Source organism: Nodosilinea sp. FACHB-141 (genome assembly GCF_014696135.1).
Lineage (GTDB): Bacteria > Cyanobacteriota > Cyanobacteriia > Phormidesmidales > Phormidesmidaceae > Nodosilinea.
Genome location: NZ_JACJPP010000006.1, coordinates 55,018 through 112,276, shown reverse-complemented (window position 1 = coordinate 112,276; position 57,259 = coordinate 55,018). Strand labels below are relative to the sequence as shown.

At 56.4% G+C, this 57,259-nt stretch carries 48 protein-coding genes, 2 tRNA genes and 3 pseudogenes (2 of these 53 running past the window's edge); 20 read left to right on the top strand and 33 right to left on the bottom strand.

The window, feature by feature from the left end; genetic code table 11:
* The 3 genes from H6F59_RS03190 to H6F59_RS03180 all read right to left on the bottom strand — a co-directional run.
* A protein-coding gene (locus H6F59_RS03190; protein WP_190695094.1) for an NAD(P)/FAD-dependent oxidoreductase crosses the window boundary here: on the bottom strand, positions 1–806 show its 5' portion. Its footprint begins 622 nt before the window's first position; the window shows 806 of its 1,428 coding nt (coding positions 1–806); the start codon lies at positions 804–806; the stop codon falls past the left edge of the window.
* A gap of 189 nt (positions 807–995) precedes the next feature.
* Positions 996–1,727 (bottom strand): 2-phosphosulfolactate phosphatase family protein, encoded by a 732-nt coding sequence (locus H6F59_RS03185; protein WP_190695092.1) that lies wholly within the window; start codon positions 1,725–1,727, stop codon positions 996–998.
* Positions 1,728–1,880: 153 nt separating this feature from the next.
* Positions 1,881–3,206: a DUF4912 domain-containing protein gene (locus H6F59_RS03180; protein ID WP_190695090.1), complete on the bottom strand. Its 1,326-nt coding sequence runs from the start codon at positions 3,204–3,206 to the stop codon at positions 1,881–1,883.
* A 489-nt stretch (positions 3,207–3,695) separates the two neighbouring features.
* Here H6F59_RS03180 and H6F59_RS03175 point away from each other — a divergent pair, with 489 nt between their 5' ends.
* Positions 3,696–4,460, top strand: a complete 765-nt coding sequence (locus H6F59_RS03175) for a DUF2993 domain-containing protein (protein WP_190695088.1) — start codon at positions 3,696–3,698, stop codon at positions 4,458–4,460.
* Between the two features lie 127 nt (positions 4,461–4,587).
* Here H6F59_RS03175 and H6F59_RS03170 read toward each other — a convergent pair whose 3' ends face one another.
* Positions 4,588–6,009, bottom strand: a complete 1,422-nt coding sequence (locus tag H6F59_RS03170; RefSeq protein ID WP_190695086.1) for a Rieske 2Fe-2S domain-containing protein — start codon at positions 6,007–6,009, stop codon at positions 4,588–4,590.
* Positions 6,010–6,507: 498 nt separating this feature from the next.
* Here H6F59_RS03170 and H6F59_RS03165 point away from each other — a divergent pair, with 498 nt between their 5' ends.
* The gene (locus tag H6F59_RS03165; protein WP_190695084.1) at positions 6,508–8,550 is read left to right on the top strand and encodes a diguanylate cyclase domain-containing protein; all 2,043 of its coding nucleotides are present in this window, start codon (positions 6,508–6,510) and stop codon (positions 8,548–8,550) included.
* Here H6F59_RS03165 and H6F59_RS03160 read toward each other — a convergent pair.
* Positions 8,547–9,131, bottom strand: a complete 585-nt coding sequence (locus H6F59_RS03160) for a hypothetical protein (protein WP_190695082.1) — start codon at positions 9,129–9,131, stop codon at positions 8,547–8,549. The genes H6F59_RS03165 and H6F59_RS03160 overlap by 4 nt on opposite strands.
* A 7-nt stretch (positions 9,132–9,138) precedes the next feature.
* On the opposite strand from H6F59_RS03160, the gene H6F59_RS03155 reads away from it, so the two are divergent.
* The 3 genes from H6F59_RS03155 (at position 9,139) to H6F59_RS03145 (ending at position 12,343) form a co-directional block, all read left to right on the top strand.
* A complete protein-coding gene (locus tag H6F59_RS03155; protein ID WP_190695079.1) occupies positions 9,139–10,296 on the top strand; it encodes a cysteine desulfurase family protein in 1,158 nt (385 codons plus the stop codon).
* A gap of 121 nt (positions 10,297–10,417) precedes the next feature.
* Positions 10,418–11,725, top strand: coding sequence for a tetratricopeptide repeat protein (locus tag H6F59_RS03150; protein WP_190695077.1), 1,308 nt, complete (start codon positions 10,418–10,420; stop codon positions 11,723–11,725).
* Positions 11,726–11,860: 135 nt separating this feature from the next.
* Positions 11,861–12,343, top strand: a complete 483-nt coding sequence (locus H6F59_RS03145) for a hypothetical protein (protein ID WP_190695075.1) — start codon at positions 11,861–11,863, stop codon at positions 12,341–12,343.
* Between the two features lie 163 nt (positions 12,344–12,506).
* Here the strand turns inward: H6F59_RS03145 and H6F59_RS03140 are convergent, their stop codons facing one another.
* The 3 genes from H6F59_RS03140 to H6F59_RS03130 form a co-directional block, all read right to left on the bottom strand.
* Positions 12,507–13,202, bottom strand: a complete 696-nt coding sequence (locus tag H6F59_RS03140) for a hypothetical protein (protein WP_313887098.1) — start codon at positions 13,200–13,202, stop codon at positions 12,507–12,509.
* Positions 13,203–13,405: 203 nt separating this feature from the next.
* On the bottom strand, positions 13,406–13,993 hold the full coding sequence (locus H6F59_RS03135) for a DUF1517 domain-containing protein (RefSeq protein WP_190695213.1): 588 nt from the start codon (positions 13,991–13,993) through the stop codon (positions 13,406–13,408).
* A gap of 586 nt (positions 13,994–14,579) precedes the next feature.
* Positions 14,580–14,652 (bottom strand) — tRNA-Arg (locus H6F59_RS03130).
* 164 nt (positions 14,653–14,816) lie between these two features.
* Here H6F59_RS03130 and cobO point away from each other — a divergent pair.
* The 3 genes from cobO (at position 14,817) to H6F59_RS03115 (ending at position 17,092) form a co-directional block, all read left to right on the top strand.
* Positions 14,817–15,485: a cob(I)yrinic acid a,c-diamide adenosyltransferase gene (gene cobO / locus H6F59_RS03125; protein WP_190695071.1), complete on the top strand. Its 669-nt coding sequence runs from the start codon at positions 14,817–14,819 to the stop codon at positions 15,483–15,485.
* Positions 15,486–15,571: 86 nt separating this feature from the next.
* Complete coding sequence (locus tag H6F59_RS03120; protein ID WP_190695069.1) at positions 15,572–16,426, top strand: oxygenase MpaB family protein; 855 nt, start codon at positions 15,572–15,574, stop codon at positions 16,424–16,426.
* A gap of 72 nt (positions 16,427–16,498) precedes the next feature.
* Positions 16,499–17,092 carry a GIY-YIG nuclease family protein gene (locus tag H6F59_RS03115; RefSeq protein WP_190695068.1) on the top strand — a complete coding sequence of 198 codons (594 nt, stop codon included), beginning with the start codon at positions 16,499–16,501 and terminating at the stop codon, positions 17,090–17,092.
* A 34-nt stretch (positions 17,093–17,126) separates the two neighbouring features.
* Here the strand turns inward: H6F59_RS03115 and H6F59_RS03110 are convergent, their stop codons facing one another.
* Positions 17,127–17,552: a YggT family protein gene (locus H6F59_RS03110; protein ID WP_190695066.1), complete on the bottom strand. Its 426-nt coding sequence runs from the start codon at positions 17,550–17,552 to the stop codon at positions 17,127–17,129.
* A 241-nt stretch (positions 17,553–17,793) separates the two neighbouring features.
* On the opposite strand from H6F59_RS03110, the gene H6F59_RS03105 reads away from it, so the two are divergent.
* Positions 17,794–18,348, top strand: a complete 555-nt coding sequence (locus H6F59_RS03105; RefSeq protein WP_313887097.1) for a GNAT family N-acetyltransferase — start codon at positions 17,794–17,796, stop codon at positions 18,346–18,348.
* Here H6F59_RS03105 and H6F59_RS03100 read toward each other — a convergent pair.
* Positions 18,345–19,526, bottom strand: a complete 1,182-nt coding sequence (locus tag H6F59_RS03100; protein WP_190695062.1) for a TRC40/GET3/ArsA family transport-energizing ATPase — start codon at positions 19,524–19,526, stop codon at positions 18,345–18,347. The two genes, H6F59_RS03105 and H6F59_RS03100, sit on opposite strands and share 4 nt — an antisense overlap.
* A 220-nt stretch (positions 19,527–19,746) precedes the next feature.
* On the opposite strand from H6F59_RS03100, the pseudogene H6F59_RS03095 reads away from it, so the two are divergent.
* A pseudogene (locus tag H6F59_RS03095) lies at positions 19,747–20,005 on the top strand (DUF4926 domain-containing protein).
* Positions 20,006–20,548: 543 nt separating this feature from the next.
* Here the strand turns inward: H6F59_RS03095 and H6F59_RS03090 are convergent.
* From H6F59_RS03090 to H6F59_RS03050, 9 genes and pseudogenes are all read right to left on the bottom strand, one after another.
* Complete coding sequence (locus tag H6F59_RS03090; RefSeq protein ID WP_190695060.1) at positions 20,549–21,040, bottom strand: hypothetical protein; 492 nt, start codon at positions 21,038–21,040, stop codon at positions 20,549–20,551.
* Between the two features lie 273 nt (positions 21,041–21,313).
* Positions 21,314–22,090 (bottom strand): YebC/PmpR family DNA-binding transcriptional regulator, encoded by a 777-nt coding sequence (locus H6F59_RS03085; protein ID WP_190695058.1) that lies wholly within the window; start codon positions 22,088–22,090, stop codon positions 21,314–21,316.
* A gap of 52 nt (positions 22,091–22,142) precedes the next feature.
* Complete coding sequence (locus H6F59_RS03080; RefSeq protein ID WP_190695056.1) at positions 22,143–23,210, bottom strand: glucokinase; 1,068 nt, start codon at positions 23,208–23,210, stop codon at positions 22,143–22,145.
* On the bottom strand, positions 23,188–24,045 hold the full coding sequence (larE, locus tag H6F59_RS03075) for an ATP-dependent sacrificial sulfur transferase LarE (RefSeq protein ID WP_190695054.1): 858 nt from the start codon (positions 24,043–24,045) through the stop codon (positions 23,188–23,190). Before larE ends, H6F59_RS03080 begins: the two co-directional genes overlap by 23 nt.
* A gap of 116 nt (positions 24,046–24,161) precedes the next feature.
* Positions 24,162–24,536 (bottom strand): annotated as a pseudogene (locus H6F59_RS03070) (DUF5615 family PIN-like protein).
* Positions 24,520–24,762: a DUF433 domain-containing protein gene (locus H6F59_RS03065; protein ID WP_190695051.1), complete on the bottom strand. Its 243-nt coding sequence runs from the start codon at positions 24,760–24,762 to the stop codon at positions 24,520–24,522. The pseudogene H6F59_RS03070 and the gene H6F59_RS03065 overlap by 17 nt, the downstream one beginning before the upstream one ends.
* A 10-nt stretch (positions 24,763–24,772) precedes the next feature.
* Positions 24,773–25,645, bottom strand: a complete 873-nt coding sequence (locus tag H6F59_RS03060) for a YDG/SRA domain-containing protein (RefSeq protein ID WP_190695049.1) — start codon at positions 25,643–25,645, stop codon at positions 24,773–24,775.
* Positions 25,646–25,667: 22 nt separating this feature from the next.
* Entirely contained in the window at positions 25,668–26,882 is a 1,215-nt protein-coding gene (locus H6F59_RS03055) for a glycosyltransferase family 4 protein (RefSeq protein ID WP_190695047.1), read from the bottom strand.
* Complete coding sequence (locus H6F59_RS03050) at positions 26,882–27,874, bottom strand: glycosyltransferase family 2 protein (RefSeq protein WP_190695045.1); 993 nt, start codon at positions 27,872–27,874, stop codon at positions 26,882–26,884. The genes H6F59_RS03055 and H6F59_RS03050 overlap by 1 nt, the downstream gene beginning before the upstream one ends.
* Positions 27,875–28,066: 192 nt before the next feature.
* Here H6F59_RS03050 and H6F59_RS03045 point away from each other — a divergent pair, with 192 nt between their 5' ends.
* Positions 28,067–28,948 carry a phosphodiester glycosidase family protein gene (locus tag H6F59_RS03045; protein WP_242021237.1) on the top strand — a complete coding sequence of 294 codons (882 nt, stop codon included), beginning with the start codon at positions 28,067–28,069 and terminating at the stop codon, positions 28,946–28,948.
* 17 nt (positions 28,949–28,965) lie between these two features.
* On the opposite strand, the gene H6F59_RS03040 is transcribed toward H6F59_RS03045, so the two are convergent.
* The 7 genes and pseudogenes from H6F59_RS03040 to H6F59_RS03010 form a co-directional block, all read right to left on the bottom strand.
* Positions 28,966–29,457, bottom strand: a complete 492-nt coding sequence (locus H6F59_RS03040; protein ID WP_190695041.1) for a hypothetical protein — start codon at positions 29,455–29,457, stop codon at positions 28,966–28,968.
* A gap of 78 nt (positions 29,458–29,535) precedes the next feature.
* The gene (locus H6F59_RS03035) at positions 29,536–30,237 is read right to left on the bottom strand and encodes a lecithin retinol acyltransferase family protein (RefSeq protein ID WP_190695039.1); all 702 of its coding nucleotides are present in this window, start codon (positions 30,235–30,237) and stop codon (positions 29,536–29,538) included.
* A gap of 240 nt (positions 30,238–30,477) precedes the next feature.
* A complete protein-coding gene (locus H6F59_RS03030; protein ID WP_190695037.1) occupies positions 30,478–31,143 on the bottom strand; it encodes a hypothetical protein in 666 nt (221 codons plus the stop codon).
* A complete protein-coding gene (locus H6F59_RS03025) occupies positions 31,140–32,087 on the bottom strand; it encodes a hypothetical protein (RefSeq protein ID WP_190695035.1) in 948 nt (315 codons plus the stop codon). Before H6F59_RS03025 ends, H6F59_RS03030 begins: the two co-directional genes overlap by 4 nt.
* Positions 32,088–33,755: 1,668 nt before the next feature.
* Positions 33,756–35,528, bottom strand: a pseudogene (recJ, locus tag H6F59_RS27505) (single-stranded-DNA-specific exonuclease RecJ); the annotation flags it as partial.
* A gap of 524 nt (positions 35,529–36,052) precedes the next feature.
* Positions 36,053–36,134, bottom strand: a tRNA-Leu gene (locus tag H6F59_RS03015).
* The gene (locus H6F59_RS03010) at positions 36,113–36,979 is read right to left on the bottom strand and encodes a M48 family metallopeptidase (protein WP_190695033.1); all 867 of its coding nucleotides are present in this window, start codon (positions 36,977–36,979) and stop codon (positions 36,113–36,115) included. The genes H6F59_RS03015 and H6F59_RS03010 overlap by 22 nt, the downstream gene beginning before the upstream one ends.
* Positions 36,980–37,133: 154 nt before the next feature.
* Here H6F59_RS03010 and H6F59_RS03005 point away from each other — a divergent pair, with 154 nt between their 5' ends.
* The 3 genes from H6F59_RS03005 to H6F59_RS02995 all read left to right on the top strand — a co-directional run bounded on the left by H6F59_RS03005 (position 37,134) and on the right by H6F59_RS02995 (position 39,606).
* Positions 37,134–37,499 carry an EamA-like transporter family protein gene (locus tag H6F59_RS03005; protein WP_190695031.1) on the top strand — a complete coding sequence of 122 codons (366 nt, stop codon included), beginning with the start codon at positions 37,134–37,136 and terminating at the stop codon, positions 37,497–37,499.
* A gap of 143 nt (positions 37,500–37,642) precedes the next feature.
* Positions 37,643–38,251: a ParA family protein gene (locus H6F59_RS03000; protein ID WP_190695029.1), complete on the top strand. Its 609-nt coding sequence runs from the start codon at positions 37,643–37,645 to the stop codon at positions 38,249–38,251.
* A gap of 236 nt (positions 38,252–38,487) precedes the next feature.
* Positions 38,488–39,606, top strand: coding sequence for a site-2 protease family protein (locus tag H6F59_RS02995; RefSeq protein ID WP_190695027.1), 1,119 nt, complete (start codon positions 38,488–38,490; stop codon positions 39,604–39,606).
* Between the two features lie 269 nt (positions 39,607–39,875).
* On the opposite strand, the gene H6F59_RS27500 is transcribed toward H6F59_RS02995, so the two are convergent.
* Both H6F59_RS27500 and cimA read right to left on the bottom strand, forming a co-directional pair.
* On the bottom strand, positions 39,876–40,241 hold the full coding sequence (locus H6F59_RS27500; protein ID WP_190695024.1) for a DnaJ domain-containing protein: 366 nt from the start codon (positions 40,239–40,241) through the stop codon (positions 39,876–39,878).
* A 75-nt stretch (positions 40,242–40,316) separates the two neighbouring features.
* Entirely contained in the window at positions 40,317–42,032 is a 1,716-nt protein-coding gene (cimA, locus tag H6F59_RS02985) for a citramalate synthase (protein ID WP_190695022.1), read from the bottom strand.
* Between the two features lie 131 nt (positions 42,033–42,163).
* On the opposite strand from cimA, the gene H6F59_RS02980 reads away from it, so the two are divergent.
* Positions 42,164–42,490: a 2Fe-2S iron-sulfur cluster-binding protein gene (locus H6F59_RS02980; RefSeq protein WP_190695020.1), complete on the top strand. Its 327-nt coding sequence runs from the start codon at positions 42,164–42,166 to the stop codon at positions 42,488–42,490.
* A gap of 36 nt (positions 42,491–42,526) precedes the next feature.
* Here the strand turns inward: H6F59_RS02980 and H6F59_RS02975 are convergent, their stop codons facing one another.
* The 4 genes from H6F59_RS02975 to patD all read right to left on the bottom strand — a co-directional run bounded on the left by H6F59_RS02975 (position 42,527) and on the right by patD (position 47,609).
* A complete protein-coding gene (locus H6F59_RS02975; RefSeq protein ID WP_190695018.1) occupies positions 42,527–44,401 on the bottom strand; it encodes an alpha/beta hydrolase in 1,875 nt (624 codons plus the stop codon).
* 452 nt (positions 44,402–44,853) lie between these two features.
* Entirely contained in the window at positions 44,854–46,482 is a 1,629-nt protein-coding gene (locus H6F59_RS02970) for an ABC transporter ATP-binding protein (RefSeq protein WP_190695016.1), read from the bottom strand.
* A 150-nt stretch (positions 46,483–46,632) separates the two neighbouring features.
* On the bottom strand, positions 46,633–47,205 hold the full coding sequence (locus tag H6F59_RS02965) for a zf-TFIIB domain-containing protein (protein ID WP_190695014.1): 573 nt from the start codon (positions 47,203–47,205) through the stop codon (positions 46,633–46,635).
* Between the two features lie 62 nt (positions 47,206–47,267).
* A complete protein-coding gene (gene patD / locus H6F59_RS02960) occupies positions 47,268–47,609 on the bottom strand; it encodes a heterocyst frequency control protein PatD (protein WP_190695012.1) in 342 nt (113 codons plus the stop codon).
* A 462-nt stretch (positions 47,610–48,071) separates the two neighbouring features.
* On the opposite strand from patD, the gene H6F59_RS02955 reads away from it, so the two are divergent.
* The 5 genes from H6F59_RS02955 (at position 48,072) to H6F59_RS02935 (ending at position 55,649) form a co-directional block, all read left to right on the top strand.
* Entirely contained in the window at positions 48,072–50,357 is a 2,286-nt protein-coding gene (locus tag H6F59_RS02955; protein ID WP_190695010.1) for a bifunctional (p)ppGpp synthetase/guanosine-3',5'-bis(diphosphate) 3'-pyrophosphohydrolase, read from the top strand.
* Between the two features lie 225 nt (positions 50,358–50,582).
* Positions 50,583–51,743, top strand: a complete 1,161-nt coding sequence (locus H6F59_RS02950) for a 5-(carboxyamino)imidazole ribonucleotide synthase (protein WP_190695008.1) — start codon at positions 50,583–50,585, stop codon at positions 51,741–51,743.
* Positions 51,744–51,795: 52 nt separating this feature from the next.
* On the top strand, positions 51,796–52,299 hold the full coding sequence (gene uraD, locus H6F59_RS02945) for a 2-oxo-4-hydroxy-4-carboxy-5-ureidoimidazoline decarboxylase (protein WP_190695006.1): 504 nt from the start codon (positions 51,796–51,798) through the stop codon (positions 52,297–52,299).
* Between the two features lie 647 nt (positions 52,300–52,946).
* Positions 52,947–54,092, top strand: a complete 1,146-nt coding sequence (locus H6F59_RS02940) for a glycosyltransferase (protein ID WP_190695004.1) — start codon at positions 52,947–52,949, stop codon at positions 54,090–54,092.
* Positions 54,093–54,578: 486 nt separating this feature from the next.
* Entirely contained in the window at positions 54,579–55,649 is a 1,071-nt protein-coding gene (locus H6F59_RS02935; RefSeq protein ID WP_242021236.1) for a glycosyltransferase, read from the top strand.
* Positions 55,650–55,725: 76 nt separating this feature from the next.
* Here the strand turns inward: H6F59_RS02935 and H6F59_RS02930 are convergent, their stop codons facing one another.
* A protein-coding gene (locus H6F59_RS02930) for an ABC-ATPase domain-containing protein (RefSeq protein ID WP_190695001.1) crosses the window boundary here: on the bottom strand, positions 55,726–57,259 show its 3' portion. 170 nt of this gene lie beyond the right edge of the window; 1,534 of the gene's 1,704 nt are visible here — the last part of the coding sequence; its start codon lies beyond the right edge, outside the window; it ends in the stop codon at positions 55,726–55,728.

Genomic DNA, 57,259 nt, shown 5'->3' with positions numbered 1-57,259 from the left:
TCGACGTTGGGTGCCCGGCCCGCCGCCAGCAGAATGTCGTCGACTACCACGGTGCCATTGGTGGTGTGGACGTGCTTTTTGCCGTCGATGACCTCGACTCGCTGGGCGCGGGTGCCGTTGAGAATGTGCACGCCGTCTTTTTCCATTTGCGCCTGCACCACGGCAGCGGCTTCGGGGTCTTCCTTCGGCAGAACATGGTCTTGGCCGCCGATCAGAGTGACCTCGGTGCCCAAGCGGGCAAAGGCTTGGCCCAACTCACAGCCAATGGGGCCAGAGCCTATCACCGCCAAGGATTGCGGCTGGTGTTTAAGGGAAAACACCGTCAGGTTGGTGATGTAGCCCGCGTCTTCTAGTCCCTCAATCTTGGGGTTAGCTGGGCGCGAGCCGGTAGCAATAATGTAGCTGCGAGCTTTCAGGGCGCGACCGTTGACGGTAAAGGTGCGGGAGTTGGTGAATTCGCCTTTGCCATAGATTACTTCAACCCCAAGCGATTCAAAGCGTTCGGTGGAGTCGTGCACCTGAATGGTGTCGATCACCCGGTGCACGTGGCCTAGGGCGGCCTGGAAGTCAATTTTTTCGAGCTGGGCATGGACGCCAAGCTCGGGGCCGCGAGAGACCTCATGGGCCACCCGCGATGCATGAATGAGGGACTTGCTGGGCACGCAGCCGTGGTGTAGGCAGTCGCCGCCGAGGCTACCTTCTCGCTCGACCAGGGCGACTTTGGCTTTGAGCTGAGCGGCGGCACTGGCGGCGACTAGCCCGGCAGAACCGCCGCCAATAACGACCAAATCGTAGTCAACGGCCATGGTAGTCTCCTTGCCCTGGGGTGCTGGCTGGGAATTCGTTTAATCCTTTCCCTAGAGCATAGGCAAAATTTTTGAAGGCTGCTGAGACCGCCTGAAATGGGAGTTAAGGCTGGGGAGAAAAAGCGAAATAGGAAGAACGAAGAACCAATGGGGATTCATTCCGAAAGGTGCTTTTCTCCCAGCCATCACCTACAGGCCCAGAACCCCTAGCTCATGCTGGCGGGGCACGATGTTGAGCACGTCGAGCTGAGCGCAATATTGCAGGTCGGCTTCGTTGTTGAGGCGCAGCAGACGCTGGCCGTGGCTGGCGTAGTGCATCAAGTCGAGCAGCTGGTCTTGCCACTGGAGGTAAAGGCTGACGGCGGCGATCGCCGCGTCATTCCCCGCCAAATCCTTAAATGTCTGCCCCGTCGCGGCAATAATGCCGTGAATGATGGCTCCAGCACAGACGGTGTCTTCTAAAGAGTAGGTGCCCTCCCAACCCGAGCCCACGATCCACACGGTTTCTGGTTGCTGACTGAGCACAAAATCCACTACGGCCTGGCGGGTAGTTAGGGCGGCGGTGATCACTGTGGGGGCGTGCTCGATGCGCTTGAGGCAGCGAGTGCCATTGGTGGTGCTCATAAACAGGCGCTTGCCGCCTGACCTTTCGGGGGAGTGATCGAGCGGCGAGTTGCCCAGGTCGCAGCCCTCAACTTTGCCGCCGCCCCGTTCGCCCGCCCGCAGGCGTTTGTCGGTAGGCCAGGTTTCGCTGGTGGTGAGCAGGTCGTCGATGTCACTAAACACTTGAATGGCCTCGGCCCCCGCCGCCAGGGCTGCCGCCATGGTGGTGGTGGCCCGCAGCACATCGATAGCGATCGCACAGTCGGGCGCACCCTGCTCAGGCACTTCTTCAGGAGTATGGAATAGAAATAGTTTCACGGCGTAGAAATTTACTTAGGGTGAATGATCGGGACCGGGGCGCCAGGCGGGGGTAACAACTCATTCTATGCGGGGAGTTGTCTCATTTCGCAAAAAAAGGAGCGCCCCTAGGAGCGCTCCTTAACTTGTGATTCTGCCGTTAAGCAAGGCAGCCTAGGGCAACCACTCCAACACCGCTTCGTCTTTGGTGTTGGTGCGGCGCGAGGGGGTAGCGCGATCGAAGGTCATGTGGATGGCGCGAGTCTGCTCGCCATCCGCCGCTACCGCCATGATTGGATAGTCAATATTGCCGTCCTGGAACGACATTTGGAACCGGAAGGTGCCGTCGGAGTTGAGCTTGATTGGCTGCCCGCCAATGGTGACGGTAGCATCGGGCTCGGTGGCTCCGTAGACGATCAGCTCGGCATCGGCCACCAGCCAGAACTTGCGAGGGCGAATGGGCGGCGCCGAGGCCGAGAAGCCCGCCCCCGACATGGTCAGACCAGCGCCCGACATGGTGAACCCTGCCCCTGACATGGTGAGCTCGTTAAAGGCGCCAATGCCCGACATAGTAGGCACGCCAGCCGCGGCACCGGGGACAGCCCACAGCCCGGCTCCGGAGGGGAACACGTAGGAGCTGACAGCCTTTTCGGGAGCCATGGAACCCGGCACGTGCTGCATGGAGCCGAAGAGCGACCCGGCTACCCGCTGAGCCTCGGTGGATTGGGTCATGGCATAGACTTCGTCGTAGATGGCGTTGGTGCTTTCGGCGGCACGCTGGCTGGGGTGCTTGAGCGCCGCTACCGCCTTGCCGCGCAGGTCAGCCTGCCAATCAACGGTGACAAAGTGGTCTTCGACCCAGTCGGAGGGGTAGACGGGGGGAATATGGACGGGCAGGGAGCGGGCCAGGACTAGCCAGCGGCCGTCGTTGCAGAGGTAGCCGATCTCGGCTACATAGTCGCGATCGCTCACCGGAATCGGTAGGTACCACTCCCGCGCCATTTCGTCGCACTCGTACTGCTGCAAGCTGTGGGGAGTCTGGCGCAGAAAATCAATATCGGTGACATCGTAGAAGCGCAGAGCCAGCCGTGAGCCCCCCTGCCGCCGCAGCTCGTCTTTATGGGTATGGGGAATATCCCAGTAGCAGTAAGCCCATTGAGGGTCGCGGGGCATGAGCACAATGCGGCTTTCGCCATAGCCGCTGGGCAAATCAGCTAGGCCATCATCCACGGTGGCCAAGACCTCTACTGGGGGCGGAGTTGGAGCTGTGTAGGTGGGAGTTGCTCCAGCGGTAGCGCCGGCCATAGCGGGTACCACCGCTGGCACCTTTGGGGCAGAAACTGGCGCTGCTCCCAAACCGCGCTTGGCGTCAATAGTTTGAATGGCCTCAATTAGCTCGGTCTTGCGCATGCGGCTGTAGCGGGACACCTCATACTCACTGGCTACTTTGCGGAGCTGCCGCAGGGTCATTTCTTCTAAGGGTGGGCGGGGGGAAGACATAGAGCACTCTCCTCATAGAGACCAGGACGACAGACGATCAATCACGACAGGCTGAAGGGGATAGCTGCCAGTGGGGAGTGCGATCCCAATCACGGGATCGGGATACTCCGGCTAGAATCTTTTTGCCTAGCTACCGGGCTTCAGGTGCAAGCGGAGATCAACCGTTGCCCTGTAGCATGCCAAAAACTATCGCCGGGATCAAGCCCCTAGCAAGGCTTTTCTGGCTCTATGAGCGAGAGAGTGGGGGTTCGGGGATCAGTTTGTCAGAAAATCATGACAAATTGATCCCCATGCGTATTATTGCGTCAGGAAATCATGACTTTGAAGGCTGTTGGGGAGGGTGGAGGAATGCGATCGCCCCTCCCCCCCTCTCTCGCTCCAATCTGCGGCACATCCCCTGCTAGAGTTTGGGGATGCGATGGTCGTGGACCTTGGCTTTTGAAGGGAGCAGGCCTAGCATGATTGAGTTTTGTTCTCTGTAGTCCGCCTATGACTTCTGACCCTGCTAATTCTGCCGATGCCGCCAAGGGCAGCCGCATTATCAGTCGGCTGCTGCCCCCCGCGATTCGCCTCTGGCTGCACACTCAGCTCGACCACCTAGAGGGGCTAGAGTTTGCCATCGACGGCAAAGACCGCCAAATTTTAGGCGGCTACCTGCCAAAGGTGACTCTGGCGGCTCGCCAGGCGGTGTACCAGGGGCTGCACGTCAGTCAGGCCGAGGTGAACGCGACAGATATTCGCGTCAATCTGCCCCAGGTGCTGCGGGGCAAACCGCTGCGGCTGTTGCAGCCCTTTCCGGTAGATGGCCAGGTGACGGTGCTAGCCGAGGATCTGCGCGCTTCTCTGGGTTCCCCACTGCTGGGCCAGGGATTGCGTGATGTGCTGAAGCAGCTGCTGGCCGGAGCCGTGTCCGAAAAGCAGGTACCTCTGGTGCGCTGGTTGGGTGACGGGAATGCGTTTCCCGAGGTCGATATTGCTCTGGCGAGCGATCGCATGACGCTGCGCTGGCCAGGGGCATCCTTTAGCCATGACGCGCTAGAGCTAACTCTGGGGTTGGCGATGCGAGACGGGCGGTGGCTGTGTCTAGAGCAGCCGGTGGCCAGGGTAGTTTCAGTGACTGGAGCATCGCAGTCGCCGATTGTGCTAGACGAGATTGCCTTTGACCTGGGGTCAGAGGTCGATATTCGTCAGCTGGCGGTCACCTCTGAAGGCATTGACCTGGTGGGTATGGTGCAGGTAATTCCAGCCGATTAGCCTAGCTATCGCCATTCGTAGGGGCGAATGGCGTTCCCCTCATCTGCTCATGCGGTCCAAGCCAGTCCAGGCTGCTGACAGAAACCGGTCGCGATTGACCTGCTTGGTCAGACTCCCGTGCCCCTAATTAGCCTTTAGCTTTAGCTTTGGCTTTTTTCTCGGGCAGGTTGCGAGGTGGCACTGCGCGGCCTTCATAAAATCGGCGTTCTAAAATGCCCAGGCCTACCCAAGCCGCAGCGGTGGCTAGAGGCAGCAGCCCCAGCAGGGTGGCGGTGAGGTTGGTAAGGCTGCCGGTGGCGATCGCGATCGGCAGCAGCGACCAGACCATCGCGCTCACCCCCAACAGCCCCCAGCGCAGGGTTTGAATACGGTTTAGGGCCGTGCGGCAGCTTTTGCAGTGCTGGGTGTGGGAGTGATAGCGATCGAGCAGCGCGGCTTGGCTCAACTCCGGTTCAAGGGCTTGGCCAGGGAAAGGATCGGCCTCAAAGTCGCTGACCCAGTTGCGAAAGGCTAGCACGTAGCGATCGGCCTGGGTGGGCAGGTAGCAGGCCTGGGCGTAGGTGCGATTGGCTTTCTCCAATTCGCGCTCTTGCAAGTGCAGAAAAATCTGGTCATCTTCGAGGACGCCATTGTTGCCGATGTGGCTGTACCAGCGGGGGGTGAGGCCAATTACAGTAGCGGGCAGTTTTGACGAAAACTTAAAGGGAAAGCGGGCAAACAACCGACACTTGCCCTTGCTCATCGGGGTGGCGTAAACCACGGTCAGGGTGCGGCCAAACTGCTTTGAAGTGAGGTCGTGGTACATCAGTGCCGGAGCGACGAAGGTGGTGTGCTGGGTTCCCAGCGTGCCCTTGCGGGGGCCTTCAGGCCAGAGTCCCTGGAATCCCTGCTTCCCGGCATTCAGCACCTCCATTTCCATGGGGGCCGCGTTTTCTCGCTTGCCGACGGTTTTGTGGTGGGTGTAGGGAATGTGGCTGACATCTAGCACATTTTCGAGCAGGGTGAGGGCGTCGTAGGGCAAGTCGCGAAAGGTGTTGAGCACCACCCAGCCGTCGGGTTCCTCTTCAACTGGACCCATAATGGGCACCTCAACTTGAGGCGCATTCTCTGCTTTGCCAGGATAGACAAACAGCAACCCCTGCCGGACGGCAGTGGGCATAGAGACAGCGCAGGCCCGACCCGACTGCTGGGCCTTGGCCTCAGCCGCCTGCTGAGGAATATAGGTGCAGGCACCATCGCCGGAAAATGTCCAACCGTGGTAGGGGCACTCTAGCTCACCAGATTCATTCACCCGGCCCTCGGATAGGGGGGCGAGGCGGTGAGGGCATTTGTCTTCAAACACGCGCCAGGCCTGACCCTTGGCATCCCACCAAATGACGATGCCTCGGTCGAGCAGGGTGAAGCGGGTGGGCTGCACCAGGTCAAGGTCTTCTACATAGGCAACGGGGTACCAGGCCTCGGCCCAATCGAACCGGGCGGGATCGGGGCCACCGGCGGGCAAGGCGGCAGTGAGACCCGTAGACTGGGGAGCGATCGCAAGGGATGTCATGGGCTAGTCCCGGTGGTAAACCATTTCTCTTTACATTCTGCAATATTTTTTTGAGTCAGGGGCTGGGTTGCGTCGGTGATTCTCCCCTGCGGCGATCGGGCTCGGATGCCCAAAACCTCGAGAAAGGGTAGAATGCGCTAGACATGAGCCATATTTGAGATCTCGGTAGGCTTACCCAGGCTGTTTTTAGCTACTGTGCCTTAATTTGAAGTTAAATTGTCTCGATTAAGTGCCTTTTTGGTAGTGGAATGCTTTAGCTTTAGCGCAGGGTAGAGCAAGTCTGGTATTCAGTCAGGGCATGACTTTTAGACTAGGTTAGAAAAATTGTTTCTCCGGCTCGAGCTGAGCTTTCTCCAATGAGCAGCAGTCGGGAATAGCGTTAGGGGCTTCTGTATAGCTAATGGGTGAGCCCCACTGTGCAGCGGCCAAGGTCGAAGGCGGGTGTGGTGAGTAATAGCTTGCCAAACGTAATTGCTTCTCTCTTGCTATGTCTGACGCATGACGCGCCAATCCCTCCCCCAGCCCGATATTAGTCAATCGCAGATTCTAGACATAGTGACTGCAATCTGCGAAGCGTCGGCAGCGGGCGGTGGGCTAGAGGCGTTGCTTCAGCAGGGGGCAGAGCGGCTGCGATCGCTCCTCGATACCGATCGGGTGGTGATTTATCAGGTGTTGTCTCCCGAGGATGGCTTTGTCATCGCTGAGTCGGTGGTTGCCCCTTGGCAGCCTTTGCAGGGCGAGCGGATCAATGAATCCTGCTTTGCCAGCAGCGAGGAAGATCGCTATCGCCGGGGCCAACTGATCCTGGTGGCGGATGTGCAGCACAGCACCCTTGACTCCTGCTACGCCGAATTGCTGAGTCGCCTACAGGTGCAGGCCAACTTGGCAGTTCCAATATTCGCAGGGCCTCACTTGTGGGGCCTGCTCATTGCCCACCACTGCCGCAGCCCCCGCCCGTGGAACTCATCGAGCTGTGATTTGCTAGTGCATGCGGCGCGTCACCTTGGCCAAAGCGTTTACCAACACGGACTGCAACAGCAGCTCCAAGCCTTTTCGGTCCGTAGCCAAACTGAACAGCTGTTTGATCTCTTTACCCATCACGTTGAGCAGGTTTTGTTTATTCGCGATGCGGTGTCTGGCCAGTTTTTGTACGTCAGCGCCGCCTACGAACGCATTTGGGGCCATGCTCCCGCACTGCTCTACAGCGATCCTGGCCTGTGGCTCCGGCAGATACATCCTGACGATTTGCCTCAGGTGCAGGCCTCCCTGGGCCGACAGTTTGAAGGCAATTCCGTGCGGCGGGAGTATCGCATCGTGCGCCCCAACGGCGACGTGCGCTGGGTGCAAGCCCATGTGCAAGTGGTCAACGATGACCAAAATCAACCCCGCTACATGGTGGGCTGGGCCGAAGACTGCACAGAGCGCCGGCAGTTGCAGGCCAGCCTCCAGGCTACTGAGGCTACCCTCAGCCGCCGAGTGGGGCAAGAGCAACTGCTGCGCATGCTGACGGCGCGCATGCGCGAAAGTCTCGATCTGGAAACTATTTTGGGTGCTACAGTAGCCGGCGTTAAAACGGTGTTTAGTGCCGACCGAGCGGTGATTTTTCAGATCTTGGCCAATGGCGATCGCCGCATTGCCCAGCAGGCGACCAACCCCGAGTACGTCACCATCACCGACAGCATGATTCCGTCGGGGCCGCTGCCTGCGGCCTACCTGGAGAGGCTATATACGTGGCAGCCCTACATCATCAATGACATGGCGGCAGAGCCCTGGCCACCTGACCTGACTACGTTTCTCTCGACTGTTGGGGTTGAGTCGGCGATGATTGCGCCCATTGCCCATCCCTTTGGGGGCGATCGCCATCCCCTGTGGGGCATTTTAGTGGTCCATGCCTGCGGCGAACATCGGCAGTGGCAGCCCTTTGAAGCCAACATGCTGCAACACTTCGCTGATCAGCTCAATACGGCCCTGCACCAGGCCGAGCTCTATCACCAGCTTCAGGCGGCTAACCAAGAGCTCGATCGCATCGCTAAGGTAGACAGCCTCACGCAGCTCGCCAACCGCCGCTGGCTCGATGAATACCTCAGTCAGCAGTGGCAGCGGCTGGCTCGAGAGCGCAAACCGCTGAGCGTGGTGCTGGCCGATGTCGATTATTTCAAACCCTACAACGACACCTACGGCCACGCTGCGGGAGATCAATGTCTGGTAGAAATTGCCAGCGCCATGCGCTTCGGCGTTCGTCGCCCCGCTGACCTGGCCGCCCGCTACGGCGGTGAAGAATTTGCTCTGGTGCTGCCCGATACCGATACCGCCGGGGCCATTCGCGTGGTGCAGCTGGTGCGCCATCACCTGCAAACCCTCGCTCTGCCCCACGGGGCCAGCCCCAGCGGCGACACCATCACCCTCAGCTTTGGAATTGCCACCGTCAGACCTAGCCCCGATAGCTCAGCCGAGGCCATTTTAGAAATCGCTGACCAAGCTCTCTACGCCGCTAAAGATGCTGGCCGCAATCAGTACCAGGTGTTTCAACCTCGGTACTAGGTTAAGGGCACGAGCACCAGTGCACCGTAGGCCACAGCGGTCAGCGCCACCGTGATTCCTAGCAGTCCTTGGCTAAACTTAGAGCTGAGCCGGGGCAGCAGGTAGGCGCTGGCGATTAGCACCAGCACCAGTTCTATCGTGGCCCCCAAACGGCCGAAGTGATCCACATCCCAGTAGGAGACGGGGCTCATGAAGCGCACCGAGCTGAGGGGCCAAAAATGCTGGTGGGCATCGTCGTGGTGCAGGGGTAGGTCGGCTAGGTGGTGCAGCACCATGCTGGCTCCCAAAAACCCGATCGAGGGGCCGAACCACGACCGCCTGAGGCTATAGCCTAGCGCTACCCCTAGCAGCCCTAGAGGAATGGAGTTGCCCACGGCAAAGATGGCCTGCCAGGGCTGGCTGTAGTAGGCCTCGCCCCAGATAGTTTGCTCGGGTAAACCCTGCCGACGAGCCCAGCCGTAGAATACAAACATGGCCGCATCGGGAATCAGCGCACCGATCAAGATCGGCCAGGTCATCGCCGGAGCCTCCGGGCGACGCAGCAGGGCCAGGTTGAGAATTAGGTGACTGGGAGTATTCATAGGGCCTATGGTACATCGACCGATTTATCTCGACTGCCATGCCACAACCCCGGTAGATCTGCGGGTGGTGGAGGCGATGTTGCCGTTCTTCACCGAGCACTTTGGCAACCCCGCTAGCCTTACCCACGCCTACGGGTGGGAGGCCGAGGCGGCAGTGACGAAGGCCAGGGAAACCCTTGCCGCCGCTATTCACGCCAGCCCTGAAGAGATCGTCTTTACCAGCGGGGCCACCGAGGCCAACAACCTGGCGATTAAGGGTATCGCCGAAGCCTGCTTTAGCCGGGGGCGACACATTATTACGGTGCAGACCGAGCACAGCGCTGTGCTCGACCCCTGCCGGTATCTCGAATCTTTGGGCTTTGAGGTTACCTACTTGCCGGTGCGGCCCGACGGGCTATTGGATCTCGATGCTTTGGAGAAAGCTTTTCGCGACGATACCGTGCTGGTGTCGGTGATGACGGCTAACAACGAGATTGGGGTGCTGCAACCCCTGGCCGAGATTGGGGCGCGGTGCCGCGATCGCAACGTCTTCTTCCACAGCGATGGGGCCCAGGCGATCGCCAAAATTCCCCTCGACGTAGAGGCCATGAATTTAGATCTGCTGTCGCTGACGGCCCACAAGGTCTACGGCCCCAAGGGCATCGGTGCTCTCTACGTGCGGCGACGACCAAGGGTGCCTCTGGCTCCGCAGCTCCATGGCGGCGGTCACGAGCGGGGTCTCAGATCGGGCACCCTATACCCGCCCCAAATCGTAGGATTTGCCAAGGCAGTGGAGCTAGGTCTAGCCGAAATGGAAGAAGAATCTGCTCGGCTGATCGCACTGCGCCAGCGCCTGTGGGACAGCTTGCAACCTTTGGGCAGAATGCATCTCAACGGCCATGCCAATTTGCGACTGCCCGGTAACCTCAATGTCAGCTTTGAGGGGGTCGATGGTCAGGCGCTGCTGCTGGGGCTGCGGGGAATTGTGGCGCTGTCATCAGGGGCGGCCTGTAGCACCGCCAGCACCGCCCCTTCCCCCGTGCTCAAGGCCCTGGGGCGGGAGGATGGGCTGGCCTACGCCTCGCTGCGTTTTGGCCTGGGGCGGTTTACTACCGCTGCTGAGATCGACCAGGTGGCAGCTGGGGTGGTGGCCACGGTGCAGGCGCTGCGTCAGGCGACGGTTTGAGTACCCCCACGGTTGACTCAATGGGGCATAATGAGAATTAGCTTTGGGGCTCAGGGGCATCGGCAAGAGCATTGCCCAGATTCGATTTACACCGTGCAGTGTTGAATTCCCCGGCAGGCCTATGACAACCCAAGCCCGTCAGCTTAGCGACCTTCTCAAAGCCGGTATTGAGCAAGCCCGGTTGGGCTATTTTGAGGCGGCGATCGCCCAGTTTTCTCAAGCCGTTGCTTTAGATCAAACCTGTGCTAAGGGCTTTTACAACCGGGGCTGTGCCCACCGCGATCTGGGTCGCAATGGGGCTGCGATCGACGACTTTTCGGCGGCCCTGCGCCTAGAGCCGACCTTCACCAATGCCTACATCAACCGGGGCAGCGTCTATCGGCTGGTGGGTCAGCTAAGCGAGGCCCTGGGAGACCTGGATCGGGCTATCGAACTCCAGCCGACTTCGGTGAAAGCCTACGGCAACCGGGGCCGCATCAAGCTCGATTTAGAAGACTACGGCGGGGCGATCGCAGACTTTTCGGTGGTGCTGGCCGAGCAGCCTAAGTTTGCCAAAATTTTGCTGTGGCGAGGGTTGGCCTACCTCAAACAGGGGGCCCTGGCCGCCCTGGCCGAACACCGCCGCGAAGCCTACCAGTTTGCTGTTGCCGACTTTTCTCGGCTGTTGCAGAGCCAGCCTCACCACGCCGAAGCCTACAATTACCGGGCGGTGGCCTATTTTCAACTGCGCAACACCTACCAGGCTACCCTCGACATCAACCGCGCCCTCGATTGCCAGGTTGACTATGCCGAGGCCTACATCAACCGGGGTATGCTGCGCCACGAGCTGGGCGATTTTCAAGGGGCAATCGACGACTACACCACGGTGCTAGAGCTTAACCCCGAGCTGCAAGACCGCTCCTACAACCAAACTCTGGTGGGCCTGGCCCTCGACAGCCCCGACGCCACCCTGAGCGAAGACACCCCCCTCAACTTGCGCTTTCGCCTGGCCGACCTGTATGACAGCCGGGGGCTGCTACGGGCCCAGGTGGGCGACATGGAGGGGGCGATCGCCGACTACACTCTGGCTCTGCGCTTTAACCCCCACAGCGGTCGCATCTTGGCTAACCGAGGCCGCGTGTTTAGCCGCCAAGAAGACTATCCAGCGGCGATCGCTGATTTTGACTGCGCCCTAGAGATAAACGAGAGTGATGCCATGGCATACTGCGATCGCGGCTACGCCCTTTACTTTCTTGACGAGTGGGAGCTAGCTCTCGACGACTTCAACTGCGCCATTGATATCAGCCCCTCCCTAGCCGAGGCCTATATCGGGCGCGGCCACACTAATATTCGTCTGGGCCATGGGGCTGCCCTGGCTATGGATGACTTTCGCAAAGCCTTAGAGCTGTCGTGGGATAGCCGCAAATCGGAGCGATCGCGCCCGCTCTAGCCATTGCTGCGATCACTACCGCTGTAAAACAATCCCTGGCGCTGAGCCTGAAGTAATCGTCAATCTCAGCTGGCCTAGTCAACCGCACCGGCTCGACTATTGGGAGTCTCATACCTACCCTTTGAGCTAAACACCATGGGAAAACAGGTTTCAGCAGGCCGCAAACACCCCTGGTTGGGCAGCGTGGTCGGAGCTGTGGTAGGTGCCGTCGGTCAATATCTCATTGCGGTGCTCTTTTTTTACTACGTATTCAACTGGGGTGGGCCGTTTTTTCGAAATCACGCGGGCGTTAGTTTGCCTGCCCTGGTGTTGTCATACCCGGCCTGGATATTTTTTGGGCTATCCGCTGGGCTAGGAGGACTAGGGGGTGCCTTAGGCGGCACGACGCGGCGATTGGCCAGAGGGGCAGCCCTAGGCGGTGGCACGGTTGGGTTGGTCTATCTGGCGCTGGTTGTGGTGCCACTCAACCGCATGATTGGGCTGAGTGGCGGCGACATTACCGACTACTCGACTGATACTTGGGCTGTTGTCCTCAGTCTGGTAGCGACTGTGGTTTGGGGGGCGATCGCAGGCATCAGTGCTGCCGCCGTCCGAAAAATCGCCCTAACTCGGCCTTAACACCTCACGTTGAGAACGTTTTAGCAAGTGGGATCTGCGTTGGCCAGCTGGGCCAGTCTTCGACTATTGCCCCCCTTACCTATCCCGCTACCGCAGTCATCCCCGTCAAGGCTGCAACGACCACCGTACCTGACGCTTACCTTCTGTAGGCATCACTAAGCTGTTACCGCCGTCTGCCAGATCTGGCAGGGCTACGGCGAGGGGCCTGACGACGTGGTGAACTACCAAAACTGCCGCCTGAAGGCCGGGCACGCTCATTCCGACGGTTATTGCGTCGCAGATTGCTGTTGCCGACGCCATTGCCTGAAGGTCTATTGGTGTTAACGCGTGGGGCAGTGCTACCAGGCGAGCGTAGCCTACCACTGGCTCGATACTGACGGTTTCGATATTCAGCGGGAGGTGCTTGGTGGCGCGACTGATAATGCGACACGGCTTCGCTGTAGCTTCGTCCATAGCCGCCATGGCCGACCAGTGCTACACCCGGCCGATAAACTGGCGGCATGTAGTACTGCGGACGGAAGAGTAAGCTGCCGATCGCCTGACCCGCTAGCGCTCCTGCAAATGGCGTCCAAAAGCTTGGCTCTCGACGAACAATGACGACTTCTTCCTGTCCAGTCTGCGGATCGGTTTGAGTGGCAGTGACGTTGTGAACATATTCGATTCGAAAATCGGGTGTTAGATACAGCGCAGGTTGTCCGTTTTCAACGCGCAGTTCACTTGATTTGCCCGCAGAAATTTCTTCGTTGGTTAATTGTGCCAACGGCAAATTGGCGCTGCGAAACATCGACTGCCCAGGCGCAGTGTTAAGCAACATTAGGCTATATTCACCCGAACTGTCGTCGTAGGTAGCTTGCTGCACAGGATAAGCCCCGTCTGTGATTGAGCTAGCAGCAGCAGCAGGGGCAGTTGTTTCTTGCGGAGGCTGTGGTGCTGGTTGCGAAGTGGAGTAGCCTACTAGGCTAGTGCAACCAACCGACGACCACACTAGGGTTAAGGCTAATAAAGAAGCAGAAAGTTTACGCATCATTGTAGTTAAGGGAGAAGCATTGTGAATCAGAAAACCTAGAGCGGAATGAGTTCAGGAAAGTTTTCAATCAGTTGGTCTGATGTGAGTTGGTCTCCCAGTTGTGCAGGAGAAAAATGTATCTGAATCGCTCTTAAAGTCCCCCTGTAATTTAGGTTGACTAGAGCTTTTAAACCTGCTTTTAATGCAGTGACGTCGGCTAGATTAGTTTCTAGTTCGGGCACTTCGCCTTCAGAGGCGACTGTGAGCATGACAACCACATTTTGTGTCACAGGAATGGCGAAATCCTCACTTCTACTGGAGTCAGAGCCTACTTCGCTGCCATAACGTCCAGCCGAGTCGGTAAATAACTCATTGACATAATCTCCAGCGTCACCTTCATCCCAAAGAACATCTCCCTCATTGGCTGCCGATTGCCAAAAAGTTTCGTACTCCAGCAAGCTTTCACAAACCCGCACGAGTTGATCGCCCAACACTTGCATATCACCTTCTGAATCGATCGCCTCACGTGCCGTTTGATTAAGCACACCCAAGAGTGGTGCTACTTCTCTGCCTGAGAGATGCACAAAAATGCGACACACAACAAAGCGGGTCTGTCCGCTAATCTGGCTGAAGCGATCGCGCAAACTCATGGCAAGTTAATCTAGAAAGGCATACAAGCTTTATTCTAGATAGCCAAATTCACGATGGTCTTGATCTAAAGGCTGATTGATGGGGTGGTTTCTACCATGGTTTAGGCGGATAACTCAACAAGGGGTTAGGCTGGTTCGTTACGCAAGACTAATAGGATGCAAGCTACATCCTATTAGACGGCTTTTTTCTGTCCCTCAGGTGCCTGAGCAACTTCCTCAGCGTTGCGGCATGATTCTGATGCTGCTACAAGTCACAGTTACTTCCATCAATGCTGTAACGACTACCGCGATCGCATTCACAACTTCACAAATTGGTTATTAATCAAGCTTGTAAAGTCACCAATCAAGCTTTATTTGCTACTTGGCGAGCGCTAAATGTATGTAGTCCGACAAAGACCGGCCTAGAGATACTAAAACAGACCGCAACCGTTACAAAGGAGCATCCTTAGGTAGATGCGCCTCAGAATGGGCTGGTCTTACCCCTACGAAATAAAACTGGACAGAGTCTAAGCTTAAAACTCCGCAGCCTCCGCAAGAGGGAGAGGCTACGGAGCGGGTAAAACCCTTGCTATATGAGAAACGAGCATGGCAGGATTCGAACCTGCGACCCCTAGAACCGGAATCTAGTGCTCTATCCACTGAGCTACATGCCCTTAGGCTGCACCATTCTAACATCTGTTGAGGGCATTGAAACGATGCTCGGGCTTTTGTGCCTAGAGATCGCGCCAAACCCTTAGGATAGGCAGAGCAGCGATCGCCCGCCCTCAGCAAATCTCAGACGGGCCACGCCTGTGCCCTTTCTTCACCACGTCGCTCTATGACTCAACCTACCGATCGCCTCGACGCCACCGCCGCTGCCCTCAACCAAGAATCCGAAGCGGCCAACCTGTCAGAGGAGCAGTATCGCCGCAAAATGCAGCGTCGCCAGGAGGTGCAGCAGCAGCGCATCGCCGAGCGCAATGTTGAAAAGGGTTTGGTGATTATCAACACCGGCAACGGTAAGGGCAAAACCACCGCCGCTCTGGGCATGGTGCTGCGCTCCCTCGGCCATGGCTACAAAGTAGCGATCGTGCAGTTTATCAAAGGCGCATGGGAACCGGCGGAGAAGGCAGTGCTGGAGCGGTTTGGCGACCAGCTCACCTTCCAGGCTATGGGCGAAGGGTTTACCTGGGATACGCAGGATCGCGATCGCGACACCCAGACCGCCCAAACCGCTTGGGAAACAGCTCTTTCTTACATTCGTAACCCCGAGTACAAAACCATTCTGCTCGACGAAATTAACATTGCCCTCAAGCACGGTTTTTTGAGCGTTGATCAAGTGGTGGCGGGGCTAGCTGAAAAGCCGGAAATGACCCACGTCATTCTCACCGGGCGAGGCGCACCCCAGGCGCTGATCGACCAAGCCGACCTGGTGACGGAGATGACCCTAGTGAAGCACCCCTTCCGCGAGCAGGGAATTAAAGCCCAGCCGGGCATCGAATTTTAGGATCTGCGCTGCCGTAGGGTGGGCACTGCCCACCATTGGAAAAGTCGTTCCCAGGCCACCTCCTAATCCCAGACGCCCAACGACTTATGGATCGCTACGCCACCCTACGCCACATCCAAAGCCTCGACCCCGAGCGCGACCACTCCGAAATCTGCTGCCTGCTGGCGGGCTACGAATTCCCCTGGGATGTGACCCGCGCCCTGGAAGTTGCCCTGCTGCGGACATTTTGCATCCCCAGCGTGTCGGCGCTGCTGGATAAAACTGGTGAGTTTCGCCACCACGCCCAAAAGCGCTACGACGACACCGGTATTGTGGTGTCTGAAGCTTTCAAGCACGGCTACGATAGCCCCCGAGGCGCCGCATTTATTCAACGCATGAATGCCATTCACCGCCATTACGCCATTAGCAACCACGACTTCCTCTACGTACTCTCAACCTTTGTGTATGAGCCAATTCGGTGGTGCGATCGCTTCGGCTGGCGGCCTTTCTGCGAGCAAGAGCGACTGGCCTGCTACTATTTCTGGCGGGCGATTGGCGATCGCATGGGCCTTCAAGACATTCCACCAACCTATGAGGCGTTTGAGCAGTTTAACCGCGAGTTTGAGTCTGAGCATTTTGCCTATGCCCTCACCAACCAGCGAGTCGCCGACGCTACCCGCCACATGCTGCTGTCCTGGTTCCCGGCTGTCACCCGGCCGGTGGTGAACTGGGGTCTGCCCTGCCTGCTCGACCCGCCCTTGCTAGCGGCGCTGGGATGGCAGCCGGTGCCGGTGGCGGTGCAGCAGTTGGCCAGCACCGCCCTCAAAGCTCGCAGTCGCCTATTGCGTCGCCTGCCGCCGCGCACCGAGCCCGATTTCTTTGTCGATCAATCCATTCGCAGCTATCCCGAGGGCTACACCGTGGAGGATATTGGGCCAGAAACGTTGCGATCGCGGTTGTAGGCGCTTTGCCACCAACGCTATCGGTGGGGTTATGCACTATCATCAAAAGCCATAACCGCTACCGGTAGCCCCATGCCCTCCGACTATCAGCCCTCCCTGCTCTCCGATACCGATCTGCGGGCGGCGGATCTGTCCTGGGCCTACAACCGTCCGGCGGGATCGACCATGCTAGCCGACGAACTCCAGGGCTGGAAGCAGCGGGTGGCCCAGTTTCAGGCTACCGTCAAGTCTGATCCGTCGGTACAAGGGACGCTGTTTGAGGTAGCTGATATTTCGTCTGCGGACACGATTGACCCCTTTACCCTGCCGCCCCGCAACGCTGAGTTTTGGCGGGGGCAGTTTCAAGAGTCGGGGGTGCCCGCCCTGTATTTTGTGGTCGATCACGACGCGGCGGTGCTGCTCTACGTGGGCGAAACAGTCAAGTCAAACCAGCGCTGGAAAGGGGTTCACGACTGCAAGCGCTACATTCTCAGCTACGTGGAAGCCCACCGGGTTCACCAGCTGCCCGTAGCGGTGAACATTGGCTTTTGGCTCCACGCCGACTGCGATCGCAAGGCTCGTCAGAGGCTGGAGCAAGAGCTAATTTGCCGCTGGCGATCGCCTTTTAATAAAGAAAATTGGGCAACGTGGAGCACCCCGTTTGTAGGCGGCAAGCTGGATGCCTAGCGCCCGCTATGCCAACCTTTGGCGATGAACACTGCTAACGATTTTGGAAGCCTGGGCCTTGGAGGTAGTTGACTAGGGCGATCGCCAGGCCCCCCAGCAGGGCATAGATGGCCATGGCAATTAAGTTGTTGAGATCAAAAATCTGAGTGGCGTCAGCGCTGGTGGGGCTGATAAAGAGAGTCGAGAACGGCCGCATGAACGGTTCTGACAAGGTATAAATGGTTTGGGCAAAGGGGTTGTTGGGGTTAGCGCTAGACAGCCGCAAAAACAACCGCAGCGCCAGCAGCACCTCTAACGCCCCGACCAGCAGCACAATAGAGTTGCGCACCCAGGCCAACCGAGCCCGTCGTTGGGCTGCCTTCAACCGATCGTGCTCCTGCCTGAGACGATAGACCTCCTGGTTGTGAATGAGTTCTCGGTCGCGTTCAAACTCACTGTGTCCGTTGGGTCTTTGGCTCATGGGGTGTTATTGCCTGCAATTAACGGTTCTTGGTGCTAAAGCAACCGCTACGTTAGCTAAAACATAACGCAGCTGGCCAGCGCTACAGTTTGGCTCACTTTATTTATATAGAGTATGGCTCAGAGGCTATCCCTGCCAGGGATATTACCAAACCAGCACAAATAGTGCCCACTAACACAAGTCAATGGGATAGGAAAGCTATAGGACAGCAGCCCCGCGATCGCCAGACCAAGTTGCAATAATGGAGGGGCGCACCAAGCAACCAGCTATGCCCCTGATGCAAAGCAGGAACCTATGGTTTGAGCCACTGACTGCGGCCCATGCCGACGAGCTCTTCTCGATTTTAGTCACTCCCTCGGTTCTGGCTTTTATCGATTCGCCTGCAAGTCTGCCAAGTCGCGCAGACCTCAGAGAAGAATACGCCAACCGAGCGAGGGGACCCGTGGATTTAGCTAATGAGCGATGGTTCAATGTAGCTGTACGGCTGAAAACCCTTTCAGCTCCAGCGATTGGACGCCTTGAGGCAACTGGGTACGGCGAGTGGGGAGAGGTAGCCTATATGTTTGGCGAAGCTTGGTGGGGAAAAGGATTAGCCTTTGAAGCCATGCTCTGGTGGCATGATTACTTGGCAACTGCCGCCCCCCAAACTGTATGGTGGGCGACGGTGCACCCAGCTAACGACAGGAGTATACGACTGCTGCACAGGCTGGGGTACGAGGAAATGGAATTTAGCCAGTCCCCCAACCTGCGCTCCTACGATGTCGGCGATCGCTGCTTTGTCCGGTCTGCTCCCTAGCCGGCACTGGCAAAGCGAATCTTCAGGTAGTCGTCTTCCATCTTGGCCCCAGCGGGTTGCAGGGCCGCCAAAGCCTGGGGCAGCACTAAGTTGCGGCGGTGGTTGCCGATGCGCACATTCAGCTCGTCTGCCGACTTGCTCAGCTCAATCTGGTCCTTGGGAATGCCAGGCAGATAGAGTTCCAGGCTGTAGCTGCCTTCCTCTTGCACCACGCGCAGGGTGGTCTCTTTGTAGTAGACCTGAGTGGGGTCTTCGTCGGTATAGAGGGTTTCTTTGAGGCGCTGGAGAGATTCTAAGCCACACAGTTCTTCGGCAAATAGGGGCGCCTCTTTCACCGGCAGCGGATGAAAGTTCTCATGAATTTCGTGCCTATACTGCTGCTGCTTTTCCTTCATCCGCTGGAAGAAGGGGTCCTGCACTTCTTCAGGGATGATGCGGTTGGCGATCACCAAATCGGTGCCGACGTTGTAGAGGCTGAGGTAGGCATGGGCTCGCAGCGATTCTTTGATCACCATTTTTTCGGGATTGGTGACCAAACGTACGGAGGTGGTGCCCGCGTCGGTAAGCACCTTCTCTAGCTCAATCAGCTGCTCGTAAAATTCGTAGGGGGCATCCATCACCTCTTTGGTGGGTAGGTTAAAGCCCGCGACTGGGCGAAAGAAGGGCTGCACCAGAGGTCGCAGGGCTTCGGAAACAGCCTGGAAGGGTTTGTAGAGTTTGCGCATGTACCAGCCCGCCACCTCAGGCAGACTGAGCAAGCGCAGGGCGGTGCCAGTGGGGGCCGAGTCGATAATCAGTACGTCATACTCGCCTTCGTCGTGGTGGCGCTTCATGCGCACCAGGCTAAAGATTTCATCCATACCAGGGAGAATGGCTAACTCTTCGGCCTCAATGCCCTCTAGCCCGCGAGCCTGAAGCACGTCGGTGATGTAGCGCTTCACCGCGCCCCAGTTGCCTTCGAGTTCCATCAGGGCGTCGAGTTCTGCGCCCCACAGGTTGGGCTGCACTAGGCGAGGCTCGTGGCCTAGGTCTATATCAAAGCTGTCAGCCAGGGAGTGAGCGGGATCGGTGCTCAGTACCAGGGTTTTGTAGCCCAGTTCTGCGCAGCGCAGGCCCGTGGCGGCTGCGACGGAGGTTTTGCCGACGCCGCCTTTACCGGTCATTAACAATACCCGCATGTGGGTGTCCTCGCCTTTTCCGTTGTGTTTCCCTATTTCTCTAATCTATAGGGTTTTTGAGGTTTCCGCAGGGTGAGGAGATGGGATGAGCCCCGAAATCACCTTTTTTACTGCGCCTAGAGTTTTTTGGCAGGTAGGTGACTGTGAAAATGGTTGAGCCTAAGCTAGCGGGAACCATCAGATAGCAGCAGTATGAGTTTGTTGCTCTAAAGCCAAAACGATGAATGATATCTCTGTACTTCTTTACAGCCGAGTCTCTCTCAATCAAGACTTTCCAGACTACAAACTAAAGCAGGATGATCCCGCCACCCTTATTGACACCGTTCCCGACCTAGAAGGTAGCGAAGAGGGCTACCTTCTCGAAGTCTTCAATGCCTTGGGTGAATCGATTGGTGTTGTCACTGTGCCTAAGTCCGCCGTTTCTCCGCTGCGTTTAGATGGAAATTTTGTCAGTACGCTCATTGGTTTCGGCTTTATAGCTTTGCAGAGTGAGTGATGCCCACAATTGTCCCACGATTTATAAGACCATTACTCACAAAGATGAAAAATTTGCATTGGCATTTGTCCAAACTGGCCTAGAAATCTGCTAGTCATCAGATTAATTTAATAGGCAATACTCAGTCCTCCTGAGACAAATCGCTACAGAAATTTTGACTCTTCAGAAAGCACAGAAATATTGTTTATAGATAATTGCGATCATGTCAATTCCAGGTAAAACTGAAATACCATCAGCGTTCCACAAATCAAGAAAATGTTAAGAAAAAATGTTGTTTTAATTGTTAATACTTCAGCTAGATGTAATATTTGAAGTTAAAGTTTTCATGGTTTTAATATAGAATTAATCCCTATCTTCGTGCTTTCGGGAGTATTTGCTGCATGGACACAAGAATTGTTGTGTAAGCCGCCAATTAAGCCCAAGGCAGTCGAAGAGCATTTGCATGCGTCGGATAGATGTTTCAGGTTGGTCGAATGTCATTTGTATAAAAAGTAATTTTTTATTGTATTCCAATTAATATCCCATTTTATTGCTTTTGATGTGGCATTTCGAGAGGGTTTAAGACTTTTTGGTGCCAGATAAGAGGCAAGATTTTGTATGCCCCAAGAAAAAGAGAGAAGTAGAGCAAAATCAGTATCCAAAAAATAGGTGACTTGAACCGTGACTTGATTTGTAACTGCTGTGCTGAACGGCTATTGATGTTTTGTCCTCCAGCTTGGTGCGATGGGGTAAACAGTGTCTTTGTTCCTTGAGATCCAGAAAGCGTATTGAGGACGTAGTCTAGCGATGCTCTCAATACTTCAATCCCTGGACCAGCACTCGGGCTTTCTACCCAGGTCATTAGGGCAGAGACTCGATCGCTCCGAGCAGCATTAGATGGCGGTATATTCGCTCTAGGCGGATTGAGGTCAAACAAGACTGCCTCAAATTGGCCGCCAGGAATGTCGAGCAAAAACTGATAGAGGTCTGCACGCCTCTGGGGAATGGTAATGGTTTTTGGCTCTAAAGAGTCTGACATGGTAAGAGCTAATTTCTAAAGGGAATCTTAAGGACACTCAATCCCTTGTACATCAAGGTTTTCTGGGCTTTACTTGTCCGGCAGGTCTAGAACTGTGAAAGCCTTGATATCAGGAGATCCTGGCCGACTTAAGAAATTAGCTCTGAGGTGATCGCAGCGGCTTTAACCGTAGCCTGCTTCTAAAACATGCCCAGTCTTGGGCAAATAATGCCTATTGAGCCATTCCAGTAGGGGCGCTTCCTCATCCCTCCAATTGCTTCAACCCTTCACCTTCTAGGCTGCGATCGCATCCATCAACTCCTCGGCCATATCAAAGTTGGCGGTGACGGATTGCACATCGTCGAGGTCTTCGAGGGCATCCATCAGTTTGACCAGTAGGCGGGCCTGGTCGGGGTCATCGACAACCAGAGTATTGCTGGGTAGCCAGCGGAGCTCTGCCTGTTGGACAGTCAACCCCTGGGCTTTGAGGCTGGTGTCGAAGGTCTCCAGATCGGCAGGGGCGCAGAATAGCTCGGCGGCGGGAATTTCTTCGTCGCGACGACCTAGCACCGTGGTGAGTTCGTAGGTTTCGGCCCCGGCCTCCATGGCGGCTTCGAGCAGGGTTTCTTCGTCGCCGGGGTGGACGATAGTGACGACGCCTTTCTGATCAAACATCCAGCCGACGCAGCCGGTTTCGCCCAGGTTGCCGTTGCTCTTGCTGAAGGCAGCGCGCAGGTCAGCGGCGGTGCGGTTGCGGTTGTCGGTGAGGGCTTCGATTAGGATGGCGACGCCGCCGGGGCCGTAGCCCTCGTAGCGGATGGCCTCGAAGCTATTGTCGGCACTGAGGTTGCCGGAACCTTTGGCGATCGCGCGATCGATGTTGTCGTTGGGCACCCCTGCTGCCTTCGCCTTATCGATCGCCGTGCGCAGCTGAAAGTTGCCCGCCGGGTCACCCCCCTGGCGTGCCGCCACAATGATTTCCCGCGACATCTTAGCGAAGACTTTGCCCTTGACGGCATCGACCCGCGCCTTTTGGCGCTTGATGTTGGCCCACTTGCTATGACCTGCCATACCTCACAAACGGATGCACTGCATGCTTGATTTTATCGCCCCGAGGGCAACCTCAGGAATTGACTAACGGGGCAGCGGCGCGCAAGGCAGCTCCAATCAGGCCCACCTGAGGGTTGAGCACAATGTGAACCGGTACCCGATCGAGCAGAGGGCTGACGCGGCCCTTGTGGGTAAAGGCTTCGAGGAAAGCTCCGGCAGTCATAGCGTCGAGGTTTTTGGCGGCGATGCCCCCGGCCACGTAGAGGCCACCGTAGGGCAGCAGTTTGAGAGCGAGGTTGCCTGCCTCGGCCCCGTAGGCGGAGACAAAAATTTCCATGGCTTTGTGGGAGAGGCGATCGCGGCAGCCCACGGCGGCCTGGGCGATGACGGCGCCGGGGTCAACGGTTTTGGTGGAGAGGCCTGTTTGGCGTTCCCAAGCGGCGATCGCTTCAGCGATCTCTGGAGTTTCGGTGGCGAACTCGCGATCGCGCAAAAATTGATAGATCGCCACAATGCCCTGGCCCGACACCACCCGCTCCACCGACACGCGCGAGATCTGGTGCTTATCGAGCAGGTAGCGCATCAGCTGGAACTCCAGCTCTGAGCGGGGCGCGAAGTCGGCGTGCCCCCCTTCAGACGGAAACACTAAGGGACGCCCGCTCGTGGCTAGGGCAAACCCCTGACCCAGGCCGGTGCCCGCGCCAATGATGGCCACTGGGGCATTGCTATCAGGGTCGCCCGCTTGCAGGGTGTGGATGTCTTCGGCCGCGAGACCAAAGACCCCGTGGCCAACAGCTTCAAAGTCGTTGATCAGCTCCACCCGGTCGAGTTCGAGTTCGATCTGGAGGCGATCGCCCTCCAGCGACCAGGCCAGGTTGGTCAGGCTGGAGGTGTTGTCTACAACTGGCCCGGCGATCGCAAAGCAGGCTCGCTTAGGCGCGTAGGTATGCCCGGAGTCCACGGCGGCCTGGTGCAAAAACTCTTTCACCATGGGCACTAGGTCGGGGTAAGCCTGGCTGGAGTAAGTGCGCTCAAACTCGTTTTTGAGAATTACCGGGGTCGATGGACTGGGTTCGCTGGCTTCGACCAGGCGCAGAATGGTTTTGGTGCCACCAATATCACCGGCAAGCAGATAGGTCATGGCTGGAACGTTCTGGGGGGCTAACGACAGTTGCGGGCAGATCCTGGTTTAGCTTACCGCTGCGAAAGCCCTCTAGATCAAGGGTGACGTAGGTGAAACCGTAGTCTTGTAGCGCCTTTACCAGGGCTTCAAGATCGGTGGCAGCTACAAATTCTTTAATATTTTCGACAGGAATTTCAATGCGGGCGGTGTCGGCCTGCGATCGCACCCTAAGCTGCCGCAGCCCCAAATGCCGCAGGTACAGCTCTGCCTGGCCCACTCGCCGTAGCTTTTCTAGGGTGATGGCCTCACCGTAGGGAAAGCGCGAACTCAGGCAAGGCTGGGCCGGTTTATCCCACCAGGGCAGCCCCAGCAGGCGCGAGATTTCGCGCACCTCAAACTTGGTGATCCCTACCTCAGCCAGGGGCGACCTAGCGCCACGCTCCTTTGCCGCCTGAATGCCGGGGCGATAGTCGCTCAGGTCGTCAGCGTTGACGCCATCCACCACGTAGGGGTAGCCCCGCTCTAGGGCCAGGGGCTTGAGAGTGTCGTGCAGCTCGCTCTTGCAAAAGTAGCAGCGGTTGATGGGGTTGGCCGCGTAGTTGGGGTTGTTTAGCTCGTGGGTGGCGACAATTTCGTGAGTAATGCCGATCGCCGCCGCCTGCACCTGGGCTTCTTCTAAATCAGCGGGCATGAGCGAGGGAGAGTTGGCAGTGACGGCAAGGGCGCGATCGCCCAGCACGTCGTAGGCGACCTTGGCCACCAGGGTGCTGTCAATGCCGCCCGAATAGGCGATTAGCGCCCGATCCATCGCGGCGAATAGGGTTTTGAGCTGGTCAAGTTTTTGCGACACCATGGGCTGTGAGCGAGGTTGTATGTTCAACGTTTGGCTTTCATCCTTCAGGAAGAATCAATATCATCCTAATAGGCGCAAGTCTGTTGAGAGATTAAACTGCCACCCCATCAGACGGGCTAGATTTTAGGTACCAAAGGTAGACGGCGGGTACGAATTCGGCCTGGCTCAACTGTAATAGCTGCTCCCCGTTCAAGCTCCCCACTGCACTCAGCAATTGTCATTGGCAACAAATCCGTGAGGGCTTGCGCACGGAGCCTTTCGATGCGAATGCGAATTACTGAAGGAGATAGGGCTTCACTCAAAGCTAGCAGGGTATGAAAATCTGCGTCGAGCGTAGCTATAACCCGGTCTTCTAACTTTGCCATTAAGATGATGTCGGCGTCATCTGCTTCAGCCATGCCGATTTCGCCTACGTGAACGGCGTTTACCCCAGCATCGCGCAATAGCCCTACTGCTGAACGAGGAAACCCCTAATCAAGCAACAGTTTCATAGCGATCGGAAATTTCAATAATGCGATCGTCTATATAGGAGGCAGCAAAGATCAAAGCCTGCTGAATGTCTTCGTCCTCTAGCTCTGGAAATTCCTGGTGTAGCTCGTTTCTGTCGGAATAGGTTGCCAACAACTCAAGTACCCGACGCACAGTAAGTCGAAGATTACGAATGCAGGGCTGACCATCCATGCGAGAAGGATTGCTGGTAATGCGATCGAGCTTCATAGGGTTAAACCTAGCTTCCTAAGAAATAATGCTCTCTGCGATAACGCAGATTAGCCTGACCGAGGCAATGACCATCCACGAGGGTTAAGCTACCTTCTATTCCTATTAAAGATAGATCATCAGCTATAGCAAACGCACCATAGTCGAATAAAACATGATGATTTGGGCAAAGACAAAGCAAATTGTCTAAGGAGTCTGAACCATTATGAGGCATGCCTAATGGTCTAATGTGAGCGGCTTCTGCATAAGGACCAGCAGACCCTTCTAGGCGAATTTTACAAATCTGGCAGTGATAGTTGTAAGCTTCTTTGATTTTTCTTGTCAGCTTAGTATCACGCACAATTCTCAAAACTGTAGTCTCTTGCCTCTGAGGCACTGAGTAAGAGCCTTTACTTTCAGTGGCTGCTTGAGAGTCTTCAATCCCAGCTTCGGCGCTTTTGATTAGTCGATAGCGCCATATATAATAGCCAGCTCGACCTCTTTCTTGCCAGTGGTCTTCCACCCGGTAGAGCCCGTCATAGCGATAGCCATGAGGAGGCGAGTAATTGGATTTATGCGTTGAGCCGCGAATGACTCGAACTGGTAATCCTGCAAGCCGACTTTTGGCTAAGGCTAGGTTGCCACGGCTTAGCTTCTGATGTGTAATTTGTTTGCCGGTGCCCCGATCTCTTCCTCCATGTCCTGTGTATACAATTTCGTTACCCCAATCTGCATCATCCTCATATCCTCCAGATAAGACAATTGAATCGGCTCCTTCGCCTTCTGTACCGCTAATTCCTGCCACCTGAGGGCGATGCAATCCCGCTTCTGATAATGCGGCTCTAGACTCAAACCAACTACCAACTGGATAGCCTGGAATATGGCCAAAGATTCTTTCGGACATGTTTAAGAAATATAGATGAGATTCAAGTTTGGGGATTTAACACCGCTTCGTAGGCTTGTCCGGCTCGCTCCCAGGTGAAGGTGTCTTCTATCAGCTCGCGGCCGCGCGCCGATAGGGTGGCACGCAGTTCGGGCTGGTCGAAGAGTTGACCGATCGCCTCCACATACTCATCCACCGTGTTGGCTCGCAGCGCCCGCTGGGGTTGGTCTACGGCGAGACCTTCGAGACCGCGATTGCTCGCGACTACCGGCACCCCCGCCGCCATCGCCTCTAGGGTTTTATTCTTAATGCCAAAGCCCATGCGCATGGGCACCACACACACCGTTGCCCGGTGCAGATATTCCGCCACCGATGGCACCCGTCCGGTAACGACGACTCCCGGCAGATTGCCTAACGCCCGCACTTCTAACGTGGGCTTGTTGCCTACCAGGTAGAGGGTGGCGTCGGGGTAGCGCTGGCGCAGAGGCGGCAAAATGGCTTGGGCCAGGTACTTGGCGGTGTCTACGTTGGCGATGTAGTCCATCGCGCCGACAAAAACCATACTGCGGCCGCCGGGGTCAGTGCGGCGATAGGGAAACTGCACCAGATCCACACCGTTAGGAACAACATGCAGGGGAGTAGCCCCGGCAATGGGGGCAAAGAACTGTCGGTCTTCCTCAGTAGTGATCACCAGATTGGTGAATTTTTGGGCGTACTGGCGTTCGTAACGGCGGAGCAAGGGCAGGTTGAGGCGATCGCGCAGCGGCTTCTCCACCGTTCCAGTCTCTAGCTGATTGACCAGAGTTCCGTAAAGCGAGCTGTGGATATCGACCACTACTTTCTTGACTCGCTGACGATAGCTGGGGCGCACGAAGACTTCGTTGACGCTGTGCTCACAGGTAATGGCGTCGCAATGGCCGCCCTCTACCCAGTTGTCAATCCACTGCTGCATGGCAGGGGTGTGCAGGTAGGTAGTGCTGGGTGGTGTGCCCGTAGCGAGAAAGTGGGCAAAGCGGCTAATTTTTCCTCCTACCCCTGACTGAAGGTCTGCGGCGGTAGGGCGAGGAAAGCACATTAGTTTATCCACATGGGTAGACAGGGCATCGACCTCTTCATCCGTTACTTCGTCGGATCGCTGCGTTACTAGCGTGACCTCATGGCGCTGGGCCAGGTGCTTGAGCAGGTAAAAGGTGCGAATCTGAGTGCCCCCTAGCGTCGGCGGGTAGGGAAACGTCGTGGAGATCATCAAAATTCGCATCAATCGGGTTCCCCCAAACGAGTAATGGTGCGGGCAGTCTCGGATAGCTCGGCTTGGGCTTGTCCCTGGGTGCGAGCGTGGGCGCACCACAGCTCCAGCGGGGTAATCGCTAGTTCTAAAGCGGTGCCATGTCCTCTCAGGAGCTTAGCTGTGGCCTGGGGCAATTCTTTCAGCCCCCAGCGCAGCAACCGGTAGCGCATTTCTTTGGCGGTGAGGGGGCGCATCAGATCTACACCGTGTAGGTCGTGCAGGTAGCGGTTTGAGCAGCCATAGCGGTGCCACTGACTGCGCAGCCCCTTCAGGCTATCTCGATGGCGATGGCAGACCACGGCATCTGCGGCGTGGACGAGTTGCCATTCAGTGGCTTGCTGAATGCGCCAGCACAGGTCAGCGTCACCGCCCGTGGTCAAATGGGGTCGGAAGAGTCCAACTGTACCCAAAATTTCGGCCCGCACCGCTAGGTTTGCCGTCTGGCCGTAGGGCAAAAAAGCATGGTTGAGGGTGTTGTGCTGGGACAGGGTGCCTTGGCGATCGGCGTAGCGCTCTAGCCAGTTTTGGCTGGGTAGGGCCTGAATTTCCCCTGCCACCAACCCGACAGAGTGGTCGGCAAAGGGCTGTACCAGGGCGCCGAGCCAGCTGGGCTCAGGATGACAATCGGCGTCGGTAAAGGCGAGAACGTCACCCTTGGCGGCGGCGATGCCAGCGTTGCGGGCGGCGTAGGAGCTTTGGATGGAGTTGTAGGTGAGGGCGCAAAGGCGAATTCCCTGAGCGGCGGCGGTAGCGGTGGCGGTTTGGAGCAGGTCTGGGGTGCGATCGCAGCTGCCATTATCCACCAGCAAAAATTCGACGCGATCGGCAGGATACTGCTGCCCCATCAGCCGTTCTACTAGTCCGGGCAAATTGGCCTCACCGTTGTAGATGGGCACAATCACCGACACCGAGGGATAGACCATCGGCTGAGCCGCATCGGTTGTCACAGTGGGAACCGCCATCGTCTGTCACACAAATCCACAGGGCAAACTGGTTCCAGTATGCCCATCGTCTTGGAGGATGTCCCGAAGCTGGGGCCGCTGGACGCTGGTTGTGAAGCGGAAATAGGCCAATCTGCAGGGCGATCGCGCTTCTCGCTATACTGCTGAACGCAACTCGTTGTTGGCTCTATGCGTTCTCTCCTGCAACCCTGCTTGACTGTTGGTCTTGCTGTCACTCTAGGCCTATCGGGCTGTGCCCCTGTCCCGGATGCGGCTTTAGAGGATGTCGTTCCGGCGGAACCCGCGATGCCTCCGGTTTACGAAGTCGTCAGCTTACCCGCTGCAACAGTGCATGTGGTTACTATTCCCGATCCGGTGCGCTACCCGGTGCAGGTAGCGGTGGTGGATGAGCTAGCGCGAGTTGACCAGATCGCCTCCCAACTTTGTGGGGCAGGAGAGTGCGTGACTGCCGCCCTTAACGCAGGTTTTTTTGACCCAAACAACGGCCTCACCACTTCCTACGTTGTGAAGGATGGTGCCCTGGTGGCCGACCCCAACCAAAACGAGCGGCTGATCGGCAACCCCGACCTAGCTAGCTATATGGATAAGATTTTGAATCGCTCAGAATTTCGCCGCTACGACTGCGGTGGCACCCCAAGCTACGACATCACCTTCCATCAGGACCCTGTGCCCACGGGGTGCACCCTGGTGGATGCGGTGGGTGCTGGCCCTCAGCTGCTGCCCCAGGATACGTCGGTGGAGGAAGGTTTTGTCGATCGCACCGCCCGCCGCGATGCCCTGGGTAGTCAGTCGCCGAATGCTCGCTCGGCGGTGGGCCTCAAGGCCGACGGTAGCGTGGTGATGGTGATGGTGGCCCAGGTGCCGGGGGTGTCGCCCAGCGGCATGACAATGGGTGAAGTGGCAGCCTTTATGGGCGATCGCGGCGTCACCCAAGCTCTCAACCTCGACGGTGGCAGCTCTTCAACCCTAATGTATGTCGGCACTACCCACTACGGCCGTCTCAACAACTCGGGAGAACTCGTGCAGCGCCCGGTGAAATCAATTCTCTGGGTCGAAAATCTGCCACTGCAATAGTCATTGGGCAAGCTCTGTTATGGGCAAAAGGCTTCTCCCCAGTTCAGCGCGGTTGACTGGTTAGGATCTGTACATTCAAAGGAGACGATCTGGTTCTCGATGAGGCCAAAGGTCGCTTCCCAATCTGTTTGATCAAGCTGAAAAGTTACCATGCTGAGGGGTTGGCAACGATTGATCAAGCTAGTGCTGAGCGCAGTCATTAATTGTGGCGACTGCATAATTTCTGGTGCAGATTGCCCTTGAATACGCAACAAGATACCTGTAGGTTTCTGCGTAGGATAGCTGCTGTATAGATCACCTAGATCAACCGCTGAGGCATTACCGATGAATGCATTGTGCTCATCGTAGATCACATTATTGGCCTCTTCTAGGGCCGACCGACATGCCTGAACAGTATCCTCGCGAGAAGTTTGCGCTTGACTGGTTTGTGCCTGGCTGGGCTGAGGGAATTGAGCCACAAACAAAACGCAAGCAAAACTAATCAGTCGAGTCAGTTCTTTCTTTCTCATGGGACAGCTAGGGGGAAATAAAGAGTGAGCGTAGTTTTCCCAGATCACTAACGCTCTGCTCCACCATCCATTCCCCGCTTACTCCAGCGCCAGCCGCCGCTCCGCAAATGCTCGATTGTGGCGGAGATTCAGCTCCAGTTCCACTAGTTCACTGAGCTGAGTAGTGAGGGTTTCAATGCGCTTATTGGCTGCGACCCTGCGGTGGAGAGCCGCTCTAGCGAGATCTTCTCGACCAATGGCTAGGGCCTTCTCGGCAACGTGGTGCCATTCGTCGGCTGCTTTATAGGCGGTCTGCTGGTCGGCTAGGGTAGTGTTGTAGGCGGTGGCAATGTCGCCCAGGGCTTTTTGAAAGTTAGCACAGGCTTCGGCGGGGGTGGTGGTGTAGCGATCGCCCTCGGCCAGTCGCCGCAGTTCGGGTAGGTTGAGCTGGTCGGTGCGCAGGCCAAAGTTGGCTAGCTGGCGGCTTTCGCTGCGGCCTGTGGTGCACCAGTTAGCAAAGTGTTCGCAGTTGTTGAGCAGCAAGTCGTACTGACGCTCACCCAAGCGGCTGATAGCCCGCTCGACGACAACGTCAGGGTCATAGATCAGCGATTTGCGAACGGTGTAAACCGGGTTGTTCCAGGAAAAGGCGTCGTAGCTGGTGCGGGCGATCTCAGCAATGTCTCGGGCTTTGCTGTAGTGGATGACGGTGCCATCGCCGCAGTCAATGCCGTGGTGCTGGTATAGCCCCGGCACCCCTGCCAGGTCGCGCATGACGTAAATTTGATCACCCTTGGCCATAGCTGCTGTCTCGCTTAGAACAGTGTTATCAAAACCTTGAGGTAGGCTGCAATTTGGGCAAGGGCAAGCAGCTGTTGGCCCCGACGACAGCCCAGTGTTTAACGGGAAAAACTTACCCCATTCCTGTCAAGGACTCATGGGCGTGCCTGTGAGCAGCGACCTGAAATAGGTATTTGTGCCGTTGCTCTTCTTTGTTATAGCAGCCCTGTTTGTGGCTGGGCAGTGCGGGCATACACACCGCTAAAACCCCATTTCTCCCGTTGCCAAATCTAAGCTGAGCTGTCCTCCAGCGGCAGGAATTGTCATGCGATCGCCTGTGAGATCCATCTCGGGGCTGCCGCTCAGCCAAAAGCCTTGGGCAGCTTGGTCAACGACTGCCGCTCGCGACTGCCCAGTAACCTCCACAATGTCGTCAAAGCTGTGCTGGGCCATGACCTCGCCGTCTAAACCCATCATTACAATGGCGCGAGGGCTGGCCACGTTAATCCATTCGTCGAGGAGCACCACGGTGCCGGCGTCATTCACCAGAGCTAGGCGGGGGCCATAGCTGTGGGGCAGGGTGTGCGACCAGACCTGCTGGCAGCGATCGCCCAGGGTCTCAAACAGACTAGCGGTAGTGCGCTGAGTGCCAGCCTCGTCTTTCCCCAGCATCAAAATCAGGTGGTAGTTGCCGGCAGGCGACGTTTCGTGGCGCAGCAGCGGTGGGTGAGGAATAGAATCCTGGCCAAGCACGGGCAGCGATTGTGATAGAAGAGCGAAACCGGGCAGAGTAGCCCAGTTAGACACCAAGCCCAAAGACGGCTGTGGGATGGTGGCACGAGCCGTCTCACTAAAGGGGATAGATCCGTTCACGGTCACCATCACTCCCTGAGCAACCAGCAGCCAGCTAATTAGCACTGCCATCATCGCCCTCGGGGCTGCCAGCGCAGATAGCCCGCCAGCAACACCGCCGTCAACAGCGTCATTGCTGGGCCGTTGGGAATCGGTTCGGGAGCCTGCGCTGTCGCAGCAAAAGCGGCCTCGGGCAGCAGGGCCAGGTCGGTCACGGGAGTCACTTTGGGTGGGGGAACCCAGGGTAAGGCATCGGGAGCGGCTGACAAGGGAGGCAGCGTGGTGGGAATCTCCATTGCGGCGCTGTCGGCAGATGAGGCTGGCGCAGTGCCAGCAAAGCCGCTGTTGCGGGCTTCATCAATTTGGCGATCGGTGAGCTGATCTATGCGCGCACCATCAGGGTTAATGTCGTCGAGAGAGCTAGGCGAATTGCGAAAGCCGCCGTCAGTCATCAGATTATTCACGCCTCCAGCCCCAAGGCCCTCATGGGTTAGGCCCAGGTTGTGGCCAATTTCGTGGGCCACCGTGTCGAGGCGGCCAATGCCGTTATTAAAGGTGAGAATATCGTCGTCAATCAAAACGCCGTTTTGGTCAATCCATCCTAGACCAAGGGTTTCAAGCCCTTCAGAGGGAAAAATACTCTCCACAAACCACATACTGATGGGGCCAGAGGTGCGGGTTGAGAGCGGGCTGCGTCCAAAAGCTCCGGCTCCACCCGCAAAGGAAAGCTCGGCAAACTCGTCTTGGTTGTCAATACTGAGAAAGCGGCTGGCGTTAAGCCGGTTGGGGGCCAAAAAGCTGACGTCGAGGTTGGCCTGGGCCCAAATTTTGCGGGTGGCTTCTTCAAAGGTGGCCAGGTCGGCGCAAAAGATGCCAAGGTCGTCACACACTTGAATGGGCTGAATGCTGACAAACCGCGTCGCGCCGCTGTTGCCCGCCCCTTCGCCCGAGCAGGACACCAGAGCCGCCGAGAGGCCGCAAACAATTAAAAACTGGGGCTTAAGAAGCGCGTTGGCCATCTGAGGTAGAAGCGATTGGCTCGGGTTGGGCAAGGCTGTCAAAACACCATACCCTGAGCAACCGTAGGATCAGGGAGATTATCCAAAAATTTTCTGTAAAATTCCTTTTTTCTGACGCTGGCCCAGCACTAAATGTTGCAGCATTTGCCCTTGCCACAGCGGCAGAGGGTTGCTAGATCGCTGTAGCTGCGCCACCTGAGCCAGATCGGAGGCGGCTTCGGCCCCGCCCCCGGTCAGCCAGCGAGCAATGGGATGGTCCCAGCCTTGAAAAAATTCGTCGAGCATCACCCGGTGGCTATCGTCGATAGGGAAGGGGGTTTCGCTGGTGTCGGCGTGGGTGGTTTCGTGTAGCGCTTTGCGGGGTTTGGCAGTGGCGGCTAGAGCTTTGGCAGTCAACGATCGCCAGGTTTCGCTCAGCAGCGGTGGCAGCGCCGCCAGACTGGCAGCCTGAGCCAGATCGCTCGCTAGGGCAGTCAGGTCGCGATCGCCGGTCTGCTCACCATAGCTGGCAAAGTCGTCGAGCAGGGGCTGCAACAGTTCGCGCTCAAGCACCGTGGCCAATCCGCCTACAGCCGTAGCATCGGCCATGGGGCCGCTGGCAGTGGACAGGTGGGCCACCGCGATGGCCAAATCTCTCTGGCTATCGGGGCTGAGGCAAAACCAGACGCGATCGCTCAAGCCTTGGCGCACCTGCTGCTTGGCGTCGTCGAGCTTCAGCGGTGAAGAGGCTGGGACGGCAACGGGCGATTCTGCTATGGGTGATGGGGACGGCTGAGCGGGTGATACGGGCTGAACCTTCGCTGACTGAGTCGACGCGTCTTTCTGAACTGAGGCCTTAGCAACCCGAGTAGGCTGAACTGACATAGATTGGGTTTTTGCTACCGCAAAATCTGCCTTTTCTGCCCGAGCAGGATTGTCCTGTCGTGGAGCAGTCTGGGGCTGACTTACCTGCATTTGGGCCTTTAGTAGAGCCACATTCTCAGCTTTTAAGGTGGCCAGTTGAGACTCTTTTTGAACCATCAAAACATTCTGTTCGGCTATTAAAGCATCCCGTTCTGCCAGTAATACGTCCTTCTCGCTGAGCTGAGCCTCTGCCACCGCCAGCCGCTGGGCCAGCTGCTGAAGCTCTACCGCTGTCGCTCCAGCCCGCACCAAATTGCCATAGTGGGGTTCGCTGAGGTCAACCGGCTTGGCCGACTCACCCGGCAGGTAGAGCCAGCCCTGCTGATTGCCTCGGTTGACGACTAACCGCTGGCCCTCGGGGTTGCTAATGGTAAGGGTGGTGGCGTCTGGGGTCGTTTTAGTCGTGGCGGAGTAGCGGCGGTTGCTGTAGGTAAACTCGGCAGCCTCCGGGGTCGGTGGAGCGATTCGCGAATCGCTCCGTCCCGGAATGGCATCTGAAGTCGCCGGCGCTGAGGGTGGAGCAACTGGCGGAGCAGTAATCACCTCTGCCTCCCGCTCTACGACTGGCGCATTGGCTGGGATAACGGGTATCTCGGATGGGCGCGCAGCTGGCGACCCTACTCCCCCGCCACTACTCGCTGAAGGACTTGTCAGTGGCACAGGCACAGATAGCTTCGGCAGAGCTGGCGCTGCCAGGCGGGTCGGTATTGGCGCGATCGCTTGGCCCTTTGCTGAAGCGCTCGCGGGTTCTGCTCCCACCGCCGATCGCACCCCCACCAGCTCCAGCTCCACAGTCGTGGTGCCCTGCCACTCGTTTTGCTTGAGCTTGTAAGCCACATCGAGGTGATTGGGCAGGGGATAGTACTCGCCCCAGCGCCAGGCGATCGCCTTAATCGTCTCGCCCCCAGCTTCTGCCAGCACCAGCTTGAGGTGGTCGCGGTTGCGACCCACCGTCTGCTGCTCTAGCACCCGCACATTCGGCGTCCAAAACACCGGGTCGGGGTTCTCAATGCCGCAGGGGTGCAGGTGATCAATCTGATCAAACAGACCCTGGTGAATATCGCTTAGCCTTGCCTGGCTGTCGATTCTAACCAGCGGCTTGAGCAGATCGACCGAGAGGGTTTGGCAGGCGTAGTGTGATAGCCGCGTGGTCACCTGGCGCAGCCGATTGGCCAAAAACGAGAACCCCCCCGCCGCCCGATGGCCGCCAAACTTTTCCATCAGATCGTGGCAGGTTTGCAGAGCGGCAAACACGTCGAATTCTGGGATGCCCCGCGCCGAGCCGCGAATCACCTTGTGTTCGTCATCCTCATAGGTGCCAATAAAAACGGGGACGCCGTAGCGCTCCACCAGCCGCGAGGCCACAATGCCAATGACGCCGTGGTGCCAGCCGGGCTGCACCACAACCAAGACGCGATCGCGCTCAATATCCACCGTGCCCAGCGACCGCTGTTGCTCACACCAGGCGATCGCCTCCTGCTCAATGCTCTGGCAAAGATCTTGGCGGGTGCCGTTGATCTGCTCGCACTGCATGGCCCGCTCTAGCGCCACCCCGACATCGTCGGTAGTGAGCAAATCAATCACAATCTGCGGATCGCTGATTCGGCCCACAGCATTAATGCGCGGCCCCAGGCGAAAGCCAATGTGCTCTGGCTTTAGCGGCTTGCTCTGGTCGGCCAGCCCGGCGACTTGAATTAGTGCTTGAATGCCGAAAAGGCGCGATCGGGGCAGCAGCCCCAGCCCCCGCCGCACCCAGCGGCGGTTCACCCCCGTCAGCGGCGCTAAATCCGCGATGGTGCCCAGGGTAAACAGCTCTAGCAGTGGCCCAGTCAAGTCTTGGGTACGCCCCAGCGCCTGGGCCAAGCACACCGCCAAAATGTAGGCTACCCCCACCCCCGCCACCCCTCGGTAGGGCGAGGTCTCAGGCAGCAGCTTGGGGTTTAAAATCGCGTTTGCCGGGGGAATCTCGGGAGGAATGTCGTGGTGGTCGGTGACAATCACTGCCAGGCCCAGCTCACGGGCGCGCGCAATCGGAGCCACCGCCGCGATGCCGTTGTCCACCGTGAGAATGATGCTCACGCCCTCGGCGTAGCAGTCTTCGACAATGCGGGTGTTGATGCCGTAGCCCTCAGCCATCCGGCTGGGAATGGTGTAGGTCACCTGCGCCCCCAACGCCCGCAAGGCCCGCAGCAGTAGAGCGGTGCTGGTCATGCCGTCGGCATCGTAGTCGCCACAGATGGCGATCGCCTGCTGAGTTGCGATCGCCGTTACCAGCAGCTCTAAACTCGCCGCCAGATCAGGAAACTCCGCCAGGGGCGACGGCAACTGCTGCCGCTCAGGGTCAAGAAAATCGGTAGCCTGTGCTGGAGTCGTAATGCCCCGGTTGATCAACACCTGAGTCAGCAGCGGCGACAGCCCCGTAACCTGCGCTAAGGACGTTGCTAGAGGCACATTTGCCGGTGCCACCTGCCACCGCTGGCGCGGCAGACCAGCCGTGGCGGTTGTAGACGAGGTGGAGGGGGCAGCAGACTCAGTCACAGTACAGAAGCACTAGATCGCGTGAACTTATCATAGCCGCAGTTCCTGATTTGGTTGAACCCGGCTCACCTCCAGCAGAGATTCGTAACCCAGTCACTTTAGAGCACTAAGCAGAATATAGAAAACTAAAGCCAACGGTGCCCAGGCATGACTGCTCAACAAACCGCCTTACAACCCCTATCACAAACAACTCCCACGTCTGTTATTCGTAAAGCTGCTGCAAACTACTCTGAGCTGCAGCAAGCGGCCAGTTTACCGTGCTGCTTCTTAGTGTTTTCCTAGTTCAACGACCGTTACCTAAAGGCTAATCTTTTACGAACGTAGGTTGGGTAGAACGAAGTGAAACCCAACGCTCTGCCAGGTTCTGCCACCGATCCCATGCCGTAGAGCAGGTCATCCAGCACAAGATGTATCGCGTTGGTTTTGCAGAGGTGCGTGAATGAAGTCAGCCCACCCCACAGGCAAGCTCAACAAAATCATGCCGGGCTTAACCCATCACGTAGTTGTTGATTGAGAGAAGTCAATGGGCGGAGCGAGACTCGAACTCGCACAACCGAAGTCGCCACATTTTGAGTGTGGTGCGTCTACCAATTCCGCCATCCGCCCTTGGATGCGTCCTCATTATACTCAACTGCGGGACGTTTAACCAACTGGTAGTAGTCATTGGTGCTCGCCCAGCGATCGATTTCTCGGGCGCGCAGCACAGGCACCGGATGGGTCAACCCCTGGGTGCGCACCTGCTTGAGGGCTTCGCCAATAGCGTCATCGCTGAGACTATCGTAGGCGCGGGCCTGAGCAATAAAGGCATCGACATTGAGCTGGTCAACGAGTGAAGGCGAACCGCCACAGAGCTTCATCAGCAGGGAGGCGACGATGCGGGGGTCTTGGGCGACCAGCAGGGCGGCGCGATCGCAGGTAAACTCGGCACAGCGTACCCATTCCATTAGCTGATTCTGAAGGCTCTGCGCTAGCACTTCGCCCAAAGGTAGCTGGCTGGCGGCCAAAGTAATCAGGTTTGCCAGGGTGAGGTAAACGCTGTGCTCACACTTGAGGTGCCCCAGCTCGTGGGCGATCACCGCTTGAGTTTCTTCAGGAGTGAGCAATTCGATCAGCGCGGTGTGGATGACAATGAAGGGCTGCTCGCCACGCATGGCAAAGGTGTAGGCGTTGGGCACCGGGTTTTGGCGCACATAGAGCTGGGGCACCTCCAGGTCGAGAATGCGGCAGGCTTCAACCAGCGACTGGTGCAGGGCAGGTAGCTGGCGATCGCTCACCTGCAAACTCGATGCTAAATGGTCGAGGTGAAAGAACCGCTCTGCTAGGGGAGCCAGAGCCATGCGCACCATGACATCGAGCCCCGGCAGCTGCTTCAGAGCGCGGGTCGCTTCGAGATCGAGGGGGTGACGAAACTGGTCGGCGCGCAGCCCTACCAGCAGGGTTTTACCAGTCATAATTTTGGGGCTATTCAATAGCTTCTATCGTAGCTTGGGGAAACTGGCTTCGTTGGTGGGTGAGTTCCCTTTCGGCCCCTAAGTCCGCTACCATACGCCTCTGACTAACGTTGTTTAACTTGTCGCCTGATAGCTGCCCCGAGGAAATGCCGTCGTGACCCCCCAAGAATTTGGTCTGCTGTTGATTTCGGTCATTGCCAGCTCCTTTGGCCAGCTTTTTCTTAAGCTGGGGGCCTTGCAGTTAGGCAAAGTAACTAGCGATAACGCCCTAAGCCACATTCTGAGCATTGCTACTACGCCAGCTCTGCTGGCAGGACTGGCCGCCTACGGAGTTGGGGCGATCACCTACATCCTGTTGCTGACGCGGGTTAATTTGAGCGTAGCGGCACCAGCGGCTTCGCTGATTTATTTCGCCTCGGTGATCATTGGCGTAGCTATCTTTAAAGAAGATCTATCGTTTGGGCGTCTGGTGGGGCTGGGGTTAATCGTGGGTGGTGTGGTGCTGGTTGCCTCTCGCTAACGCTGCGTCAGCTCAGACTAGCGCTACCCTTACGGCACTGGCATCCCTTACTTGATGGCGGCAAGGGCAAACCTTGACAATGATGCCAGCCCCGGCTTGAAAGCAGCCGGGCCGAAGCAACGCCCAGGCCTGATCCTCAGCCTATGATTGTGACCGTAGCTAGCTTTAAAGGAGGCGTGGGCAAGACAACCACTGCTATTCATCTGGCTGCCTTTTTGCAGGGCTATGCCGAAACCCTGCTAATCGACGCCGACCCCAACCAGTCGGCGTCAGCCTGGGCTAGCCGAGGTGAGCTGCCCTTTTTAGTGGTTGATCAGTGGCAGGCGAGAGAACTTCCCACTCCCCATGGCCATGTGGTCATCGACACTCAGGCCCGCCCCATTGCCGATGACCTGGCCCTGCTGGCGGCCTCCTGCGACCTGCTGGTGCTACCCAGTACCCCCGATATTTTGGCCCTCGACGCCCTAGCTCTAATGGTGGAACATTTGGCAAAGCTACCTGTGGCCCCCTACCGCATTTTGCTGACCATGATTCCCCCTTACCCAAGCCGCGCTGGAGCAGAGGTGCGAGCTATGTTGATGAGCACCGGCTTGCCGCTGTTTGCGGGGGGCATTCGTCGCTACAGCGCTTTTCAAAAAGCTGCCCTGACCGGTACGGCGGTCTATGACGTGAAAGACCTGAAGGCTGAGGTGGGCTGGCAGGACTATGTGACGATCGGTAAGGAGATTTTGGCTTATGGGGTAGGGAGTTAGGGGGAGAGAGTTTTGAATGTTGAGCTTTGAATGCGTGTCCTTAGCAGAAACTCAAAACTTAAAACTCAAACCTCGCTTTCTCACCTGTCTTACGCCAACCCACCCCGATTCCTTCGGTTCTCATCACCTTTGACAGATTAGAGGGTCGTTAACAGTTCGTTACAATAAGGTCATTGGACAGGGAATGCGTTTCAAGATTACGCCTCTGTCCTCAGGTTTTAATTACGAGGTGCCCTATGAACGGCAACTTACGGGTGGGGAATCTGTTTGGCATTCCCTTTTATGTAAATGTGTCTTGGTTTTTGGTGCTGGCCCTGGTGACGTGGCAGTACGGTAGTGGTTTGGCAGCGGCATTCCCCTATTTGAGCGGATCGTTGCCTTGGGTGCTAGGGCTAGGGGCAGCGCTAACGCTGTTTGCCTCGGTGCTGGCCCATGAGCTGGGTCACAGCTTTGCGGCGATGAAGCAGGGCATTGGGGTCAACTCGATTACGCTGTTTTTGTTTGGCGGTTTAGCGGCTCTAGAGAAAGAGTCGGATACGCCGAAGGGAGCGTTTTGGGTGGCGATCGCAGGTCCCCTGGTTAGCTTTGTCCTATTTGGCCTCTTCTCAGTTGCTGGGCTAGTATTGCCCCTGTCTGGGCCGCTGGCAGGCATTGTGTCGCTGCTGGCCTACATTAACTTAGCTCTGGGTGCTTTTAACCTGATTCCCGGCCTGCCGTTAGATGGTGGCAACGTGCTGAAGTCGATTGTGTGGAAGATTACGGGTCAGCCCCACAAGGGTCTGGTGTTTGCCAGCCGCACGGGTCAACTGCTGGGCTGGACTGCGATCGCCTTGGGTATCGGCTCCATCCTGGGTATCAGCTCGGTGGGTAGTGTTTGGACGCTGTTGATTGGTCTGTTTCTGCTGCAAAATGCTAACCGCAGCGCGCAGTTTGGTACGGTGCAGGGCCGCTTGGCTGGCCTGACAGCCCAAGATGCCCTGGCCCAAGACAGCCCGGTTGTAGAGACCACTATGTCTCTGCGAGAGTTCGCCGACGACGCTCTGCTAGCTGCCCCTTCAGCTTGGCGCAAGTTTTTGGTGGCCGACGAAACGGGTTTGCTGGTGGGCACGGTGCTGGTTGATGCCCTCAAGCAGGTACCTCGCGAGCAGTGGGCCGAGACCACTGTGGCGGCCATTATGGAATCTGCCGGTGACATCGTGACGGTGGGTGCCGAGCAGCCGCTGATGGAGGTCATTAAGACCCTAGAGACCCGGAAGATTCAGGCGCTGGCGGTGATCGGTAATGATGGCTCTCTGGCGGGTCTGTTAGAAAAGACCTCGATTCAGGCGCTGTTACAGTCGCCCCAAGCGGCTTAGCCACTGCTTAAAACACAGTAGAAGGCGCCTCAGCTTAAACGCGGATCAGACTTGTCTGGCCTGCGTTTTTTGCGATCGGGCATTTCAGAATATTGGACTGTGGACTACCGAGGTTTGGGCGGGGAGGTGTTTATTGGCAGCCCTTAGGAGCCTACGTTTTATAACGTGTCGGTTGGTTGGTGAAGCCTATCAACAACGACAGTATCGGCTAGGTAAAACTATTAATTGCGCCCAACTACTTAGCTAGTTGCTACAAAGTAGCCAAAACTCTAGCTATAGCGGTTTAGAAGATCCCCGAGCAAGTCTTCGAAGCGGCCAAAGCGGCCAAACTCCATTTCGTCAAAGTCATCGTTTTGCCTGCTGCTGGAGCGGTTGGTGGTCGTATATCCTTTCTCGGCCTTTTTCCAGTGGGCACCATAGCGATCGTACTGGCGACGATTCGCCGGGTCTGAGAGCACTTCGTAAGCTTCGTTTAAGGCTTTAAATTGCTCTGCCGCTGCCGCATCGTTAGGGTTGAGATCGGGGTGAAGCTGACGGGCTAGTTTTCGATAGGCCTGTTTGATAGTCAGCAGGCTCGCCTGTCGATTGACCTTTAAGACTGCGTAGAAATCTGTCGATTCTGGGGGAGTTGGCATCGTTTTGCTGTCTGATTGACCGCTGGCGAAAACCCAGCTTCGCCTTCTTCACTATACTAGACAGCACAATTGGACTTACTCAAAGCCCAGTTCTTGCTTGAGCTTAGCCAGAGCCGTTTCACGGGTCTTTTGTAGGGCTACGTCGGCATCGAACCGATCGATTTCGCCGCCGATCGCACAGTGAGGGCGCGCGGTTTCCATCATCAGGCCATACTCCAGCCCTTCGGTAACGGCTTGGTACGAGGCTTCGATAATGTTGGTCGAAACCCCCAGGGTCGTCCAGCGCTGGGCACCGTTGCCCGACTCCACCAGCACCCGTGTTTTGGCCGCCGTGCCCGCGCCGCTGTCGATAATCCGCACCTTGTAGTCAGAGAGGTGAAAGTTGGCGATCGCTGGGTAAAAAGTCAGCAGTGCCTTACGCAGGGCTGTGTCTAATGCCGCCACCGGACCATTGCCCTCCGCCGCCGCGAGAATTTCCTCTTCCCCCACCATGACTTTGATCGTGGCCAGCGATTGACTGCTGTGGTCGCTGCCGTTGCCCTGGTGCTGGCAGTTGATGTAGAAACCCTTGAGGTCAAAAAAGCGGGGGCGATCGCCCAATGCTTCGCGCATCAGCAGTTCAAAGCTGGCCTCGGCGGCCTCAAACTGGTAGCCCTCGTGCTCCAAGGATTTGAGCCGGGTGAGCAACTGGCGCGAGGCCGGGTTGTGGCGGTCTAGCTCTAGCCCAAAGCTGCGGGCCTTGACCAGCACGTTGCTCAGCCCCGCCTGATCCGACACCACGATGCGGCGGCTGTTGCCCACTGTGGCCGGGTCGATATGCTCGTAGGTTTTGGGCTCGCGCTCCACGGCGCTGACGTGAATGCCGCCCTTGTGGGCAAAGGCCGATCGCCCCACGTAGGGGGCATGCTCGTCGGGGGCCAGGTTAACCACCTCGCTAATAAACCGGCTGGTCTCAGCCAGGGTTTCGAGGCGGGCCGGGGCAATGCAGGGGTAGCACAGCTTAATCTGCAGGTTGGGGATCAGCGTGCAGAGGTTGGCGTTGCCGCAGCGCTCGCCATAGCCATTGATCGTGCCCTGCACCATAGTGGCCCCAGCCTCCACGGCCGCCATGGCATTGGCTACCGCCGTACCACTATCGTTGTGGGTGTGAATGCCTAGCTGGGGCTGGGGTTCTGGAAACTGCTGGAGCCAGGTATTGACGGCAGTCACAATCGCGCCGACTTCGTGGGGCAGGGTGCCGCCGTTGGTGTCGCACAGCGCCAGCCACTCAGCCCCAGCTTTAACCGCGGCTTCGAGGGTTTCTAAGGCATAGTCGGGGTTGGCCTTGTAGCCGTCAAACCAGTGCTCGGCGTCATAAATTACCCGGCGGCCCTGGCTGCGAAAGTAACAAATGGTGTCGTCGATCATGGCCAGGTTTTCGGCCAGGGTGGTCTGCAACCCGGTGGTCACGTGCAAGTCCCAGGATTTGCCAAACAGCGTAATCCACTCGGTGCCAGCAGCCAGCACCGGTTGCAGCATCGGCTCTTCAGCGGCAACTTTGCCGGGGCGGCGGGTCGAGCAAAAGGCGGTGATGCTGGCCTGGGTGAGGGGAATTTCTTTCAGCTGCCAAAAGAACTGCACATCCTTGGGGTTGGCCCCCGGCCAGCCGCCCTCAATAAAAGGCACGCCCAAGGCGTCGAGCCGTCGGGCAATGCGAATTTTATCTTCGATCGATAGGGCCAATCCCTCCCGCTGGGCACCATCCCTGAGCGTGGTGTCATAGATGTAAAGGGGAGTGCGCTGCTCAGCCATAGCCAGTGGTGCCCTAGGAATTATCGTTGGTGTCACAGTTATCTAGAGTAAGCCCTGGGCTGGGGATGCTTGAGAACGCCGGGGCGATCGCGTTATAAAACGTAGATATTCTTCGTCTGCCAGGAAATGCCATGCCCACCGTCACCGCCCAAGGAAAGACCATGTCGTGCGAGGTCGGGGCCAACCTGCGCCAGGTCTTGCTAGCCCACGGCGTCGATCTCTACAACGGTCAGGCCAAGGTGATCAACTGCCGCAGTCTCGGCACCTGCGGCACCTGCGCAGTGGCGATCGAGGGCGAAGTTTCAGCCACCAACTGGAAAGACAAAGCGCGCCGATCCCTCCCTCCCCACGACCCCACCCGCGACCTCCGCCTCGCCTGTCAAACTCAAGTACTGGGCGAAATTGTTGTTACCAAATACGACGGCTTCTGGGGCCAAGGCCAAACCCCCATCTGGTAAACCCCAACTCTCCCACCCGCTAACCCTCCCACTCTCCTACCCCCTCACTCTCCCACTCGCCAGCGTCCCTCCTCTCCCACTTTCCTGCCGAGGCGTCCGAATCGCATCCAACATATCCGTCTTCGTGCCATCCACGCTGCCGCCCTGAACGCTCACCCGGTAGCGCATGGGTGATAGATAGCCTTGAATCTTGAACTTTTGGCAATCGATGTGAAGCTGGCTGAGGGCGACCTGGCGATCGCGATCGAGGGTGTCGAGATAGCCGCTAAACCCCAAAAACGCCAGCCGATAGAGCAACTGCTGACTAAACTGCCCCTCAAAATAGCCGCCGTGCACGTCTCGCTTACCGGTTCCGTAGTCGAGGGTCAGCATTAGATAGTCCCAGGGCAGCAGGGCCGATCGCCCCAGCGCGCGGGTTAAAAGCCCCGTCGGTCGGATAGAGCAACTATTGTTCTGCAGATCAAACTTCAGATCGGTGTAGTCGGTGCAGTCAAAATAGGTAAAGAAATCAGCCACCGTGGCGCGTTGACTATCGCGCTTCGACTGCACCTCAAATAAATCCCCCAGGGTGACTACTCCCCGAGCCTGAAACCGCTCATAGGTGAGAAACAAATTTTCCATCACCTTTTGGCTTGACTGGGCGATCGCCTCACCAACAGACAAATTCACCGGAAAGTCGCGATCGAGGGCGGCCAAATTGACCAAACCATAGTCGTCGATGCTGCCCGTTTTGTTTTGCAGCGCTACATTGCCTAGGCGATAGCCCCGAGCCTGAGTGCGGCTGGGAAAAGCAATATAGTTGGCGGTCGTAGAGGCAATGCGCAGCGCAATATCTCCCTCATTACAAAACAGGTACGATTCTGAAAATCGCCGCAATGACGACGACAAAAAGTTGGCCCGACTTGACACAATCGTCAGCACCGGAATGTCGGGAGAGGCAAGAATCAACCGCTCCAAACGGTACACATCGCCTACATCGCTGGGCGGCTGTTTATTCACCGATCGCATGTCAAATACATCTGACAAAATGCGAACGACATTGGTCACCACAAAGCCGCCCATGCTGTGGCCAATAAAGCTGAGCTTCACCTTATTGCGGCTGCGTTGGGCCCAATATTCGCGAGCTTTGAGCAGCGCTTGCTGTTGCTCATACTCAGTTTTTGCCAAAGGAAACAGAGAATCGGCCGTGCGTTGCACAATCGCCTGATCAATCTGGCGCAGCAGCTCGACTAGATCTAGCACGCCAAAATTGTCGGCCCGATAGCTGTCGCGAAAATACACGATCAGTCGCAGCACAACCAGGGCCGCCATCAACAGCCCTAGGGCGAGCAACAGCACCAGAGAAAGGCTAATTAAAAATCCCCAGGTCGATGTCTCTAGGGCGTTGAGCAATTCAAGAATCAGTAGCCCTAGCGCACAGATTGCCCCAGTCAACAGCAAATCTCGTGGCAGCGGTGGTAAGGCGGCCAGGGCCTCAAAAACTTTTTTGGGCTCGCTAAGCGCTACATTTTCAGAAGGCCATCGATAGCCGATAAAAACGCGGTGGGGGCTCCTGCTAATGGCCGAATCGTGGCGGTTGGCGTACTTAAAAATATTTTTGTACCAGGCCTGTACCCCATGGAGGCTGGTGTTGTATCCATGTACCGTAATTACAAGTTCGGCAAACCCATCGGCGCTGCTACCCATCATGCGGTGCAGGTGGTCGGCAATGTCGGCAATGCCCTGGTTAGCTTGCTGCTGAATTCTTTCGCTGGCTTCTTCGGCGTCTTCAATATTGGGTGGGGCGCTACTCATGACAAAGTAGCCGGGAATTTTGCCCTCAACGCCGCTGGTGTCGTTTAGATCAACGATTTGGGCCAGATTCTCCTCAGCGAAAACAAGTTTTTGAATAATAAAGGGAAGCTGTTTCATAGATGCCCTGGTTAGACTACACAGGAAGAATTTCAGGAGAGTAGTCGAAAGCTTCGGCTTTAGAGCCCTGCGGTACACGAAAATAGACTACAGTTCTGCGAAGCTTTTTACGAACCAAGCCTCCGGAAAATTCAAAATTAGGAGGGCTTAGTAATTAGAAAACTGCTACAAGGGTAAAGCCTGAATTAGAGCCATCACCAAGTTGTTGGCAGCTGCGTACACTAGGTGAGATCTGGATTGGATAGCTCAAAATGCCAGTATTCCAGAATATTGAGAGCATTCTCATCATTTTTCGTTCTTCTGCTACAACCTCCGCTTGTTTACAGGGTTATAGGCCAAAGTTCTGCCTCAGCTTTTGCCAGCGAAAGTGACTATTGTCTTCGGCACAGTAGCCATCGCTATAACTTTTCGCTAAGGCTTTTAGCCTAGATTTTGCTTAAAAACCTGGATGCTTAAGCTCCCTTAGCCAGTACCGGAGCCGCTTGCAGGAGGGTTTGGGTGTAGGGGTGCTGGGGCGATTCAAACAGCGTTTTCGTAGGGGCAATTTCTACAATTTTGCCCTGCTGCATGACGGCAATGCGATCGCACATAAACCTCGCTACCCACAGGTCGTGGGTAATAAATAGGTAAGTGAGATCAAACTCATGCTTGAGGGCAATCATTAGATCGAGCACCTGGGTTTGCACCGTGGCATCAAGCATGCTCACCGGCTCATCGCAGATCACCAGCTTAGGATGAGTGATTAAGGCGCGGGCGATCGCCACCCGCTGCTGCTGCCCCCCCGACAGATCGCCAGGAAAGCGCTGAAAATAGTCGGCGGTGGGGTTGAGGCTAACACGGGCGAGCATGTCGTGGGTCTGCTTTTCGGCCTCAGCGACGGTGGCCAGACCGTGGATCAGCAGCGGGTCGGCGATGCTTCTGCCCACAGTCATCATCGGGTTGAGGCAGGCATGGGGGTCTTGAAACACCATTTGCAGCTGCCGCCGCTGCTGCCGCATGGCTTCGCGGGAGAGGGTAGTAAGATCGGTACCGCAAAACTCCACCTGCCCGGCGGTCGGTTTCGCCAGCTGCAGAATGGTGCGCGATAGGGTGCTCTTGCCGCAGCCTGACTCGCCCACCAACCCCACCACCTCGCCCGGGTAAATCTCTAGCGAAACGCCGTCTACGGCCTTGATCACCTTGGACTCCTGCCCCCCCAGCAGCCGAGCGATCGGGTTGGCCTCTAGGGTGTAGTGCTGCTTTACGTCTGTCAGCCGCAAAATAGGTTCTATGGCGGTGGCGGTGTAGGCCAGCCCCTCCGCCTGCTGCATTTGCAGGGCCGACTCCACCAGCGATCGCGTATATACATCCTGGGGTTTCTGAAATACCGTAGCCGCCGTGCCCTCTTCCACCACGCGCCCTTGGTACATGACGGCGACGCGATCGCAGTATTCTGCCACCAGCGACAGATCGTGGGAGATCAACACTAGGGCCGTGCCCAGCTCGTCGCACAGCCGCGTCAGCTCATCGAGGATCTGGGCCGACACCGTCACATCCAGGCTGGTAGTGGGTTCGTCGGCGATGATCAGCTTGGGCTCTAAAATCATCGCCAGGGCGATCGCCACCCGCTGACGCATGCCGCCGCTAAACTCGTGGGGATACTGGCCAAACCGGCTGGCGGGAATGTTGACCTTTTCCAGCACCGCGATCGCCCGAGCTTTAGCTTCAACCTGGGACACCTCAGAGCGATGGGCACGCAGCGTCTCTATACAGTGGTCGCCAATGGTCATCAGCGGGTTGAGCCGCGTCATCGGGTCTTGAAAGACCAAGGCGATCGCCTCACCCCGAAACTGCCGCAGCCGCTGGGGGCTAAAGTCGAGCACCGACTCGCCGTTAAACCACACCCGTCCCTGTAGCTCCGTCGCCTTTGGCAACAGCCGCAGCGCCGCCCGCCCCAGGGTGCTCTTGCCACAGCCCGACTCGCCCACCAGCCCCAGCTTTTCCCCCGGCGACAGGTTTAAAGACACCCGATCCACCGCGCGCTCTGCCTGGCCTGGGTAGGTGACCGAGAAGCTTTCGAGGGCAAGGAGGGAGTCTGGCATGGAGGGGTAGGGGGTGGATGAGTAAGGGGTGGATGGGTAAGAGATGCAGTAGTAGTGGATTGGAGGGGTGCGAAAAATGCAGCCCGGAGAGAGAGCAAATGCCTGGTCAGTGATCTGACCCATCCACCCATCTACCCCCTACCCATCCACTCATTGATCCACCCGCCGCATCAAATACGCCACCCCAAAATCCCCGTTGGGGTGCTGTTCTAGCAGGTCAGCCAGCTCAAACACGCGCTGGGCAACATCGGGTCCTAGCTTGTCAATGGTGGCTAGTTTTTCTCGTTCGGTGTGCTCTAGCTCACGCACCTGGGCCTGCCAATCAGCAGAAAAAATATAGTCGATATGGGTCTGTAATTCGAGCTGCTGCAAGATCTCCCACTCGCCGCCATCGCACCAGATGCCGTTGCAGTTGGGGCAGCGCTCGACATAAAACGATCCCTGCGGCAGGGTAATGCGGCCCCGTACTAGGTAGCTGCGGCAATCGAGGCACAGAGCCGCCCGGTTATCGAGCGCAGCGGGCTGAAACGAGGTGCTCAATGACAGGGGCAGCACCGCCACTCGAATCGGTTCCTCGGGGTCGTTCTGTTGCCTTTGCCAGTCTGCATAATGTTCTGACGGAATCCAGCTGCCGCCACAGCTGGGGCAGCCGTGGACCGCCAGCCCCGGTGATAGCTGACTGTCTTGAAGGTCAATATCCCCTTCCTTAGGGCACTGATACAAATCACCTACTCCCAACCATCTACCCAACGAACCCCTAATATTAAACCACCTAGGCTAGGGCGTTAAGTCGGGTTGGAGATCGCCTGCTCCAAAGCTTGGCAAAAGGTCAGCAGCTGATCTAGTTTTTTGAGCATCTGCTGCTGCCGCTGCTGGGTTGTGGTCGACTGACGAGCCGCCTGCAAAAATGCCACATCCATCGCTAGCAGCCTGAGAGTGCGGTTGATTTCGGTTAGCACAGGCTGAGCGCTGGGCAACTCTTCTCCCAAAGGCAGCATCTGGTGCTGAAACTGTTGCTGAGCCAGCAAAAACTGCGCCTGTAGAGTGCGCCCGTCGGGATTAGCAGACTGCACCAGGCCGACCATGGTCTGGAGGTGCGATCGCAGGGTTTCTAGGGCATTCTTCATGAATAGATCCCCCCTTCAGTGCCGTATCAGCAGCGACTTGGACAACGTTTTACGATAACTAGAGATAAATTGCTGATTCCCCTTATCGGGGACAAATGTTAAGGTTAATACATAACTATCCATCAACCCTCAGTCAGCCTTAAGTATTTATTGCGGCCTGAGTGGCAGATGCGATTTTTCCCAAAGTTATGGTGTAGGTTGTTTCTATCTCGGCGAGCTACTTTGTTGTAGCCCCATTACATTCACCTATTGACAGAACGTTTGTACGATTTCTGTCTGCTTTTTTATCTCAAATTTAAGTGAATCGGTAGACGTCCTTATCTGTCTTGAGGCGGTTCTATCTTAGTAATAATTCAACTCTTTGAGTCTTGCCTAGACTTAAATATAGTGTTCAAATACGAGTTCCTGTTTCTGGCGATTTTATAGTCCACCCACAATCCCTGATAGGTCACTGGCACCCTTATGACTGCAACAGTTCATCCACCCCTACCCGATGACTGCACCCTGCCTGGTTGGCTCGAAACCTGTGTGCTAACCCACCACGATGACAGTCAAGGTGATCTTGTCCAAGACCCGAAAGACAAATCCAATAACCTGCTGGTGTGCCAGGCCTTTGAGTTTGCCTACACATTACACAAAGGGCAGTATCGCGCCTCAGGTGAGCCCTACATTTGCCACCCCATCGCCGTAGCTGGGCTGCTGCGTGACCTAGGCGGCGATAGCGCCATGATTGCCTCTGGTTTTCTCCACGACATTGTCGAAGACACCGATATCACGCCGGAAGAACTTGAGGGCCACTTCGGCGATGAGGTGCGACAGCTGGTAGAAGGGGTAACCAAGCTGTCAAAGTTTAATTTTGAGAGCAAAACCGAGCGCCAGGCCGAAAATTTTCGCCGCATGTTCTTGGCTATGGCCCAAGACATTCGGGTGATTGTGGTGAAGCTGGCCGATCGCCTCCACAACATGCGCACCCTGGAGCACCTCAGCGACGAAAAACGCCGCCGCATTGCCCGCGAAACCATGGAGATCTTTGCGCCCCTAGCTAACCGCTTGGGGATCGGCCGCTTTAAGTGGGAACTGGAAGATCTTTCGTTTAAATACTTAGAGCCCGATGCCTACCGCCAAATGCAGCGCCACGTCACCGAGAAGCGGGCCGATCGCGAGGCGCGGCTCGTGGAGGTGGCCGAAACCCTGCGCCAGCGCATGCACCAGTCTGAGATTCAGGTGGTCGATGTCAACAGTAGACCCAAGCATCTCTACGGCATCTACCGCAAAATGGAGCGGCAGCAAAAGGATTTCAGCGAAATCTACGACATTGCTGCCGTTCGCCTCATTGTCGGCACCAACGAAGATTGCTACCGCGCCCTGGCGATTGTACACGACGCCTTTCGCCCGATTCCCGGTCGGTTTAAAGACTACATCGGCCTGCCGAAGCCCAACCGCTACCAGTCGCTGCATACGGTGGTAATTGGCCCCAAGGGTAAGCCGATCGAGGTGCAGATTCGCACCCTCGAGATGCACCACATCGCCGAGTACGGCATTGCCGCCCACTGGAAGTACAAAGAAACCGGCGCTTCCACCAATACCCGCATCAATGCCGACGACGAGAAATTTACCTGGCTGCGGCAGCTCTTGGAGTGGCAAAACGACCTCAAAGACGCCAAAGAATTTCTCGAAAACGTTAAGGGCAATCTGTTTGATGAAGACGTCTACGTCTTCACCCCCGATGGCGATGTGGTGCCGTTAAGCAGGGGGGCAACCTCCGTAGATTTTGCCTATCGCATTCACACTGAGGTGGGCAACCACTGCGCTGGAGCTAGGGTAAATGGCCGCATCGTCACCCTCGACACGCCGCTGGAAAATGGCGACATCGTTGAAATTATTACCCAAAAGAACAGCCACCCCAGCCTTGACTGGCTCAATTTTGTGGTCACCCCCAGCGCCCGCAACCGCATTCGCCAGTGGTATAAGCGATCGCACCGCGACGAAAATATTGCCCGGGGCCGCGACATGCTTGAAAAAGAACTGGGCCGCAGCGGCTTTGACGCTCTGCTCAAGTCTGAACCTGCCCAGCTGGCTGCCGAGCGCTGCAACTACCAAAGCGTTGACGACTTTTTGGCCGGACTGGGCTACGGCGAGGTGACGCTCAATTCTTTTGTCAATCGCCTGCGTGAGGCCGTCAAAGCTAAGCAGCCCCTAGAGACGCTGTCGCCCGAATCCTCGCTGCAAGACTCTGATCGGTTTCTGGCCGGAGCTGTTGCCAACCCCCAGCGCCCTCGCCCTGTCCCTTCCAAGGATCCGATTTTGGGAATTGAGGGGCTGGTGCACCACATTGCGGGCTGCTGTAACCCGCTGCCCGGCGAACCGATTATGGGCAGCGTCTCCTTGGGTAGTCGAGGCATTGCCATCCACCGCCAAGGCTGTCCTAACCTGGTCGATATTCCGGGCGATCGCATCATCCCCGTCAGCTGGAACCCGGTTGACCACAGCGGCTCTCGCCACACCTACCCGGTAGAAGTGCGCATTGAGGTAATTGACCGCGTAGGCGTCCTCAAAGACATTCTCTCTCACCTGTCAGACCTGCAAATTAACGTTCACAAGGCCCAGGTCAAAACCTTTCCTGGCCAAACCGCCGAGATTGATCTGGGGCTTGACGTCAAAGACCATGCCCACCTCGAACAGACCTTTGGGCAAATTCGTAAGATGACCGACGTACTCAAAATTCGCCGGATGAGTCAGGTCGCTTAGTACTTGGACCAAGCTCGTTGAGATAGGCTCTCACCGCCCGGGGTTCAGGGTTTAAGGTGTATGGTTTAAGGTCAACCTCGAACCTTGAACCCTGAACTTCAGACCTTGGACCCTTCCCCCACCAACCAACAACCTTTGGTCTGGCAAACCAATAGATTATTGACCAACAAAAATTCTGTTGAAGTGCCGTAGGATAATGTGGGTTTGCACGACGGTAGGCGCACTATGGAGCAGGCAACCCCCAACTTTATTCGGCGAGTTGGTGTCATTGGCGGCGGACAGCTCGCCTGGATGATGGGACCAGCGGTGCAAAAGCTGGGTCTAGAGCTTGTGGTGCAGACGCCCAACTCGACCGACCCAGCCGTGACAATCGCTCAATCCACCCTCCTGGCCCCCATCGCCGATATCCCCGCTACCGCATCCCTCGCGGCCCAGTGCGATGTGATTACCTTTGAAAATGAGTTTATCGACTGTGAAGGGCTCCAGGCTCTGGCTCAACAGGGCACAGTCTTTCGCCCTAGCCTGGACGTATTGGCCCTGGTGCTCGACAAGCGCCACCAGCGCGAGTTTTTTGCGCATATTGGTTTACCCAACCCGCGCTACAACTTTTTAGACGGTGATGAAAGCGAGGCCGAACTTTCCGCTAAGGCAGAGCCGATTGGTTTTCCGCTAGTGATGAAGACCCGCCGTTTAGGCTACGACGGCTACGGCACCTCAGTAGTCAAAGATGCGGCTCAGCTCAGCGCCACGTGGGACAAATTTAACCGTGCCCCGGTGCTGCTGGAGGAGTTTGTGCCCTTCAAACAGGAGCTGGCGGTTATGGTTGCCCGCTCGGCAGAGGGGGATGTTGCTGTCTTCCCCACCGTAGAAACTCAGCAAGTCGGGCAGATCTGTCGCCGTGTCTTTGCCCCTGCCCATGTTAACCCCGAGGTCGCCGCGAGGATGACCGGCCTTGCCCGCACTCTGGTGGAGCAGCTTCAGCTGGTGGGCATCGTCGGTATTGAGTGCTTTCTCACTTCGGACGACCGGGTGCTGATCAATGAAATTGCCCCCCGCACTCACAACTCGGGCCACTACAGTCTCGATGCCTGCGAAACCTCCCAGTTTGAGCAGCAGCTGCGGGCTGTGAGCGATCGCCCCCTTGGCCCTACTGCGCTCAACTGCCCACAAGCCGTTATGGTCAACTTGTTGGGGCTAGACGAGCCTGAAGTCAGCCACCACCAGAAGCTTGAGACCCTTAAACAATGGCCTGAAGCTACCCTCTACTGGTACAACAAAGCCATTCGCCCCGGACGCAAGCTGGGGCATATAACCCTGCGGCTCGACGCAGCGGCAGACCCCATCGCAGCCGCCGCTGCGATCGAGGCCGTTTGGTACGGGGCGTAACCCACCAGCCACCGACCTATCTAACGAATCTAAGACAGCGCCCCATTCACCCATGCCCTATACCCTAGACCAGCTCAATGCTATGGCCGAGGCTGACTTTGTCGCTGCCATCGGCCCCGCCTTTGAAGAAACGCCCGCGATCGCCGCTCAGATCTGGCCTTTGCGTCCTTTCGTCTCCGTAGCCGATCTTCACCAGCACATGGTTGCTATTGTGCGAACGATGCCTGCTACGGACCAACTGGCCTTGATTAACGCCCACCCCGACTTAGGCACAAGGGTTACTATGGCCGCAGCCTCGGTGTCAGAACAGAGCAAAGCCGGGCTTAATAGTCTCACTAACGAGGAATATCATCAGTTTCAAGCCCTTAATCAGCAGTACAAAGATAAATTCGGCTTTCCCTTCATATTGGCAGTGGCAGGACATACCAAAACCTCAATCTTAAAAAACTTTGTAGAAAGATTACGCAATTCCACGGATGCAGAGATGTCTGCTGCTTTATTGGAAGTTGAGAAAATAGCCTTATCTCGCCTTGATAGCTGGATTGTGTCTGCTTAAGCTTTTAAGAGGTTGAGGGATTCAATATAAGAACTTTATAAAACGGTTGGGCATTGCAGGAATGATTAAGATTGCGTTTCCCACGTAAGTATCGGTATGTACTGACGGGGTAAGCGTGATAACTTTGGCAGAGTCTTAACCAATCCTGTAGTGAGTCATGACGGGCTGCCCATGTGCATAGAGCTAATCTGTAGTTTTGCTCCGGTCAGCTAGTACGGTGACCGGGCAAGTCATAGATGAGCTTATGCCTAACTGTAGTCAACGTTGTGACAGCCGTAGGCTTTTGCAGCTTCGGCGGCCTATTTGGAAAAGTTCAACGATAAAACCTAAGCTTTCCTTGACCCTATAGTCAGGCGAAGCACCTCAAATGCTTATGCTTGCCCTCACGCTAAGGATAGCGCTTGAATATCTTTGGAGACACAGAGCCATGGGTTTTACTTTCCACGCCGAGCTAGCCTTTGAAATACCTATTTATGCAGCTATAGACCACAGATTTAGGATGGGCACTTCGTTACACACTTAGTCTCTAAAAAGTCTCTTTTGACGGGCTCGAAGAATCACCCTTCTAAGACTTTTGAAGATTACTTGAGAAGATGCGATCGCATTAAGTTCCACTGCTCACCTATAAATCCTATGGTCAATCCGCCATGACATCCTTACCCAGTCAAACCACCAGCTCAAAATTCCACGTTTTAACCAGTACAAAATTTGACTTCGAGCATTTCGTTACCCGCGCTGCTCTGGGTCAAGGGCCGCGGCATACTATTTGGCAGCTTAAAGAGAGACTCAATGCTCAAGTTCATCAACCAGATTTTGAAGATGACAGTCTGGTTAATGGCTTCGATAAAGTTCTTTCTAAACTAATTGGCAGACCGCATCAGTGGGCTTTAGCAAGACAGGTTTTAGCTCAGACCAACTCCGATGATGTTGTCTACTGCTGTGGCGAAGATGCTGGTCTACCCTTAGCCCTGCTTGCATTATTCAAGAAAAATCGCCCTCGGTTAGTTGTCAATGTGATGTGCCCAGAACGGTGGCGGCCCAAGCTGCTGCTCAAATGGTTTCAGCTGCACCGCAGTATTGATGCATTCACTGTAAACACGACTCTGAAAGTCCAAACTTTAAGAGACATGCTCAACCTAGGTGAGGATGGCGTGACTTGTTTGGCCGAGCAGACCGACAAACAGTTCTTCTACCCTGAACCTGGCACAATTGAAAAGCATCGTCCCTTGATTGCTAGTGCTGGCTTGGAGCAGCGAGACTATATCACTCTTGCTAATGCTACTCACCAGTTAGATTTAGACGTCAAAGTCTGCGCTGTATCACCCAATGCCACTTCCAAAACGCGGTGCAGAATTCCTGAGCAACCGCCCCAAAACATGGAAATGCGGTATTTCGACTGGGTTGATTTGCGCGATCTTTATCGCAGTGCCGATATTGCCGTAGTTAGCCTAATCAACAACACCTATGCCGCTGGCCTGACGGTTTTGATGGAAGCAATGGCTTGCCGCCGACCAGTAATCATCACCAAAACTGTAGGATTGGCCACAGAAATGGCTGAGAAAGGTCTCGTCTGGGGCGTACAACCCGACTCCCCTGAAGAGTTAAAGGCCGCCATCGTACACGTCTTAGGCCACCCTGAGGAGGCGAGTGCTAGAGCAGAGGCAGCTTATCAGCACTATTTGGAAAACCACACGAGTGAGCAGCATGTTGAGCAGGTGTCCCGATTGCTGCAGCGGGTTGCCAACAGCACAACGTCAGACCAGCCCATGGTTATACGAGCAAGACCAGTTTAATGGTTTATCTAGCAGTAGTCATTGCCACCAGATTATCTAACTAATAAGCTAGCAGCTCTGGACTAAGGCAACCAGCCAGCTAGAGAATAGGGGATGTAGAGCTTGATCTACGTCCCCTATTCTGTCTTTCTATTGGTGGACTATCTGCGGAAAATTAGTATTCCTCTAGGCTGATCTAATTGATGACGGTTTTTGGTTAAGTGAGGAACGTTATAGGATCTAACAATAGTTACTGAGTAAAGGCTTTAACTTGGTTTCTAGCCTATACTGTGCGCTGGAGCAGTCAGATCGATACGGGTACTGATATACAGGTGGAGCCTTACCTTAGTGATTCTCCAGTAGCACCAACTACCAATGCTTTCCACAAGAGTCCGGCTTGAGCATGATTTAGCGAAAGCCTTTAAAGATTTTTCCTGGTAGGCTGTCAGTGTCTTGAGAGTCATGGGCTGATGTCAACAAATTTTTTTGCCGCTTGTCAATGAGGTTATGACCATGAAATGGGCGATCGCTGCACCATTTTTTGATATTGATAATATCGATACTGCCAACTGGTTAGAGCCTTTTGTGCCAGGCGATGCCCACGAGTTTCAGCTCATTCCGCGACAAAAACCGCTGCCAAAATGGCACGATCGCAAGTCTAAATTTACGCCAATTGACGACTGGCTTGTCTACATGAGACAGGCCGCTGACGCACTTAATTCAGACGCCGACGGAGTGATCACCGTATTCCCTCAGGTGGCTTCGGCGGTGGGTTTACAGCAAAAGCTGAGATTTTCCAACAAGCCTGTAGTCGCATGGCTTTTCAATGTGGGCACCTGTAGATCAGGTCTGCGTCAGAAGCTTGCCCGAGCTAGTCTGAGCCAAGTTGATCATTTTGTGGTGCATACTCGCAAGGAGATTGAACTTTATAGCCAGTGGCTGGGATTGCCCGCCAATCGGTTTGAGTTCTTGCCCTATCAGGTGCCCGAGATTCCCATTGAGTACGGAGAAGAGCGAAAAACTCCCTTTATTGCCTCCCTTGGGTCTGCCCATCGCGATTTTCCCACTCTGTTTGAAGCGGTCAAAAAGCTCAATATTAAAACTATAGTGGCCACTGGCCAGGGTGCTGTTGAGGGTCTGATGATTCCTGAGCAGGTGGAACTGCCCTTTGGCATTAGCAAGGAGGAGTGCTTACGTCTAGGTCAGCAGGCTCGATTAAACGTTGTGCCGCTACAGCCCAAAGAGGGAGTTACGGCTGCCGGGCAGGTTACCTTGGTGGAGGCCATGATTATGGGCCGACCGCTGATTGTCACAAACTTTTATGGGGCCGAAGATTACATCATCCATGGCGAAACCGGGTGGTTAGTCGAACCCAACTCCTTGGAGAGCATGACCGAGGCCATCGACCTACTCTGGCACGACGATGCTCTGCGCCAGAAACTCGGTGAGAATGCCCGCGCCTACGCCAAGGAGCATTTTTCTGACCCCTGTGCTGGTCGCCACTTAGAGCGCATTCTCAACGAAGTAGCCGAGAACCGAAATACACTGGCTAACGCAAAGCTGCAGTGGGCTAAATAGCTCAAAGCTACCGAGCGTTTCAGACTTCGCGCTCTAAATTGTGAAATGGCGTTTGCGCTTCTCACCAACCAACCGGTTACTCGATCTGGAGGGTGCGCAGCCGATTAATAGCTGCCGCTAGCTCTAAACCCCGAAACCAAACTAGATCACCCATGGGCCACTCGGTCAGGCAGTCTAGTCCATACTGATCGATGTCGGCCATGACTGCGGTGATGGCCTCAAACAGCAATGTGGTTGAGGTCATGTGGTAGCGCTGAGCGTAGACGATCGCCGCCGCGATCGCCCGCACTTGGCCTGGCTCCACTAACTGCTCCACCGCTGATAGATCAATCGCTTCGGTGCCAATTTGGAGCTGATCGACATCCCGCGCCCTGAGCTTGACGCTGTGGCGGCCTTTGCTGGGGTCAATGCTGTCGGGCCGAATGATTCGCGGTACGAGGGTGCCGAAGCACTCGCCGCCCTCGCGATCGCGCTCTGTTTTAAACTCTGCCGCAATGGCTTTGGCTCGCTTGGTCACATCTTGAGGGCAAAACTCATCCATGGCGATCACGGTGTCGGCCACATCGAAGTAGTCGCCGCTGCCCCCCATTACCAGCACGGTGGAGATGCCGTAGTCGGTGAAGAGCTGCCGCACCTTGTCGATGAAAGGGGTAATGGGCTCGCGATCTTTGGCGATTAGCGCCTGCATCCTGCGATCGCGAATCATGAAGTTCGTCGCTGAGGTGTCTTCATCCACCAGCAGCACCGTTGCTCCCGCCTCGATTGCCTCAATCGTGTTAGCCGCCTGGGAAGTGCTGCCACTGGCGTTGGGCGTTGAGAAATTCTGCGTCGATTTGCCCTGGGGCAGGCTGTCAATAAAGGGCGAAATATCGACCCCGGCAATGCTGCGGCCATCCTCTGCCCGCACCTTTGCCGCCGTCGGGTTGGTGACTACCTGGTGTCGCCCATCGTTAGGAACGTGGTTGTATATCCCTGCCTCAACGGCCCGTAGCAAGGTCGATTTGCCGTGGTAGCCGCCCCCCACAATCAGCGTAATGCCTTTGGGAATCCCCATTCCGGTAATCTCTCCTGCATGGCGACAGCGCAACGTCACCCGCAGCGATTCAGGAGATTTAAAGGGAACCGCCTGATCCTCCAATGGGTGATCGTCCACGCCGCTGCATCGGGGCAGGATAGCACCATCAGCGATAAAGGCCACTAAGTTGTGGGCAGCGAGCTGCGATCGCAGCTCCTCCGCATCCTCAGCCGTATTGACATGGTGCTGAAGCTTCGCTCCATCCAATGCGTTATAGAGCAAAGTTTCCTCAACCAAGGCAGGAACAGACTCGCACAGCAACTCCGCTGCCTGCCGCCCCGCAATCCGCCGCCCAAAGGCAGGTAAACCCACGGTAAACCGCAGCTCTACAGTCTCTTTGGTAACCCTGGCCGCGCTGCGATTGAGAACGGCCTGGCTGGGGCGCACAATACCAATTAATCCGCTTTTGCCCGAACCCGATGGGCGTTGGCGAACCTGAGTTGCCCGATAAAATTCACGGGTGAGATAGTCTGTTAAAGCGATCGCCCGACAGGGCAGTTCCCACAGTTGCCGAGGGAACCCCGCTACCACCTGC

Coding starts and splice junctions, on each gene's coding strand:
- H6F59_RS03155 (WP_190695079.1), top strand. CDS start 9,139: ATGGTACATCGACCGATTTATCTCGACTGCCATGCCACAACCCCGGTA.
- cobO (WP_190695071.1), top strand. CDS start 14,817: ATGACTCAACCTACCGATCGCCTCGACGCCACCGCCGCTGCCCTCAAC.
- H6F59_RS03115 (WP_190695068.1), top strand. CDS start 16,499: ATGCCCTCCGACTATCAGCCCTCCCTGCTCTCCGATACCGATCTGCGG.
- H6F59_RS02970 (WP_190695016.1), bottom strand. CDS start 46,482: ATGCCAGACTCCCTCCTTGCCCTCGAAAGCTTCTCGGTCACCTACCCA.
- H6F59_RS27500 (WP_190695024.1), bottom strand. CDS start 40,241: ATGCCAACTCCCCCAGAATCGACAGATTTCTACGCAGTCTTAAAGGTC.
- H6F59_RS02955 (WP_190695010.1), top strand. CDS start 48,072: ATGACTGCAACAGTTCATCCACCCCTACCCGATGACTGCACCCTGCCT.
- H6F59_RS03145 (WP_190695075.1), top strand. CDS start 11,861: ATGGGAAAACAGGTTTCAGCAGGCCGCAAACACCCCTGGTTGGGCAGC.
- H6F59_RS03150 (WP_190695077.1), top strand. CDS start 10,418: ATGACAACCCAAGCCCGTCAGCTTAGCGACCTTCTCAAAGCCGGTATT.
- H6F59_RS03170 (WP_190695086.1), bottom strand. CDS start 6,009: ATGACATCCCTTGCGATCGCTCCCCAGTCTACGGGTCTCACTGCCGCC.
- H6F59_RS03165 (WP_190695084.1), top strand. CDS start 6,508: ATGACGCGCCAATCCCTCCCCCAGCCCGATATTAGTCAATCGCAGATT.
- H6F59_RS03010 (WP_190695033.1), bottom strand. CDS start 36,979: ATGACTGGTAAAACCCTGCTGGTAGGGCTGCGCGCCGACCAGTTTCGT.
- H6F59_RS03055 (WP_190695047.1), bottom strand. CDS start 26,882: ATGCGAATTTTGATGATCTCCACGACGTTTCCCTACCCGCCGACGCTA.
- H6F59_RS03035 (WP_190695039.1), bottom strand. CDS start 30,237: ATGGCCAAGGGTGATCAAATTTACGTCATGCGCGACCTGGCAGGGGTG.
- H6F59_RS03000 (WP_190695029.1), top strand. CDS start 37,643: ATGATTGTGACCGTAGCTAGCTTTAAAGGAGGCGTGGGCAAGACAACC.
- H6F59_RS03160 (WP_190695082.1), bottom strand. CDS start 9,131: ATGAATACTCCCAGTCACCTAATTCTCAACCTGGCCCTGCTGCGTCGC.
- H6F59_RS03085 (WP_190695058.1), bottom strand. CDS start 22,090: ATGGCAGGTCATAGCAAGTGGGCCAACATCAAGCGCCAAAAGGCGCGG.
- H6F59_RS02935 (WP_242021236.1), top strand. CDS start 54,579: ATGACCATGAAATGGGCGATCGCTGCACCATTTTTTGATATTGATAAT.
- H6F59_RS02950 (WP_190695008.1), top strand. CDS start 50,583: ATGGAGCAGGCAACCCCCAACTTTATTCGGCGAGTTGGTGTCATTGGC.
- H6F59_RS02980 (WP_190695020.1), top strand. CDS start 42,164: ATGCCCACCGTCACCGCCCAAGGAAAGACCATGTCGTGCGAGGTCGGG.
- H6F59_RS02940 (WP_190695004.1), top strand. CDS start 52,947: ATGACATCCTTACCCAGTCAAACCACCAGCTCAAAATTCCACGTTTTA.
- H6F59_RS03050 (WP_190695045.1), bottom strand. CDS start 27,874: ATGGCGGTTCCCACTGTGACAACCGATGCGGCTCAGCCGATGGTCTAT.
- H6F59_RS03090 (WP_190695060.1), bottom strand. CDS start 21,040: ATGTCAGACTCTTTAGAGCCAAAAACCATTACCATTCCCCAGAGGCGT.
- H6F59_RS03030 (WP_190695037.1), bottom strand. CDS start 31,143: ATGATGGCAGTGCTAATTAGCTGGCTGCTGGTTGCTCAGGGAGTGATG.
- H6F59_RS03060 (WP_190695049.1), bottom strand. CDS start 25,645: ATGTCCGAAAGAATCTTTGGCCATATTCCAGGCTATCCAGTTGGTAGT.
- H6F59_RS03100 (WP_190695062.1), bottom strand. CDS start 19,526: ATGCGGGTATTGTTAATGACCGGTAAAGGCGGCGTCGGCAAAACCTCC.
- patD (WP_190695012.1), bottom strand. CDS start 47,609: ATGAAGAATGCCCTAGAAACCCTGCGATCGCACCTCCAGACCATGGTC.
- larE (WP_190695054.1), bottom strand. CDS start 24,045: ATGGTGTCGCAAAAACTTGACCAGCTCAAAACCCTATTCGCCGCGATG.
- uraD (WP_190695006.1), top strand. CDS start 51,796: ATGCCCTATACCCTAGACCAGCTCAATGCTATGGCCGAGGCTGACTTT.
- H6F59_RS02975 (WP_190695018.1), bottom strand. CDS start 44,401: ATGAAACAGCTTCCCTTTATTATTCAAAAACTTGTTTTCGCTGAGGAG.
- H6F59_RS03105 (WP_313887097.1), top strand. CDS start 17,794: ATGGAGGGGCGCACCAAGCAACCAGCTATGCCCCTGATGCAAAGCAGG.
- H6F59_RS03110 (WP_190695066.1), bottom strand. CDS start 17,552: ATGAGCCAAAGACCCAACGGACACAGTGAGTTTGAACGCGACCGAGAA.
- H6F59_RS03065 (WP_190695051.1), bottom strand. CDS start 24,762: ATGAAGCTCGATCGCATTACCAGCAATCCTTCTCGCATGGATGGTCAG.
- H6F59_RS03120 (WP_190695069.1), top strand. CDS start 15,572: ATGGATCGCTACGCCACCCTACGCCACATCCAAAGCCTCGACCCCGAG.
- H6F59_RS03025 (WP_190695035.1), bottom strand. CDS start 32,087: ATGGCCAACGCGCTTCTTAAGCCCCAGTTTTTAATTGTTTGCGGCCTC.
- cimA (WP_190695022.1), bottom strand. CDS start 42,032: ATGGCTGAGCAGCGCACTCCCCTTTACATCTATGACACCACGCTCAGG.
- H6F59_RS03175 (WP_190695088.1), top strand. CDS start 3,696: ATGACTTCTGACCCTGCTAATTCTGCCGATGCCGCCAAGGGCAGCCGC.
- H6F59_RS03040 (WP_190695041.1), bottom strand. CDS start 29,457: ATGAGAAAGAAAGAACTGACTCGACTGATTAGTTTTGCTTGCGTTTTG.
- H6F59_RS02995 (WP_190695027.1), top strand. CDS start 38,488: ATGAACGGCAACTTACGGGTGGGGAATCTGTTTGGCATTCCCTTTTAT.
- H6F59_RS03180 (WP_190695090.1), bottom strand. CDS start 3,206: ATGTCTTCCCCCCGCCCACCCTTAGAAGAAATGACCCTGCGGCAGCTC.
- H6F59_RS03080 (WP_190695056.1), bottom strand. CDS start 23,210: ATGACCTATCTGCTTGCCGGTGATATTGGTGGCACCAAAACCATTCTG.